At 63.7% G+C, this 44,732-nt stretch carries 47 protein-coding genes, 1 tRNA gene and 1 pseudogene (1 of these 49 cut by a window edge); 25 read left to right on the forward strand and 24 right to left on the reverse strand.

Annotated elements, in window-relative coordinates:
* Both AOQ71_RS31160 and AOQ71_RS31165 read right to left on the reverse strand, forming a co-directional pair.
* Positions 1-273, reverse strand: partial view of a SulP family inorganic anion transporter gene (locus AOQ71_RS31160; protein ID WP_057755138.1) — the 5' portion only. 1,431 nt of this gene lie to the left of the window's left edge; the window shows 273 of its 1,704 coding nt (coding positions 1-273); it begins with the start codon at positions 271-273; the stop codon falls past the left edge of the window.
* A complete protein-coding gene (locus tag AOQ71_RS31165) occupies positions 270-950 on the reverse strand; it encodes a YoaK family protein (protein ID WP_057755141.1) in 681 nt (226 codons plus the stop codon). The genes AOQ71_RS31160 and AOQ71_RS31165 overlap by 4 nt, the downstream gene beginning before the upstream one ends.
* Before the next feature lie 133 nt (positions 951-1,083).
* Here AOQ71_RS31165 and AOQ71_RS48880 point away from each other — a divergent pair.
* From AOQ71_RS48880 to AOQ71_RS31180, 4 genes and pseudogenes are all read left to right on the forward strand, one after another.
* Positions 1,084-1,805: aspartate-alanine antiporter-like transporter (locus tag AOQ71_RS48880; RefSeq protein WP_488226153.1), on the forward strand; the 722-nt coding region annotated here is incomplete at its 3' end.
* 1 nt (position 1,806) lies between these two features.
* Positions 1,807-2,775, forward strand: a pseudogene (locus AOQ71_RS48885) (aspartate-alanine antiporter-like transporter); the annotation flags it as partial.
* Between the two features lie 44 nt (positions 2,776-2,819).
* On the forward strand, positions 2,820-3,671 hold the full coding sequence (locus tag AOQ71_RS31175; RefSeq protein WP_057756677.1) for a dienelactone hydrolase family protein: 852 nt from the start codon (positions 2,820-2,822) through the stop codon (positions 3,669-3,671).
* A gap of 8 nt (positions 3,672-3,679) precedes the next feature.
* Positions 3,680-4,255 (forward strand): invasion associated locus B family protein, encoded by a 576-nt coding sequence (locus AOQ71_RS31180; protein ID WP_057755149.1) that lies wholly within the window; start codon positions 3,680-3,682, stop codon positions 4,253-4,255.
* Between the two features lie 13 nt (positions 4,256-4,268).
* Here the strand turns inward: AOQ71_RS31180 and AOQ71_RS31185 are convergent, their stop codons facing one another.
* Positions 4,269-4,709, reverse strand: coding sequence for a response regulator (locus tag AOQ71_RS31185; RefSeq protein ID WP_083514617.1), 441 nt, complete (start codon positions 4,707-4,709; stop codon positions 4,269-4,271).
* Positions 4,710-4,766: 57 nt separating this feature from the next.
* Complete coding sequence (locus AOQ71_RS31190; RefSeq protein WP_057755155.1) at positions 4,767-5,390, reverse strand: response regulator transcription factor; 624 nt, start codon at positions 5,388-5,390, stop codon at positions 4,767-4,769.
* Positions 5,391-5,692: 302 nt separating this feature from the next.
* Between AOQ71_RS31190 and AOQ71_RS31195 the strand changes: the two genes are divergently transcribed.
* Positions 5,693-6,376 carry a helix-turn-helix domain-containing protein gene (locus tag AOQ71_RS31195; protein ID WP_057755158.1) on the forward strand — a complete coding sequence of 228 codons (684 nt, stop codon included), beginning with the start codon at positions 5,693-5,695 and terminating at the stop codon, positions 6,374-6,376.
* Here the strand turns inward: AOQ71_RS31195 and AOQ71_RS31200 are convergent.
* The 3 genes from AOQ71_RS31200 to AOQ71_RS31210 form a co-directional block, all read right to left on the reverse strand.
* On the reverse strand, positions 6,365-7,081 hold the full coding sequence (locus tag AOQ71_RS31200; RefSeq protein ID WP_057755162.1) for a MarC family protein: 717 nt from the start codon (positions 7,079-7,081) through the stop codon (positions 6,365-6,367). The two genes, AOQ71_RS31195 and AOQ71_RS31200, sit on opposite strands and share 12 nt — an antisense overlap.
* 74 nt (positions 7,082-7,155) lie before the next feature.
* Positions 7,156-7,620 carry a potassium channel family protein gene (locus AOQ71_RS31205; RefSeq protein WP_057755165.1) on the reverse strand — a complete coding sequence of 155 codons (465 nt, stop codon included), beginning with the start codon at positions 7,618-7,620 and terminating at the stop codon, positions 7,156-7,158.
* 129 nt (positions 7,621-7,749) lie between these two features.
* Positions 7,750-8,841 (reverse strand): AI-2E family transporter, encoded by a 1,092-nt coding sequence (locus AOQ71_RS31210; protein ID WP_057756679.1) that lies wholly within the window; start codon positions 8,839-8,841, stop codon positions 7,750-7,752.
* A 157-nt stretch (positions 8,842-8,998) separates the two neighbouring features.
* Here AOQ71_RS31210 and AOQ71_RS31215 point away from each other — a divergent pair, with 157 nt between their 5' ends.
* From AOQ71_RS31215 to AOQ71_RS31225, 3 genes are all read left to right on the forward strand, one after another.
* Positions 8,999-9,511, forward strand: coding sequence for a GNAT family N-acetyltransferase (locus AOQ71_RS31215; protein ID WP_057755168.1), 513 nt, complete (start codon positions 8,999-9,001; stop codon positions 9,509-9,511).
* Positions 9,512-10,868: 1,357 nt separating this feature from the next.
* Positions 10,869-11,081, forward strand: a complete 213-nt coding sequence (locus tag AOQ71_RS44085) for a hypothetical protein (RefSeq protein ID WP_083514618.1) — start codon at positions 10,869-10,871, stop codon at positions 11,079-11,081.
* Positions 11,082-11,195: 114 nt separating this feature from the next.
* Positions 11,196-11,414, forward strand: coding sequence for a hypothetical protein (locus AOQ71_RS31225; RefSeq protein WP_157083705.1), 219 nt, complete (start codon positions 11,196-11,198; stop codon positions 11,412-11,414).
* Between the two features lie 192 nt (positions 11,415-11,606).
* Here the strand turns inward: AOQ71_RS31225 and AOQ71_RS31230 are convergent.
* The 7 genes from AOQ71_RS31230 to pncA all read right to left on the reverse strand — a co-directional run bounded on the left by AOQ71_RS31230 (position 11,607) and on the right by pncA (position 20,275).
* A tRNA-Ser gene (locus AOQ71_RS31230) sits at positions 11,607-11,696 on the reverse strand.
* A 337-nt stretch (positions 11,697-12,033) separates the two neighbouring features.
* Complete coding sequence (locus AOQ71_RS31235; RefSeq protein WP_057755178.1) at positions 12,034-12,360, reverse strand: hypothetical protein; 327 nt, start codon at positions 12,358-12,360, stop codon at positions 12,034-12,036.
* A 236-nt stretch (positions 12,361-12,596) separates the two neighbouring features.
* A complete protein-coding gene (ilvD, locus tag AOQ71_RS31240) occupies positions 12,597-14,447 on the reverse strand; it encodes a dihydroxy-acid dehydratase (RefSeq protein ID WP_057756681.1) in 1,851 nt (616 codons plus the stop codon).
* 521 nt (positions 14,448-14,968) lie between these two features.
* Positions 14,969-16,246 (reverse strand): DUF1236 domain-containing protein, encoded by a 1,278-nt coding sequence (locus AOQ71_RS31245; protein WP_057755183.1) that lies wholly within the window; start codon positions 16,244-16,246, stop codon positions 14,969-14,971.
* A gap of 76 nt (positions 16,247-16,322) precedes the next feature.
* Positions 16,323-18,386 (reverse strand): NAD(+) synthase, encoded by a 2,064-nt coding sequence (locus AOQ71_RS31250; RefSeq protein ID WP_057755186.1) that lies wholly within the window; start codon positions 18,384-18,386, stop codon positions 16,323-16,325.
* 130 nt (positions 18,387-18,516) lie between these two features.
* The gene (locus AOQ71_RS31255; RefSeq protein WP_057755191.1) at positions 18,517-19,635 is read right to left on the reverse strand and encodes an alpha/beta fold hydrolase; all 1,119 of its coding nucleotides are present in this window, start codon (positions 19,633-19,635) and stop codon (positions 18,517-18,519) included.
* 13 nt (positions 19,636-19,648) lie between these two features.
* On the reverse strand, positions 19,649-20,275 hold the full coding sequence (pncA, locus tag AOQ71_RS31260) for a bifunctional nicotinamidase/pyrazinamidase (RefSeq protein WP_245317279.1): 627 nt from the start codon (positions 20,273-20,275) through the stop codon (positions 19,649-19,651).
* A gap of 247 nt (positions 20,276-20,522) precedes the next feature.
* On the opposite strand from pncA, the gene glk reads away from it, so the two are divergent.
* The 3 genes from glk to AOQ71_RS46450 all read left to right on the forward strand — a co-directional run bounded on the left by glk (position 20,523) and on the right by AOQ71_RS46450 (position 22,186).
* Positions 20,523-21,491, forward strand: a complete 969-nt coding sequence (gene glk, locus AOQ71_RS31265; protein ID WP_057755194.1) for a glucokinase — start codon at positions 20,523-20,525, stop codon at positions 21,489-21,491.
* 127 nt (positions 21,492-21,618) lie between these two features.
* Positions 21,619-21,822 (forward strand): hypothetical protein, encoded by a 204-nt coding sequence (locus tag AOQ71_RS31270; RefSeq protein WP_057755196.1) that lies wholly within the window; start codon positions 21,619-21,621, stop codon positions 21,820-21,822.
* A 208-nt stretch (positions 21,823-22,030) separates the two neighbouring features.
* On the forward strand, positions 22,031-22,186 hold the full coding sequence (locus AOQ71_RS46450; protein ID WP_167354009.1) for a hypothetical protein: 156 nt from the start codon (positions 22,031-22,033) through the stop codon (positions 22,184-22,186).
* 83 nt (positions 22,187-22,269) lie between these two features.
* On the opposite strand, the gene AOQ71_RS31275 is transcribed toward AOQ71_RS46450, so the two are convergent.
* Both AOQ71_RS31275 and AOQ71_RS31280 read right to left on the reverse strand, forming a co-directional pair.
* Positions 22,270-22,647, reverse strand: a complete 378-nt coding sequence (locus AOQ71_RS31275) for a response regulator (RefSeq protein ID WP_057755200.1) — start codon at positions 22,645-22,647, stop codon at positions 22,270-22,272.
* A 125-nt stretch (positions 22,648-22,772) separates the two neighbouring features.
* Positions 22,773-23,591 carry a Spy/CpxP family protein refolding chaperone gene (locus AOQ71_RS31280; protein ID WP_057755203.1) on the reverse strand — a complete coding sequence of 273 codons (819 nt, stop codon included), beginning with the start codon at positions 23,589-23,591 and terminating at the stop codon, positions 22,773-22,775.
* A gap of 477 nt (positions 23,592-24,068) precedes the next feature.
* Between AOQ71_RS31280 and AOQ71_RS31285 the strand changes: the two genes are divergently transcribed.
* From AOQ71_RS31285 to AOQ71_RS46075, 6 genes are all read left to right on the forward strand, one after another.
* Complete coding sequence (locus tag AOQ71_RS31285; protein WP_057755207.1) at positions 24,069-25,409, forward strand: ABC transporter substrate-binding protein; 1,341 nt, start codon at positions 24,069-24,071, stop codon at positions 25,407-25,409.
* A 145-nt stretch (positions 25,410-25,554) separates the two neighbouring features.
* Positions 25,555-26,493 (forward strand): carbohydrate ABC transporter permease, encoded by a 939-nt coding sequence (locus AOQ71_RS31290; RefSeq protein ID WP_057755210.1) that lies wholly within the window; start codon positions 25,555-25,557, stop codon positions 26,491-26,493.
* A complete protein-coding gene (locus AOQ71_RS31295) occupies positions 26,493-27,404 on the forward strand; it encodes a carbohydrate ABC transporter permease (RefSeq protein ID WP_057755213.1) in 912 nt (303 codons plus the stop codon). The genes AOQ71_RS31290 and AOQ71_RS31295 overlap by 1 nt, the downstream gene beginning before the upstream one ends.
* A gap of 20 nt (positions 27,405-27,424) precedes the next feature.
* Positions 27,425-28,525, forward strand: a complete 1,101-nt coding sequence (locus AOQ71_RS31300; RefSeq protein WP_057755215.1) for an ABC transporter ATP-binding protein — start codon at positions 27,425-27,427, stop codon at positions 28,523-28,525.
* A gap of 35 nt (positions 28,526-28,560) precedes the next feature.
* Positions 28,561-29,550 (forward strand): hydroxyacid dehydrogenase, encoded by a 990-nt coding sequence (locus AOQ71_RS31305; protein WP_057755219.1) that lies wholly within the window; start codon positions 28,561-28,563, stop codon positions 29,548-29,550.
* Between the two features lie 170 nt (positions 29,551-29,720).
* Positions 29,721-30,209 (forward strand): hypothetical protein, encoded by a 489-nt coding sequence (locus tag AOQ71_RS46075; protein WP_057755222.1) that lies wholly within the window; start codon positions 29,721-29,723, stop codon positions 30,207-30,209.
* Here the strand turns inward: AOQ71_RS46075 and AOQ71_RS31315 are convergent, their stop codons facing one another.
* A complete protein-coding gene (locus tag AOQ71_RS31315) occupies positions 30,210-30,707 on the reverse strand; it encodes a DUF1993 domain-containing protein (protein ID WP_057756686.1) in 498 nt (165 codons plus the stop codon). It abuts the gene before it with no gap.
* Positions 30,708-30,805: 98 nt separating this feature from the next.
* Here AOQ71_RS31315 and AOQ71_RS31320 point away from each other — a divergent pair, with 98 nt between their 5' ends.
* The 4 genes from AOQ71_RS31320 (at position 30,806) to AOQ71_RS31335 (ending at position 33,713) form a co-directional block, all read left to right on the forward strand.
* The gene (locus tag AOQ71_RS31320; protein WP_205668276.1) at positions 30,806-31,627 is read left to right on the forward strand and encodes a transporter substrate-binding domain-containing protein; all 822 of its coding nucleotides are present in this window, start codon (positions 30,806-30,808) and stop codon (positions 31,625-31,627) included.
* Between the two features lies 1 nt (position 31,628).
* The gene (locus tag AOQ71_RS31325) at positions 31,629-32,129 is read left to right on the forward strand and encodes a hypothetical protein (protein WP_063958315.1); all 501 of its coding nucleotides are present in this window, start codon (positions 31,629-31,631) and stop codon (positions 32,127-32,129) included.
* Between the two features lie 154 nt (positions 32,130-32,283).
* Positions 32,284-33,180 (forward strand): DUF2147 domain-containing protein, encoded by an 897-nt coding sequence (locus AOQ71_RS31330; protein ID WP_057755225.1) that lies wholly within the window; start codon positions 32,284-32,286, stop codon positions 33,178-33,180.
* Between the two features lie 176 nt (positions 33,181-33,356).
* On the forward strand, positions 33,357-33,713 hold the full coding sequence (locus tag AOQ71_RS31335) for a hypothetical protein (RefSeq protein WP_057755228.1): 357 nt from the start codon (positions 33,357-33,359) through the stop codon (positions 33,711-33,713).
* Between the two features lie 10 nt (positions 33,714-33,723).
* On the opposite strand, the gene AOQ71_RS31340 is transcribed toward AOQ71_RS31335, so the two are convergent.
* A complete protein-coding gene (locus AOQ71_RS31340) occupies positions 33,724-34,128 on the reverse strand; it encodes a (R)-mandelonitrile lyase (protein WP_057755231.1) in 405 nt (134 codons plus the stop codon).
* Positions 34,129-34,146: 18 nt separating this feature from the next.
* Complete coding sequence (locus AOQ71_RS31345) at positions 34,147-34,845, reverse strand: ribonuclease activity regulator RraA (protein WP_057755234.1); 699 nt, start codon at positions 34,843-34,845, stop codon at positions 34,147-34,149.
* Between the two features lie 247 nt (positions 34,846-35,092).
* On the opposite strand from AOQ71_RS31345, the gene pxpB reads away from it, so the two are divergent.
* From pxpB to AOQ71_RS31360, 3 genes are read left to right on the forward strand one after another with little or no spacing between them, the layout of a single operon-like run.
* A complete protein-coding gene (gene pxpB, locus AOQ71_RS31350) occupies positions 35,093-35,824 on the forward strand; it encodes a 5-oxoprolinase subunit PxpB (protein ID WP_057755237.1) in 732 nt (243 codons plus the stop codon).
* A complete protein-coding gene (locus AOQ71_RS31355; RefSeq protein ID WP_057755239.1) occupies positions 35,821-36,858 on the forward strand; it encodes a 5-oxoprolinase subunit C family protein in 1,038 nt (345 codons plus the stop codon). The genes pxpB and AOQ71_RS31355 overlap by 4 nt, the downstream gene beginning before the upstream one ends.
* Before the next feature lie 31 nt (positions 36,859-36,889).
* On the forward strand, positions 36,890-37,657 hold the full coding sequence (locus AOQ71_RS31360; RefSeq protein ID WP_057755242.1) for a LamB/YcsF family protein: 768 nt from the start codon (positions 36,890-36,892) through the stop codon (positions 37,655-37,657).
* A gap of 87 nt (positions 37,658-37,744) precedes the next feature.
* Here AOQ71_RS31360 and AOQ71_RS46080 read toward each other — a convergent pair whose 3' ends face one another.
* The 5 genes from AOQ71_RS46080 to AOQ71_RS31380 form a co-directional block, all read right to left on the reverse strand.
* Positions 37,745-37,918 carry a hypothetical protein gene (locus AOQ71_RS46080; protein ID WP_083514620.1) on the reverse strand — a complete coding sequence of 58 codons (174 nt, stop codon included), beginning with the start codon at positions 37,916-37,918 and terminating at the stop codon, positions 37,745-37,747.
* A 261-nt stretch (positions 37,919-38,179) separates the two neighbouring features.
* Complete coding sequence (locus AOQ71_RS31365; RefSeq protein WP_057755245.1) at positions 38,180-39,787, reverse strand: sulfite reductase subunit alpha; 1,608 nt, start codon at positions 39,785-39,787, stop codon at positions 38,180-38,182.
* The gene (locus AOQ71_RS31370; RefSeq protein WP_057756692.1) at positions 39,784-41,562 is read right to left on the reverse strand and encodes a NirA family protein; all 1,779 of its coding nucleotides are present in this window, start codon (positions 41,560-41,562) and stop codon (positions 39,784-39,786) included. The genes AOQ71_RS31365 and AOQ71_RS31370 overlap by 4 nt, the downstream gene beginning before the upstream one ends.
* A gap of 336 nt (positions 41,563-41,898) precedes the next feature.
* On the reverse strand, positions 41,899-43,062 hold the full coding sequence (locus AOQ71_RS31375) for a CmpA/NrtA family ABC transporter substrate-binding protein (protein ID WP_057755248.1): 1,164 nt from the start codon (positions 43,060-43,062) through the stop codon (positions 41,899-41,901).
* Positions 43,059-43,649: an ANTAR domain-containing response regulator gene (locus AOQ71_RS31380; protein ID WP_057755252.1), complete on the reverse strand. Its 591-nt coding sequence runs from the start codon at positions 43,647-43,649 to the stop codon at positions 43,059-43,061. Before AOQ71_RS31380 ends, AOQ71_RS31375 begins: the two co-directional genes overlap by 4 nt.
* Positions 43,650-43,760: 111 nt before the next feature.
* Between AOQ71_RS31380 and rimO the strand changes: the two genes are divergently transcribed.
* On the forward strand, positions 43,761-44,732 hold a 972-nt coding region (rimO, locus tag AOQ71_RS31385; protein WP_245317282.1), incomplete at its 3' end, for a 30S ribosomal protein S12 methylthiotransferase RimO.

Here is a 44,732-nt window from a genome sequence, read left to right on the forward strand (position 1 = left end):
AATCATCAGCGAGATCGCCGAGGTCGGGCCAACCGCCAACTGCCGCGAAGTCCCCAGCAACGCATAACCAATGCCGCCGAGCATATAGCCATAGACACCGATCTGCGGCTGCAGGCCGGCAAGTGCGGCGTAGGCCAACGAGACCGGAATGGCGTAAGCGGCGAGTGTGACGCCGGCGACGGCATCGGAGGGAAGCCATTCGCGACGATAGGCGGCAAGCCAGCCGGCCGGTGGAAAGAACCGCGTCCATTTCGATTCGGATGGCGCATTCATGTGACCACCTCGCGTGGTGTGGCTTCGCAGCGCAACAGGACAATCAGGAGTGCGATCACGGGAATGCCGAGCGCGAGGCTGGGAATGGTCTCGGTGGCGAAAGCCCCGGCGGCTGCGCCGCAGCCGAACACTGCGCATAGCGCGAAGAAGATGGCCGACTTGCGCAGCGTCCCCAGCGGGGCACCTCCGTAGGCGACCGCGAAGATGTTCTCAATGGTCTGACGCATGTTGCCGGTGATCATGACCGTGCTGCAGGCTGCGCCTTCGACCTTGATGAATATGGCCGATTGCATGGCCGCGACCATGGAAATGCCGAGCGTTCCGGCAACATCCGGCAACCTGTTGTGCAAGATTCCGATCACGATCAAGAAGACTATCTCGACCAGGACGCTGAGCGCACTGGCCCGCTCGCCGGCCACGCGGCGCAGCCAGGCGGCCATGACGATGCCTGCGGTGAAGGCCAGGATGGGCGGCACGAAATGCAGTGCCTTGGTCCAATCGCCGGCCATGGCGTTGACCCAGAGAAAGATCACGTTGGCGGTCTGGGCGTTCGCCAACACGCCGTGGATGATCCATGTGTAAGCATCGATGAAGCCGCCGGCGAAGGCCAGCAGCAGGACAATCTCGACCGTTTCGTCGCGGCGGACCGCGCCGGCGGCAATGTTCAAGGTGCTCATGTCGACAATACGGCGCGTAAATCCTTCATCGTTTCATAGACCCCGCCGCGTCCTCGCCCGGGCTTGATCTGGATCAAGCAATCTCCTCCCGCAGCAAATCAAATCGCGGCAAAAGCGCCGGGGAACGTCGACCATGGAAACCGTCAGGTCGATCATCGTCACCGCACCGGAAATCTTCCTGCTGCTGGCGATTGCCATCGGCACCATCCTGGGGCGGATCAAGATCAGCGGATTCTCGATCGGCACCACCGCCTGTATCCTTGTTGTCGCTGTCTTGATCGGACAGCTCGGCTCCTTCTCCTTTCCACCGATCCTGCGGGCGATCCTGTTCAGCCTGTTCGTCTTCACGATCGGCTACCGGTCGGGGCCGGAGTTCTTTGCCTCCTTGAGCGTCCGGACACTGGCGCAGGTCGTGCTGTCGCTGGTGATCGGCGCAACGGGCCTCGTGCTCGTGCTCATCTTTGCACACCTGCTCAAGCTCGATACCGGCACCGCCGCGGGCCTCACCGCCGGCGCGCTGACCCAGTCCTCGGTGATCGGCACCGCGTCGGGCGCGCTGGCGCAGCTCGGCCTCGCACCCGACATCTTGAAGCAACAGGAAGCCAATATCGCGGCCGGCTATGCTGTTACTTATGTGCTCGGCTACATCCTGACGCTGCTGTTCGTCCCATTCGTCGCGCCGCGGCTGATGCGGGTTGACCTCAAGGCGGAGGCCAAGAAACTCGAGACCGAGCTTGCCGGTGGCGTCCCCGCGAAGACGGATAATCTCTCCTACCGCAAATTCCAGGCACGGGCCTATCGCGTCTCGGCCGCCGCCGGCCGCACCGTCGAAGCCATTGAAGCCGAGATCGGCGGNGGACGTACCGTCGTCGAGCGGATCGTCCGGCATGGCGCCGACGTCGGACCGCATCGCGATGTCGTGCTCGAAAACGGTGACGACATCGTCCTGACCGGCCCGACCGCGGCGATCGTCGCGGCCAAGCCGGTCATCGGCGCTGAAATCGACGCCGACGAATTGCTGCGCAACCTGCCTGGCAACGTCGTCGACGTGCTCATAGAAAACCGCAAGCTGCACGGCCGGTCGCTCCGCGAGGTGGTCGACATCGTCGGGGACGCAGCCCGCGGCGTCTTCCTGCGCGCAATGACCCGGATGGGCCGCGAAGTGCCACTCGGGCCCGATACGCGCGTCTATGTCGGCGACGTCATGACGCTGGTCGGCAGCACCGGCAATATTGCGCGGGCGACGGCGCAGGTTGGTTCTGCCCTCAACACGAGCGATCGCACAGATATTGCTTTTCTTGCCGCCGGCATTGCCGTCGGTCTTCTGGCCGGCCTCGCCAGCCTCAAGGTTGGCAGCGTGGCGCTGACGCTCGGCGGCGGAGGTGGCGCGTTGATTGCGGGCCTGGTCTGCGGCTGGCTGCGTTCGCGCAGGCCGACCATGGGCGCGATGCCGCCAGCCGCCCAGCAGACCTTGAGTGATATCGGCCTTGGCGGTTTCATTGCGGCGATTGGCCTCGGCAACGGCCTCGCTGCCTGGTCGGCGATCCAGGCCCATGGCCTGCTCCTCGTCGGCATGGGCGTGGTCGTCACCCTCGTCCCGATGACGGTTGGAACGCTGGTCGCCTACTACGTGCTGCGGATGAACCCGGTCGTGACGTGCGGCGCGCTGGCCGGCGCCATGACGGTGGATGCCGCCGTGACCGGTGCCTGCGATGTTGCCGAGAGCAAGACGCCGGTGCTTGGCGTTGCAGTGCCATATGCGGTCGGCAACGTCGTGCTGACGGTGCTCGGTCCGATCGTCGTCGCCGCCACGTATTCGGGATGACGGAGGGCATGATGGGTCCCCTGGCTGCAATCCTCCGCCGGTTCATGACTGCCGTCCTTGTCCTTCTCGTCCTTGCGGTGCGCGCGCATGCCGAGGACGACGTACGGATCCAGGAGGAGATCTGGGCTCTGCCGCTGCCGCTGCCAATGTTCGCTTACTTGGTCCGACCGGTTGGTGACGGTCCCTTCCCGCTGGTGATCATGAACCATGGCGTCTCGCTGAATGAGACCGATCGTAGCTTCTTTCCGCTGGTCGAATTCCGCGACGCCGCCAAATGGTTCGCCAAGCGCGGCAATCTGGTGGTGGCGCCGGTCGGAAGCGGCTATGGCGCCGCCGCGATCGATGTTCCCGAACGGGCGCTGTACGGCCCGTTCTTCTCCAAGATCGGCAACTGCATCAACCCAAACTTCCACGATGCCGGGCTCGCAGTCGCGCAAGTCGACCTCTGGATCATCGACTACATGGCGGCCGAGAAACGCGTCATTCCGAAAGACGTCGTCGTGGTCGGGCAATCCGCCGGCGGCTGGGCGGCGATCGCCCTGTCGAGCCTGAACCCGCCGCCGGTGAAGGCGATCATCACCTTCGCCGCCGGCCGCGGCGGCCGTGTCGGTGGCAAGCCCAACAACAACTGTGCGCCTGACAAGCTGGTGGAAGCGACCGCCGATTTCGGCAGCACCTCGCGCGTGCCGATGCTTTGGATCTACATCGAGAACGACACGTTCTTCGGCCCCGAATTGTCAAAGCGGATGCGCGATGCGTTCACGGCCGCCGGCGGCAAGGCCGAGTACCATTTGATGCCGCCATTCGGCCACGAGGGCCACTTCTTCATCGGCTCGCCGGACGCGATTCCGCTCTGGACGCCACTGGTGGCCAAGTTCCTCGACGCGCAGAAATAGAGACAGCCATGCCCAACGTTCCCTTGACTGCCGTTCTGGCCCTGGTCGCTGGCGCGGTGATGTCTTCAGCCAACTCGGCGCCGAAGAAGGCAGACAGCGACACGGCCGCCGAATTCGCCGCCCGCGGCCAGCGGGAGGCCAAGGATATTACCTATGGCGACTGGCAGAAGCTCTGCTTCAAGCCCGGCGGTGCGCCGACCCTGTGCCGGACGTCGATCACTGGAAAGTTCCCGACCGGCCAGATGGCCGTGCGTATCGACCTGATCGAGCGCGAAGACAGCTCGGCGGCCCGACTACAAATCTTCGTTCCCGTCGGCATGTATCTTCAGCAGCCGGCGACTCTAAGCGTCGATCGTGGCAAGGCCGTCCGCGTGCCCTATAGCTGGTGTCTGACCAACGCATGTATCGCGGCCGACGTTGCACCGCCGAGGATCATCAAAGAGATGGATGTGGGACAGGCCTTGGTGCTCGAGGTCGTCGATTCAAACCTGCTGGCAATGACGACGTCGGTGCCGCTCGCGAATTTCGCCTCGATTCACAAGGGCCCACCGGCGAAAACGCTGGAGCAATATGTCGACGAATGAAGGGTCTGGCAGATCAGGCGGCCGATGCACGCATCACCGAGGCGATCAGCGATTCCGCCGAGAACGGCTTTGTCAGGTATGCAACGCAGCCTGATGCGATCGCAGCGGCATGATTTGCCGCGCTGTCATTGCCGGTGATATAGATGACCGGCGCGACAACCCCCTGCCCTGCCAGTCGGAGCCGCAGCTCAATGCCGGACTTTCCGTCAAGATTGATGTCGAGCACGATGCAGATCGCCTCCTCGAACCTGCCCTGATCGAGCAAGGCGTTCGCTGAGTCGAACAGCGTCGCAACGAACCCGTGCGCACGAAGCAGCCTGCTAAGGCTGGTCCGCATCGAAGGATCGTCATCGACGACGAAAACTGTTGCGCGGGACGGCAAGGGAGCGACCTCTCGGGCCGGCACTATTGTAGCGCGACGCTCGCATGGCAGCACCGCCCCACGAACTTTCATATTGTCCCTTGGGGCAGTCCCGTTGCCGCAAACCACGATCCCGGCGCGATCAGAGAGCTAATCGCCCTTCGTATCGAGCAATGCAAGCCGTTCCGCGATCGAAACAAGCTCTGCAAGCGAATGAACTTGCATCTTCTCCATCACCTGGTGGCGGTGGGCCTTCACGGTCCGCTCGGTCGTCCCCAGTTCATAAGCGATCTGCTTGTTGATCTTGCCGCGGACGATGAGATCAAACACCTGTTGTTCACGCTGGGTCAGCCTGGCGAGGTGCGCGCGAAATACCTCCAGCTTGCCACGTTGACTTCGCACCGCGTCCTGCCGCACCAGCGCGCGTTCGATCGCGTCAAGCAGCAACTCTGACGAGACCGGCTTGGTCAGGAAGTCTTCCGCTCCGGCCTTGATCGTCCGCACCGTGGTTGCCGTATCGGCATGTCCGGTCAGGAAGATGATGGGCAGCGTCGAGCCCGATGCTACCAGCCGGCTCTGTAATTCGGGGCCGCTCAGTCCCGGTATCCGCACGTCGAGCAGAATGCATCCGGGCTGATCGTCACCTGGCGCGGCGTCCAGCAGGTCCTGCGCCGATGCATAGGTCGCGACATCATAGCCGGCGAGCTTCAGCCGGCGTTCTATCGCCGTCCGGAACGATGCGTCGTCATCAACTACGTGGACCAGGCCGGGCACTCTTCACCTATCGCGGAGTTCAACGATGACGAATGAATGACCGAAGCGATATTCGGCAAATTGAACGAAAATCAAAATATGTGCTTCCTCACGAGATCCCTTCCGGAGGCGGCAAAGGACTTCTCAATCCGCGCAAGTAAGTCCATTCGGTCCAGGGGTACCATGTACCTTGGGACAATGGTTGGGAATACCGCGTTAGTCGTAAATCAACTTCAGCGGGAATGGGATAGCGCGGCCGCATCTCCTGCGACGAGATTTTCTGCCCGACGGACCAATTCGGCGTAGAGCTGAGGAGTTGGCCTATGTTCGTTCGCATCACCACTGATTCCGCCCCGCGCCCCAATTCACTCCGCGACCTCGGCATGACCAGCTCTTCAACTGCGCTGGTCAGCCTGAGCGAATTTTCCTACAAGAAAGGCGCTGAAGTCTACGGCGAGAAAGAACCCGCCGAATATGTCTATCAGGTCAAGTCCGGGGCTGTGCGGAGCTACAAGCTGCTGTCGGACGGTCGCAGGCAGATCGGCGCCTTTCATCTCACCGGCGATATCTTTGGGCTGGAGAATGGCAGCGAGCACAGATTCACGGCCGAGGCGATCGTCGATACCACAGTACGTCTCGTCAAGCGGCAGAGCCTCGAACTGGTCGCCGAAAATGACGCGATGGTCGCCAGGAACCTGCTCAGCATGACCACGAACAACCTGCAGCATGCGGAAGATCATATGCTGCTGCTCGGGCGCAAGACCTCGCTGGAGCGCGTTGCGGCGTTCCTGCTCGAGATGGACAGGCGGCTGACCGCGGCAAGTGTCATGGCGCTGCCCATGTCGAGGCGCGATATCGCCGACTATCTCGGCTTGACGCTGGAGACCGTCTCACGCGCCTTGTCGCGTTTGCACGAGCTCGGCATCATCGGCTTTATCGGCAACACACAGCGTCAGATCGTGCTGCTGGACCGGCACCAGCTTGCAAGCCTCGATCTACCGGCTTGACCTGACGGGAAGTCGCTCATGGACGGTGTGCGAAGCACCATCCAGGATCGTCCGCGCCACGTCCGTTGTCCCCGTGATGATGATCTGCACACCGATGCAGAGCAGGAGGAACGCCGACAGCTTGGTAACCACGCTGGTGCCCTCCTCTCCGAACAGGCGCGCCATCGCGCTCGACTTGCGGTAGGCGTGGTATATTGCCGCGGTTACGGCGAGGGCAACCGCCAGCGAAACGATCGACGATCCAAACATTGCATCCAGGCTGTCGGTCCGGCTTATTCCGATGGCGATGGCGGTTGCTATCGTTCCTGGTCCTGTTGTGAGCGGGATCGTCAGCGGAAAGAACGCCATGCGCTTCATGGTCGCAAGATCGGCGGTCGCCTCCGTGTGGAGGCCGGCCGCACCGGACGTGGCGTTGAGCATCGACCAGCCGGTTGCGGCGACCACGAGGCCCCCGGCAATCCGCAGCGCTGGTATGGTCACGCCGAAGAAGTTCAGAATCTGGCTGCCGAGAAATAGCGAGGCTAACAGAACAGCGAAGGCGTATCCGGCAACGCGCAGCGCAAGATCCGCGCGCTCGTCCTCAGAGAGGCCTCTCGTCCGGTCCAGGAAGATGAAGGCCAGTCCGTAAGGATTGATGATCGCAAACAGCGCGCCAAAACCGAACAAGAAATCGGCAACCCAGCGGGATGTCACGAAATTGGGCATCTGGCCTCAGCTCCGCTTGCGCCACCAAAGGTGCTTGTACGAGCCAGGCCCGCACGGGACGCTGCCGGTCGCGTTCACGGCACGTGTTCCTTTCCTCTGACGACATCGTCCTTGATCAGTCCGACGTGGTCGAGCGTCTTGCGCAAGACCTCGAACAGGATTGCGGCCGACCAGCCGAACAGCAGCACGCCGTTCATCGCGGTCAGCGGCCCGATCAGCCGCCATTCACGCACCGGCGTGATATCGCCATAGCCAAGCGTCGTGTAGTTGACGAAAGCGAAATAGACGAGGTCGCTCTCGGGCGCGGCCACGGCCCGGACGAGGGCATAGGTCCATGCCCATATCAGGACTTCCAGCGCATGCGCGACATTCAGAACCGCCGCGGTCGCAACCATCACGCCCATCAGGTGCAATCTTGGCCGCTCGACCTTGCGAAGGCCTGCGCTGCGGGCAATTGCGACGGCGACGAGCGTAACAAGTGCGTGAATGCCGATGTTGACCGCGCTGATCAGCGCGCCGACCGTCAATTGCAACAGCATAGGGTTCGACCAGACCTCAATCGCGCAAGCTGTCCCGGACAGCCGACGCCCCTCTCCGGCATCGACCGCCCTCTGAAGGGCGCCGAACAGCCATCGAAGAGGCGCTGCAATCGTCGACGTTGATTTGGGTCAACGGTCGGCAACAACGTCCGGCACCGGCGCGGCCCGCTCGATGCGGATCCAGGCGGCCGCAAGCTCCCAGGCAACCGCCAGGATGATCGGCCCGATGAAGAGCCCGATGATCCCATGCGCGAGCGTTCCGCCGATCACCCCGATCAGGATCACGAGCGTCGGCGTGGTCAGCCCGCGCCCCATCACCAATGGCTTCAGGATGTTGTCGAGCAGGCCGACGACCACGAAGAATATCGTCAGCGGCAGTGCTGCAGTCATGTCCTTGTCCATCCAGATCCAGATGACCACGGGGAGAAGAACGATGACCGCGCCGATCTGCACGATCGACAACAATAGAACGAGGATAGCGAGCAAGCCCGCGCTCGGAATGGCGGCGAGCTTGAAGCCGATGCCGGCGAGCAACGCCTGGATGATCGCGACGCCGATCACGCCCTGCGACACTGCGCGGATGGTGGCGCCGGAAAGCTCCAGAAAATGCTCGCTCTGTTCCGGCACGATCCGGAACAGGAAACCGCGGATCGCACCGGCAAGCTGCGGACCGTAGGGAAAGAGGAGCCCGGTGACCAGCACCGACAGCAGGAACTGAAGCGTGCCGATGCCGGCGCTGCCGACGAAGGACAGCATGAAGCCAGCAAGCGGCTTCAGATACGGCGTCACCTCCTGCAGCACCGCACGGATATTGGTGTAGGCCAGATTCCAGAAATCGTAGAGTTGCTGGCCGATCAAGGGCCAGCTCTTGATCTGCTCAGGTGCGGCCCGCAGCGCGAGTTCGCCAGCACTGATCTGGCTTGCGATGTCCCTGATCCCGTCGACGGCACTCAAGCCCAGCCACGCCGCGGGGCCGATGACGATACCGAGCATGATCACGGTGAGAATGGCCGCCGCGATACGCGGGCTGCCGCCGAGGATTTTGGCGAGCCAGCTGAAGGCCGGATAGAACGCCACCGCCAGCACCGCGCTCCACGTCAGGATCGGCACGAACGGCTTGATGATCAGGAAGGTCCACGCCACCAGCAGTCCGAGCAATCCGAGCCGGATCACGAGTTGGATGACGCCGTCGGTCGTCAGAACTTGTCGAATTGTCTTCAAGCGCGGTGCCTGTGTGCTCAGGAGCCTGCTCAGCGTAGCGGCTCCGCTCGTGCAGCCGGCTTGATCCAGATCAAGCAGTTCCGCCGCAGTCACCAGCCTGATCGCCGGATGCGGACGACGGTCGTCGTCTCCGCCTCACGAACGCAGCGAGACACCGATGATCGATGCCGCGAGCTACACGCGCCGGGACACGTTGCGCGACGGCACGTCCGTCGAAATTCGGGCGCTCCACCCTGAGGACGAGGTCGAGATGCTCGCGGCGCTGGGACAGACCAGCGCGCAGTCGCGGCGGCGTCGGTTCTTCGTCCCGAAACAGCATTTTTCGGACAGGGAGCGCGACTTCTTCATGCAGATCGATTTCGAGCACCATGTCGCGCTGGTCGCTTGCGTGGACGATGCGGGCATCGTCGGCGGCGGTCGCTACATCGTCGCAGAGCCAGGCCGCGCCGAAATGGCCTTCATGGTGATCGACGCCTGGCAGGGGCGCGGCATCGGTGGCCTGCTCCTGCGTCACCTGATCGCGCTGGCGCGCGACGCCAGGCTGGGCGAACTGACGGCAGAGGTGCTCCCCGAGAATGCAGCCATGCTCCGCCTCTTCGATAGATTTGGATTCGTGCGCGCAAAGGGCTGGGATCCCGATGCCATCCACCTGGAATTGAAGTTGACCTAGATCGGATCAAACTCCAGTTAATTCAGCCAATTAGACAGAATTATTGACGCTGAAATTGAGCCTGATGGCGGAAGGTGGGATTCGAACCCACCTTGTGGGCACGGCGGTTTTCAAGTTCGGGCGGCGCAGTGTCGCCCTGTGTTGGCACGTCCAACTAGTCCGGATTTCCTCGCGTTTTGGCAGGGCGACAGTCCAGTCAGTCCATCGCGTGTCGCCAAACTTGGGTCCGAGGAGGACGTCGATAACCGTCCTTCTCGGGATCCTCGGCACGGTCGTCGCAGCACTGCTGCGGGCCAATATACGCGTATGGACGGCGCTTGCGCTCGGCCTTTTCGTGATCGGGTTGTCGGCCGCGCTCATTGCCTGCGCTCAGCCCTGTGGATCTGGACGGGATCTCGCTATCGGCCATGCTCTGCTGGTGGGGGATGCGGTCGACGATGACGGCAGGCCGGCGGTATTTCTGACAATCAAACGCTCGTGGCCCGGCGCGGTTCTTGTCCGGTGAACGCGCGCCGGGCCTAACCATTCCCCGCTTCCCCCGTGAGGTTTGGCTAAGGTGAAGATAAAACGATTCTCGGGACAGCTTATACTTGTTTGTGCAAGCCCCAGAACGCGATCAGCAGACCGGTGATGGCCCCCGTTCCGAGCAACAAGAGAACGCTTTCCACACCCACGACGCGCAGTAGCTCGCAATCGTTCCGAGATACCACTAATCGATAATTTGACTCTCGCGGGTGTCGGGCTTCGATGGCGGGATGAGTGTCCGTCTCATCAAGCACGAAACCGTGCCCGCACCGGAAGCTTCAAGGTGCGCTTCGCTGATGGGCGCCGAAGTCGTTGTTTCTACTTCGACGACCTACTGTCGCGACGGCTACGTCCGGGGCAAGTGCCCCGCGAACAGGCACTCGATTGGGCCAGAATGTTCGCCCGAATTATGCGCGGCGTGATCGATCGCTGGGGCCCGCCAGCGAACCGGCGGGCCTAGGACCATCTATTGCCCCAGAGAACGCCACACCCAAACGCCGATTAAATTCAGAACACTGTATCTTTTTGGACTGAGCGATTGAATCCCGAGCAGAAGGATATGAACCGGCGTGCCGGGTTGAGTTTGGTGCGTCGGGCGGTCTCGGAGCGTCTCGTCTCCAGCCCCCGAGATGCTCGGGACCGTTCGTCTGAAATAAATCCCGCGACTCACATTTGTTGTGGCGGGAACTAGTGGTGCCGGGAAGATTCGGTAAACCGGGGCTGGCTGATACTTCACTTAAATTTTTCACCCGGAAGTTTTGACCAATGCGCGGGCCGCAGCTGCCCCCAGCTGCGGCCTTCGTATTCTGCGAATTCCGCTTTCGGAGATCCAATGCCCAACGAACATTGCTTGATCGTACATGCTGCTGGAAGACAATTGGACCTGCTCCGCGGAGAAGCTTCGCGCATCGCAAAGGGAAAACAGATTAACTGGTGGACCGATCGCGGCGACGCCGGTACACGCTTTTGCTTTGAAGACGCGAATGCGAAAGAGACGTTCGCGCTCACTTGCGACAATTTCGGCATCCGTTGTCGAGACGACTAGCACAAAAGAAGCCGCCGACCCTGTGAGCCGGCGGGAGTCTCTGAACGCACCAAGTATCAGCGCCTATTGGCGGGGATCCCCGACAGCGCCGACGTCGATCTCGGTCTGGTCAGGTTGCCGGCCAACGCCCTCATTTTTCCTGCCCTGCCCGATCCCGGCGAGCCGCTCGACCTTTCGAAGCCGCGCAACCCGCGCAACTTCTCGAAGGAATTTGCCAGGCGCGCCGAGCTCATCGGCGGCATTCGCTTTCAAGACTTCCGCGGCATTCACTCGACCGCTCTGCTCGATGGCAACATTCCGGTGCATCGAGTAGCAGAGCGAGCGCATCGGTGATGATCCGGCGGTCTTGTTGAGAAACTATTCGAAGCGGAAGCGATCGAAGCAGGCCGACGCGTCAATCGCGACGACGCTAACACCTTGGCGAAGGGCTTTCTTGCCCCTTACGGTCGTTGGGTACAGTTCGCTCATTGTTCAGAAGGCGACGGAAAACAAATTTCAAAAATACTTTTTCTATCAAGCACTTACTGGCGGAAGGGGTGGGATTCGAACCCACGGTACCCTTGCGGGCACGCCGGTTTTCAAGACCGGTGCCTTAAACCACTCGGCCACCCTTCCAAGACTGGCTGTCAAGTCTGGCTGTCGCTTAACGTAGTCGGCCGCGCAAGGCAACGCGAAGTTAGGGCTGTCCGCATCGAGCCGGCCCACCAAATCCGAGCTGTCAGGCGCGCGTCAGGCTGATCTTCTAGCCTGGCAACACTTGGGGAGACTCAATAGCGCTTCCCCTCAGCCATCCCCGCCATTGGCGATGCCACCCAGGGCGTCGCTGGTCGCGAGGCCCGGTCGGATTCGTCTCCATGTCCGGGCCTCGTTTGGCTTGCCGCAAAGGAAAACGCGGCGCCCCCAAGGACGCCGCGCGAAGTCTGTTGCTGAGTTTGGTGTTGCCCGCCTCAGCTCAGTAGCCGCAGGACGCGCAGCCCATCTGCACCGGCGCGTAGTAGGAATAACCCGGCGAGACCATCTCGACGCGCTGGCGCGTCGCGTATTGCGGCGGGATCTGCTCGTACTGAACACCGGGCGGCGCCACCATCACGGTCTGCGGGACCATCACGGTGCGATACTGCGCCGGCGTGCGATGCGCGACGACGGCGCCGGGTGACACCATCACGGTTTCGTCGACGGTGCGGTATTGCGGGGCGACGTATTGCTGCTGGTAGCACGTCGTGCACGGCTGCGGCGGCGCGTAGCAATTATAGCAGCCGGCAGAAGCTGCGCTCGTCATCGCAATCGCGGCGACGACTGTTCCGAAAACAACAGCAAGAGTACGAGACATTATGGTGGTGCCCCAATTGCCTGAAATGGATGTGCGAAGGTGGCCGCACTATACGCCGCAAAACGCATCTCTGCCGAAGTTCGTCGGGGCATCCTTAATGCGAACGGCCGGCTTTCGCCGACCGTTCAGAACTTGTTGACCATGCGCGAGCGCGAGAGTCACGCTCACGCCGATGCAGAACGTGCTTACTTCGTGCGACGCTTGACCTCACGCACGGCGCCGCGCGCAGCGCTGGTGGTCAGCGCAGCGTAGGCCTGCAGCGCGGTCGAGACGCTGCGCTTGCGCGCCGCGGGCTGCCAGGCGGCATCGCCCTTCGCCTCCTCCGCCGCACGGCGGCTCGCGAGCTCCTCGTCGGAGATCTCGAGATTGATGCTGCGGTTCGGGATGTCGATGGCGATGCGATCGCCGGTGCGCACCAGAGCGATGTTGCCGCCTTCGGCCGCTTCCGGCGACAGATGGCCGATCGACAGACCCGAGGAGCCGCCGGAGAAGCGGCCGTCGGTGACGAGCGCGCAGGCTTTGCCGAGGCCCATCGATTTCAGATAGCTGGTCGGATACAGCATTTCCTGCATGCCGGGGCCGCCGCGCGGGCCTTCATAGATGATGACCACGACCTCGCCGGCCACGACCTTGCCGCCCAGAATGCCTTCGACGGCCGCGTCCTGGCTCTCGAACACACGTGCGGGGCCGGAGAATTTCAGGATCGAAGAATCGACGCCTGCGGTCTTCACGATGCAGCCGTCCTGGGCGAGGTTGCCGTAGAGCACCGCGAGGCCGCCGTCCTTGCTGAAGGCGTGCTCGATGTTGCGGACGACGCCCTTCTCGCGATCGGCATCGAGCTCGTCGTAGCGGCGATCCTGGCTGAAGGCGACCTGTGTGGGGATGCCGCCGGGCGAGGCGCGATAGAAGGTGCGCACAGCCTCGCTCTTGGAGCGCTTGATGTCCCAGCGCTCCAGCGCCTCGTTCATGGTCGGCGCATGCACGGTCGACACTGACGTGTCGATCAGACCGGCACGGTCGAGCTCCCCGAGAATGCCCAAAATGCCGCCGGCGCGATGCACGTCCTCGACATGGACGTCGGCGACCGATGGTGCGACCTTGCAGAGCACGGGCACGCGGCGCGACAGGCGGTCGATGTCCTGCATGGTGAATTCGACCTGTCCTTCATGGGCGGCGGCAAGGAGATGCAGCACGGTATTGGTCGAGCCGCCCATCGCGATGTCGAGCGTCATCGCGTTCTCGAACGCCTTGAAGTTGGCGATGTTGCGCGGGAGCACGGAGGCATCGTCCTGCTCGTAATAGCGGCGGACGAGGTCGACGATGGTGTGTCCGGCCTCGACAAAGAGGCGCTTGCGGTCGGCATGGGTGGCGACAACCGTGCCGTTGCCGGGCAGCGCGAGGCCGAGCGCCTCGGTCAGGCAGTTCATGGAGTTGGCGGTGAACATGCCCGAGCAGGAGCCGCAGGTCGGGCAGGCCGAGCGCTCGATCACCTTGACGTCGTCGTCGCTGACCTTGGAATCGGCCGCAGCCACCATGGCGTCGATGAGATCGACCGCCTTGGTCTTGCCCTGGAGCTTGACCTTGCCGGCCTCCATCGGGCCGCCCGAGACGAACACGGCGGGGATGTTGAGGCGCAGCGCGGCCATCAGCATGCCGGGCGTGATCTTGTCGCAATTGGAGATGCAGACGAGGCCGTCGGCGCAATGGGCGTTGGCCATATACTCGACGCTGTCGGCGATCAGCTCGCGCGACGGCAGGCTATAGAGCATGCCGTCATGGCCCATGGCGATGCCGTCGTCGACCGCGATGGTGTTGAACTCCTTGGCAACGCCGCCGGCCTGCTCGATCTCGCGGGCAACCAGCTGGCCGAGGTCCTTCAGGTGGACGTGGCCGGGCACGAACTGGGTGAAGGAGTTGACGACCGCGATGATCGGCTTGCCGAAATCGCCGTCCTTCATGCCCGTCGCGCGCCAGAGGCCGCGGGCGCCTGCCATGTTGCGGCCGTGGGTGGTGGTGCGGGAGCGATAGGCTGGCATGGCGGTTTCCATCCTCGGGGTTGGGTGGCGCGGGCGGGAAATATGGAGCCGCCTCGCACCTTTCCGGCCGGATAGCGCACGGGGTGATCAGGCGCAACGGGAACTTGGATCGGACAGAGCTCCCCTGCTCCCGGCGCGGGCTTGGAGGCGAACGTCGCGAGCGCCGTGATGAGCAGCCTTACACACCTCAACCTCGGTTCGCGCCAAACGCACGATGCGGCTGCACATGATGAGCCAAGAGCGCAACGGTATTCTCGTCCGTAGTGCTCCGGAATGGAATCCTATCGGGACCTCGCGTACATCACGCTCATCGATCGGCGGCCACTTCCAAGGGCATCATCCTCTGATCGCGCACTATGGGGTTGGGGGACCGCATGGGGCGGGGGATTGAAGGCTGGGGCAAGGTGACGAGGTCCGGACTCCTAGGCACTCCGGACCTCGAAGCTTTTTACTTCGAACGCAATTTCGCGCCCCCGGCTTTATGAGCCGCGCGGCGCGCGAAATCGTTGAGCGTCCCGCGCTCAGCGGGTTTGCGGCTCGATGGTCACCGTGCAATCGCCCTGCCCCTGCGTTGCGACCACGATATCGCCAGCGGCGGCGCCGAGCGGAATCGGGGCGGATGAGCCGCCGCCGGGCATCTGAACCGTCACGCTCAGTGAATCGGTCCGCGCACTCGAGCCCACCGTTGACGGTTCGACTTCGGCCACGTTGCCCGAGGCATCACGCCGCATGATCCGGCAATTGACGCTGCTGCTTGCGTTGCTGCCGCCGGTCGCGGCCATGCTGGTTGATGCACTGCCGCTCATCTCCGCGCGGGCTCGCGACGGATCGCGAGGCACCTGGCTGACGATGCGATGCGTCCGCGGATCCACGATGACGACGTCATCATCCGTCGCGAAATACTCATAGTCGCGATATTCCGGCTCGATCGAGACGATCTCGGGCGGCAGCCTGTACAGATGCACGTGCGGGGGAATTGTCTCGCCGGCGCGGATCGAAATGTTCAGGTTGCGCTCCGGCTCCGCCAGGCGCTCGCGGCTCAGTCGTTCCGAGATTTGCACCTGCTTTTCGGAGTTCACCCGGGTCTGCTGGCTGACCTGCGTGTTGGTCTGGCTGGTTTGACTGGCTTGATTGGTTTGCGTCCCGGTGGCGGCCGGTGCGCTCTGTGCATTGTTGGTTGGCGGCGTCCGGCTCGTGTCGGCTGCGCTGGCCGGCCGATTGCCTTGTTGCGCAGGGCTCTGCTGCGCGGCGTTGCGCGGAGGTTGGGTCTGGTTACGCTCGCCCTGGTTGGCCGCGGCTCCCGTGCGCTCGTTCTGCTGAGCAGCGGGACCGCTTCTGGATTTCTCGGTCTCGGCGGTTGATTTCTGCGGCGCAGACTTGTCCGACTTGGTCTCGGCGCGGTTCTTGTCGGCGTCGTGGCCCGATTTCGCGCTTTCAGCCTCCCGGCTGCGATCCTTCGATGGCTCGCGGGATTCTTGCGCCTGCTCCCTGGCATTCGGCGCGTTGTGCTCGGCAGCGGTGGCCGGCTGACGCTTGTCCTCGCTAGCCTCATGCTTGGCAGCGCCGCCTTTCTCCTCGCGGGCTGCGCCTTGAAGCTTCTCCTGCCCACCCTGCACGCGTTCCTGGGCGCGTTCTTGGGCGCGTTCCTGGCCGGCGCCACCGCGCTGCGGCGCAGCGCTCTTGGCCGGTTCCTCGGTCCGTTTCTGCTCGTCCTTGCGCTCGGGCGCCTGAGAATAGGCAACGCCGGATGCGAGCATAAGTCCAATCGCCGCGGTCGATAACATCAAGTGCTTACGCATGGTCCCTCTCCTGGACAAATCGCAATGACAGACGCGAACGCTCTGTCGGTGCGAATGTTCCTGAGCGGGAACGTCGCTATTGGGTTTCGGTAGGCACTGACGTCGAGGGGTTGGGCATGTTCCGCTCGAGATCCTCAAGCCATGCCGCCGCGCTCGAATCCGACGGTGCACGCCAGTCGCCGCGCGGCGAGAGCGAGCCGCCGGCTGAAACTTTTGGCCCGTTTGGCATCGCCGAGCGCTTGAACTGGCTGAAGGCGAAGAAGCGGCGCAGGAACACCTCGAGCCAGCGGCGGATCTCCGCAAGGTCATAGGCTCTGCGCTTGTCGGCCGGGAATGCCGGGGGCCATTCGCCCGCGGCGACATCCTTCCACGCCTGGAGTGCCATGAAGGCGATCTTGGACGGCCGCATGCCGAAGCGTAGCGTGTAGAACAGGTTGAAATCCTGCAATTCGTAGGGCCCGACGGAAGCCTCTGTGCTTTGCGGCTTCTCACCCGGTTTCACTGGAACCAGCTCCGGCGAGATTTCGGCCGCGAGGATCGAGGCCAGGGTTGCATTCACGTCGGCGCTGAACTGCTTCGATGTAATCACCCAGCGGATCAGATGCTGGATCAGCGTCTTCGGCACACCGGCGTTGACATTGTAATGCGCCATCTGGTCGCCGACGCCATAGGTGCACCAGCCGAGCGCGAGCTCGGAGAGATCACCGGTGCCGATGACGATGCCGCCATGATGGTTGGCGAGTCGAAACAGATAGTCTGTGCGCAGACCCGCCTGCACGTTCTCGAAGGTGACGTCGTAGACCTTCTCGCCTTTGCCGAAGGGATGGCCGATATCCTTCAGCATCTGCGTCGCCGTGGTGCGGATGTCGAGTTCCTGCCAGGTGGTCTGCAACGCCTTCATCAGGGCCAGCGCGTTGGTCTTGCTCTCGCTGCCTGTCGCGAAGCCCGGCATGGTGTAGGCGAGGATATTCTCGCGCGGCAGGCCGAGCAGGTCGATGGCCTTGGCGGCGACGATCAGCGCATGGGTGGAATCGAGGCCGCCGGAGACGCCGATCACGACACGCTTGATGCCGGTGGCGCGCATGCGCTGCACAAGGCCCGCGACCTGGATGTTGTAGGCCTCGTAGCAATCCTGCTCGAGCAAATGCTCATCGTTCGGCACGAACGGGAAACGCTCGACCTTGCGCAGGAAGCCGATATCCGCAGACGGCGGCTTCAGGGCAAATGTCACTTTCCGGAATAGCGCCTCGCGCTGGCGGCGATTGTCGTCGAACGTGCCCATCAAGGCGCGCTCCTGCCTGAGCAGGTCGAGGTCGACGTCGGCCATCGTGATCTGGCCGTCTTGCCTGAAGCGCTCGCCCTCGGCCAGCAGCACGCCGTTCTCATAGATCGAGGTCTGGCCGTCCCAGGCGAGATCCGTGGTGGATTCGCCGGCGCCTGCAGCGGAATAAACATAGGCCGCAAGGCAGCGCGCCGAGGTCGACTGGCAGAGCAGCGCCCGCGAGCGTGCCCGCCCGATCGTGATCGGGCTGCCGGAGAGGTTGATCAACACGCTGGCGCCGGCCAGCGCCAGCTCGGAGGCCGGCGTCACCGGAATCCACATGTCCTCGCAGATCTCGACGCCGATGGTGAGGCCAGGGACATCCTCGGCCGCGAACAGCAGGTCGGTGCCGAATGGCGCCCGGAGCTTGCCGATGGCGATCGCCTCGCCGGTGACGCCGGCGCCCGAAGCGAAATGGCGGCCCTCGTAGAATTCGCGATAGGTCGGCAGATAGCTCTTGGGCACGACGCCGAGAATGCTGCCGCGGTGGATGACGACGGCGCAATTATAGATGCTGACGCCGAAGCGCAGCGGGGCGCCGACGACCAGCACGGTCATCAGGCCTGCAGAGGCCTCGACGATCGAGGCCAGCCCGCGCTCGACCGCATCGAGCAGCGGATCCTGTTGGACGAGGTCCTCGATGGCGTAGCCGGACAGGCACAGCTCGGAAAACACTGAAACCGCGACCGACCGCGCGTCGCAGGTCTTCGCCGCCGCGATCACCGCCTCCGCGTTGGCCGCGGGATCGGCCACATGGGAGGTGGTGACGCAGGCTGCAACGCGCGCAAAGCCATGGGCGTAGATCGAGTGGAAGCTCATCGCGCAAAGGACCCTTAAATCTTGCCAGAAGCCAGCCTCGGCCGACGCTGGAGTCTATGTAGCCCATCGACCCGGCCCCGTGCAGGCCATCGGCCATCATGCATAACGGATCTGCAAGCCACGCCTGATGTCAGGCGCTGCGCGCCAGCAGGCCGGCGAGGTCGTTGCGCAGCCATTCGGCGATGCGGGGCCAGGCATGGGCATGGGTCCGCGCCCCCATGAACAGGCCGAGATGGTCGCTCGGCTCGGAGCGTGCTGCAATGAAAGCCGGCGGCGTGCCGAGGAGCTTCGCTGTGGCAAAAGCCTGCGCGACCGGTACGACGTCGTCGTCAAGCCCGGCCAGAAGGAACACCGGTGCCCTGACATCCCTCAGGTCGATCGCGCGGCCGAGCGCGATGAACTGGCCTGATGCGATCCGGTTCTCGCGAAAGATCCAATTCACGATCTGAAGATAATAGACGCCGGGCAAATTGAGCGTTTCGCTGTTCCAGCGATCGAAGCGCGCCAGCAGGGCCGCCCCCTCCTCGTCCGAGAGGTCTCGCTGCAACGCCGCTGCGACGTCGTCGGGGCCGGGCGCCTTCGACCAGACATGGAGCATCTCCTCGCCACTGACATTACCGCCACCGCGGGCGACGAGCTGATCGTAGACCATCTCGGGTGCATTGCGGGCAAGCTGCGCCAGCCTGGACTCGACCGAGAGGTCGACCGGCGCACCAACCAGCACCAGCCGCCGCACCTTGGCCGGGAAACGCGCTGCGTAGAGCAGCGACAGCCAGCCGCCCTGGCACAGGCCGACCAGATCGACCGGCGCGCCGATCTCGTCGACGGCGACGTTGAGATCGGACAGATAGCTATCGATCGAGAAGTGGCGCATCTCAGGCGTGGCCGAGCGCCAGTCGGTGAGATAGACCCGATCGATACCGCCCTGTTGCAGCGACTGCACCACGCTGTGACCGGATGCGAAATCGGCAATCAGGGCCCGGTGCAGCGCATAGGGCGCACACACCAGCGCCGGCTGGCCGGATCGCGTCCGCGCGCAATCGCGCAGCCGCATGGTGGCAAGCTCCAGCGCCACGGTGCCTGATGTGGTCCAGGGCAGCTCGCTCCCACTCTGCTCGGCCGGACGGCGTTCCAGCCACCAGAAGCAGGCGTCCATCGCGAGCTTTGCCGCCGCAAACGGCCACAGCATGGGGTCATCAGGGCCACGCCGCGCCTCGCCGGGCCGCTCTCCGCTCTTCTCCGCCGCCATTACCTGATGATCCTCACAGGAACGCCTCCAAGCTGATGGTGGAAATGCCGACCTCCTTAAAGCTGCGATGGGTCGCCGCGACCGAGCCGTTGAGGTCGATGCCGCGGCAAGCGTCCTCAATGACCACAACTTCGAAGCCAGCCTTGCGGGCATCCTCCGCGGAAAAGCGGACGCAAAAATCGAGCGCGAGTCCAGCCACGAAGACGGTCTTCAGCTCGCGCTCGCGCAAATAGCCAAGGAGGCCGGTCGGCGTCTTCTTGTCGTTCTCAAACAGCGCCGAATAGGAATCGATCCCGCGGCGAAAGCCCTTGCGCACCACCAGGCTTGCCCGCGTCAGGTCCAGATCCCGATGAAATTCGGCGCCAGCCGTGCCCTGGACGCAATGGGTCGGCCACAGCACCTGGGTGCCATAGTCGAGCTCGATGGTCTGAAACGGCTGCTTGCCCGGATGGTTCGCCGCGAAGGAGACGTGGTCGCCCGGATGCCAGTCCTGCGTCAGCACCACATTGGCGAATTTTTGGGCGATCCGGTTGATGGCGGGCACGACCTTCTCACCGCCGGGAACGGCGAGCGCCCCTCCGGTGCAAAAATCGTTCTGCACATCGATCACCAGCAGCACGTCGCGGTCGGATATCTTCATCGAGAGGGTCCCAATCGCAAGTCTAATGCCATCCGCCCGGCGCATCGGGCGCCGGCCGCTCTCGCCAATGTCGACCTTCCCGGGCGGCTTCGCAACCACCGCCTTGAATGCAACGCTTTGCGGACGACCGTGTTGACTAGCTGTACCTGACCGCGGAATCTCTGATATCCGCCGCAATACGGATCGGAGCAACGAAGCAGAGGAGATGGGTTCCTGTGGCCAAAGGCCACGGCNCAGCCACAAGGCCATGAGTATCGGCAAGACAGGAAACATTCTTCTCGCCGATATCGGCGGCACCAATGCGCGCTTCGCGCTGAGCAATGGCGAGCAGATCGGACCGATCGACTATGTGAAGGTCGCCGACCATCCAACGGTCCGCGAGGCCATCACCGACGTGCTGCGGCGGGCCGACAGCGAGAAGCCTGTCAGGGCCGTCCTCGCCGTCGCCGGCCCCGTCACCAATAATCGCTGCGTCATGACCAACAGTCCCTGGGTGATCGACGGCAACGAGCTCCGGCCGGCGCTCGGCTTCGACAGCGTCCATGTGCTCAACGATTTCGAGGTGGTGGCCTGGTCCCTGCCCGCCCTGCAGCCGGCCGACCTGATTCCGCTCGGCGGGCAGGACGGCATGCCTGGAGAGCCACTGCTGGTGGTCGGGCCCGGGACCGGTTTTGGCGTCTCCTGCCTGGTCGAGCGCCACGGCTCCCGGCTCGCTGTCGTCACCGAGGCTGGGCATGCCACCTTGCCGGCGGAGAACGAGCGCGAAGAACGGGTGATCGCCGCGATGCGCCGGCGCTTCGGCCATGTCTCGATCGAGCGCGGCGCCCTGTCCGGTTCTGGGCTGCAATCCCTCTACGAGGCGATAGCCGAGGTCGATGAAGCCCAGGTGCCGCAACGCGACGCGGCTGGCATCACCAAGGCCGCGCTGGACGGTTCTTGCGAGCTCAGCCGCGCGACGCTGGAGATGTTTTGCGCCATCCTCGGCTCCGTCGCCGGCAATCTCGCGGTGACCTTCGGCTCCAGGGGCGGCGTCTACATTGCCGGTGGAATCGTGCCGCGCTTTCCGGGATTCCTTTCGGCTTCAGCGTTCCGCGCGCGTTTCGAGGCCAAGGGGCGCTTCCAGGATTACTTGCGCAACATCCCGACGCGCCTCGTCATGAAGCCTGATGCAAGCTTCGTCGGCCTGAAGATGTTCGCCGACCACAATCTCGATTGAGGGCGGCCGCCTCGCATCGGCGCTCTCCAGCGCTTCAATTCGCAGTTCCACGCTGATCGTGCTTGCCCTCAGGCGTCCGATAGGAAACAATCCTGGCGTGTGTGGCGTAACGTGCCGGGGGCGTGACATGCGTAAGCAGGATGTTGGATTCGACTATCACCGCTATCACCGGCTGCTGACCGAGGCAGACGATGAAACCAAGCGGATGGCGCTGATCGAGCTGTTGATCGAGGAAAAAGCGCGGGACCGCCTGGCTGCACAGCGCGCCTCGGACCGCGCGGCGATGACGGCCCACACCATCGCGACGGTGCTGCGGGGCGGCCGCAACTAAGGCTTGCAAGGCCTGCTGCCTGCTGCCTGCTGCCTGCTGCCTGCTGCCTGCTGCCTGCTGCCTGCTGCCTGCTGCCTGCTGCCTGCTGCGAGAAGTCCGCGATCGATTGCGATTCCGTTAAGGATCCCTGGCAATCCTGTATCAAACTTTCTGCTCTAGAAGTTCCCTCACCTGATGCAATTCAGGATCAAACAGAGGGGGAATGACCATGAGCATGATTTCGCTCGCCGAAATGCCGGCTGCCATCCAGACCCGGTCGAACGATTATTCTTTTAAAGCGATTGCCATCTTCTGCTGCCTGGGCCTCATTGCCTCCTTCAGCCTGATGGCCCACGGCGTCGACCTCAGCGCCGGCCTGATGTGAATCCCTGACGGATTGTCCGTCGGGACATGGCCGCCCCTTCCGGGCGGCCATTTTCGTGCCCGATGCCTGCACCGTCGACAGAGTCAGTGCGGGACTTTGGCAGGCATGTCCGGAAACAGCGCGTCGATGATGCTCTTGAGCTGATCGAGCGCGATCGGCTTGCGGAGAATGGGTCGGCGCCGGAGCAAGGACGGCAGCAATTCCGGCCCGTAGCCGGTGGCAAACAGAAACGGCTTGCCGCGCCGCTCGATCAGATCGGCGACCGGATCGACATAAACACCCATCAGATTGATGTCGAGGATCGCGAAATCGTACTGCGCGGTCATCGCAAAGGCGCTCGCATCGCGGACATTGTCCGCTTCTGCGACGACATGGTGGCCAAGCTCTTCCACCATGTCAGCCATCATCATCCGGATCAACGCCTCGTCTTCGACCAGGAAAACGGAGAGTCCGTCCGCCATATCAACCCCGCAAGCCTCGCTGCAAAGCTAAGCATACCCGATTTGCGAAAAGGATACACGAATTCGTGGCCTTCAATTTCCACGAATGCATGCAATCCGATTCAGGCTCGATCAATCCAGTCTGGTCAATCCAGCCCGCGCTCATGGCTGAGGCGAACCATCTCCTGAATGAACACCTGCTTCTGCTTGTCATCGAGGCTCGAATACAGCGGCTCGGCCGCATCGGCGACATTGCGCTGGTCGGCAGCGCGGTCGATCAGGAACTGCGCCTCGTTGCGCATCTGCTCGATGATGTCGTCGGGCGGATCGCGCTTGGCCCGCTCCATCCGCAGGTTGAGTCGCTCAGCGCCATTGTGCCCGAGATAATGCATGGCACTGGAGAAGCCGAACCAGTGCTTCTCCTGATCGGGCGTGAGATTCAGCTCGGTCTTGATCCGCTCGATATAGGAATCGCTGTTGGCGACGATCTGTTCGGCGGTCAGTTGCGGCGCGCCGGGCTGGGTCAGGACCGTGACGTCCTTGTTGTCCTTGCTGTCCTTGCTGTCCTGGGGGGCGTTCTTGGCTTCCTTGGTCGGCTTGGCCCCCTTGGCGCCTTTTGCCGCCTCCTTGGCGCCTTTGGCATCCTTGTCCTTGGCAGCGCCCGGCTGCTTGGCGTCCTTGCCTGAATCCTTGCTGGCGTCCTTGGCGGCCGGCGCCTGGCCGCTGTTGTTGTTCCCGACGCCGAGCACGCCGGTGAAGACGCCGACCACGCCGCCGATGGCGCCGCCGAGGACGCCTCCGACAGGACCGGCCGCCTTGTTACCGGCTGCGGCGCCGTCCTGGACGCCCTTGACCAAACCTTGTGCATTCGCGACTGCGGTCGCGCCGACGAGGAGTGTCAGCACGGACCCGAGCGCAAGCCATCGTCGCAGGCCAAGCCGCACGGGCGGCGCCGGGTTGATCATTTGGGTTTCCATTTCGATCTGCTTGCCTTCTTAAGGAAACGGCAGGCGGCCTGCCGGTTGCAACTCTACAGTTTTCGCCGAGCCGAGGTCTAGCTACGGACCATCACTGTCCCGTTGGAAAGACCTTCGGCGGCAATGCAAGCTCATTTGGAACTGCGGCGTAATTGCGCACGGAGCAATTGGCGGCTTCGCCCGACGTGTGCGTCGCAATAAGGGCTGCCGCGGCTCACGCCGCGACGCAGCCGCTGTCGCGTCCCATACACAACGTTAGTTCTAGAGAGCGGTGCATCAGGCTTTCTCGACAGATGCGATCAATCATGATCTGATCGCGCTACCAATTTGCCGCGTCCCCTGCGTGACTTAGCGCTGGAGACAACGAGGCCAACAAGAAACGTCCAACAATAAAATCAAAGAACAAACTTGGGAAATTCAGAGGAAACGACAGAACAATAAACAACACCAAGACGAGGAAACGAGATGTCACGCAAAAAGCTGACACGACGTCAATTTGTAGCTGCCACTGCAATGTCCTCCGCGGCGCTGATCACGGCGCCGTATGTCCGGGGCGCTTACGCTGCCGGTAAACTTTCGATCGGCTTCTGGGACCATTGGGTGCCCGGCGCCAACCAGGCCTCGACCGATCTGGTCAACGAATGGGCCGCGAAGGAAAAGGTCGAGGTTTCGATCGACTACATCACCAGCAACAACAAGAAGATTGAGCTGACCGCGGCGGCCGAAGCACAGGCCAAATCGGGTCACGACATTCTTCAGATGCCGAGCTGGTGGCCGCACGCCTATTCCGAGAATCTCGAGCCGCTCAACGACGTGATGGAGCCGCTCATCAAGCAGAACGGCGAGGTGAACGGCACGGTCAAATATCTTGCGCAGTCGGGCGGCAAATGGCTCGCGGTGCCGGCGACGCCCGGCAGCCAGATCAAAGGCCCCTGCACGCGCATCGACCTGATGAAGAAGTTTGCCAACATCGACGTCCAGGAAATGTATCCGGCCGGCAGCCCGCCCAAGGCGGACAACTGGACCATGGATACGTTCCTGAAGGCCGCGGAGGCCTGCCAGAAGGGCGGCTTCCCGTTCGGCATCGGCCTCGGCGAAACCACCGACAGCGTCGACACCGCCGGCGCAATCTTCCAGTCGTTCGGCGCCGAACTCGTCAACGCCAAGGGCGATATCACGATCAAGACAGACCAGGTTCGCCAGGCCATGGAGTATTACAAGAAGCTGATCGCGTTCCTGCCCCCGGACGCGCCGTCCTGGGACGACGCATCGAACAACAAATGGCTGATCTCCGGACGCGGCGCGCTGATCATGAATCCACCCAGCGCCTGGGCGGTTGCCAAGCGCGATGCGCCCCAGGTTGCCGAGCAGTGCTGGACTCACGGCTTCCCGGCGGGCCCGAAGGGACGTTTTGCACCCTTCCTGCCTTACTTCTGGGGCGTCTGGAGCTTTGGCAAGAACAAGGAAGCGGCCAAGAGCCTGCTCGTTCACCTGTCCTCGCCCGCGGCGATCGAGAAATTCGTCGCGGTGAGCGGCGGCTATGACCTGCCGGCCTATGCGAACCTGACGAAGCTCAAGACCTGGGCCGAGGAAGGTCCGCCGAAGGGGACGCTGTTTCACTATCCGGACCCCTACCGGCAACAGACGCTCTCGATCGCGGCCTCACCGGCGCCGCCGAAAATCGCGCAGCAGATCTACTTCCAGGCGACGTTGACCAAGATGGCGTTGCGCTTTGCCCGCGGCGAAACGCTGGAGCAGTCGCTCGCCTGGGCTGAGGGCGAGTGCGAAGGCTTCATGCGGAGCTAGACGGCCAATGCGGATAGCTTGCGCGACCCTGCGCAAGCTATCCGTGCCGCCGACATTGCTGCCCGCATGAGAGCGAAGCCGATCCCACGACCGACTTCGCCGTTCGACCGTTTGTTCACAAGGAAGCTGATCCAAGGAACCTGATATGGCCGATGTCGTCGTTGAGCAAGGTCGCATCGCTCGTGCGACAGGCGCGCGGAAGGGATCGAGCCTGCGCAATACGCTCGGGCGCAAATCGACGGTTGCATTCCTCCTGACGCTGCCGCTGATCCTCCTGATCGCGCTACTCGTGCTCTATCCCGCCTTCTTTTCGCTCTATCTGGCGACGCTGAACAAGGCGATGACGAAGTTCGTGGGCCTCGGCAACTTCACCTTCCTGTTCAAGCGCGAGACGTTTTGGATGGTGGTGAAGCAGTCCTGCATCTTCGCGATCACCGCCGTGATCTTCAAGGCACTGATCGGCTTCATCGTCGCCCATTTCGTCCACAACATTCCCGGCAAGAAGCAGCGCAAATGGCGCGGCATGCTGCTGGTGCCCTGGGTTATTCCGCCGGCGATGAGCACGCTGGCCTGGCTCTGGCTGTTCGACCCCTCTTACAGCGCCTTCAATTACACCCTCTCCTACTTTGGCGTCGGCCCGATCCCCTGGCTTGGCGAGACTTTCTGGGCCCGCTTCTCCGTCATCCTCGTCAACGTCTGGTACGGCGCGCCGTTCTTCCTGATCATGTATCTGGCCGCGCTCAAATCGGTTCCCGACCAGCTCTATGAGGCGGCAGCGATCGACGGCGCCAATTGGTGGCAGAAGATCTGGTACGTCACGCTGCCGATGATGCGCAACATCATCGCCATCACCACGCTGTTCTCGCTGATCGTCACCTTCGCCAATTTCGATATCGTGCGCATCCTGACCTCGGGCGGACCGCTGGACACGACGCATCTGTTCGCCACCTGGGCATTCCAGGTCGGCATCCAGAGCAGCGACATTCCGCTCGGCGCCTGCGTCTCGCTGTTCATGGTGCCGATCCTCGCGGTCGCGGCGATCTTCATCCTGCGCGACGTCTCCAAACGCGGGAATGAAGCCTGATGAGCACGATGGCAATCGACAAAGCCGGACCGAGCCGCAAGGTCAAATACGGCAGCATGAGCCGGGATCGCGCCTGGGCCCTGCGCTGGTCCTATTTCTTCCTGGTGCTGTTTGCGATCTTCTTCCTGACGCCGCCAGTTTACATGCTGATCACCTCGCTCAAGAGCAGCGCGGAGATTTCGGCGGCTACCAATCCATGGTGGGTGTTTCATCCCACCCTGTCGAACTATGTCGAGCTGCTGACCTCGAACCAGTTTTTGCGCTTTTTCTGGAACTCGTCGATCATCTCGATCGTGGTCGTGATCGTGACCATGCTGATCAGCATTCCCGCCGCGTTTGCGCTGGCACGAATGAAGTTCTGGGGTTCGGCAACGCTGGCTACCGGCGTCTTCCTCACCTATCTGATCCCGGACAGCCTGTTGTTCATTCCGCTGTTCAAGATGCTCGGAGTCATCCAGGACCTGACCGGCATTACGCTGCTGAATCGCTGGTATGTGCTGGTATTCATCTATCCGACGCTGACCGTGCCGTTCTGCACCTGGATCATGATCGGCTATTTCGCCTCGATTCCGAAAGAACTGGATGAGGCCGCGATCATCGACGGCGCCTCCTGGCTCCAGACCCTGCTGCGGATCTTCATTCCGGTGGCACTGCCCGGGCTGATCGCGGCGACGATCTTCGCCTTCACGGTGTCATGGGCCCAATTCCTCTATCCTCTGGTGTTCACGACGTCGGTTGACCAGCTGGTGCTGCCGGTCGGCATCACCACGACGCTGATCAAGGGTGACGTCTTCAACTGGGGGCAGATCATGACCGGCGCGCTGCTCGGCGCGGCGCCGCCGCTGATCATCTACGCCTTCCTGATGGACTACTACATTGCCGGCCTGACCGCCGGCGCGACGAAGGGTTGAAATCGAGGGGTTGAAGTGCAATGGCCGACGTTTCCCTGCGTAAGGTGATCAAGCGTTACGACGATGTCGAAGCGGTACGCGGCATCGATCTTGATATCGCCGACCACGAGTTCATCGTGCTGGTCGGGCCGTCGGGTTGCGGCAAGTCGACGACGCTGCGCATGATCGCCGGCCTCGAGGACATCAGCGACGGCGACATCATGATCGGCGGCGACGTCGTCAACGACGTGCCGCCGAAGGACCGCGACATCGCCATGGTGTTCCAGAACTACGCGCTCTACCCGCACATGACGGTCGCCGAGAACATGTCGTTCGGGCTGCGGCTGAAGCACTATCCCAAGGCCGAGATCAAGGCGCGGGTGACGGAAGCCGCCCGCTTGCTCGACATCACCGACCTGATCGACCGCAAGCCGAAGCAACTCTCTGGCGGCCAGCGCCAGCGCGTCGCCATGGGACGTGCCATCGTGCGCAACCCAAAGGTCTTCCTGTTCGACGAGCCGTTGTCCAATCTGGACGCCAAGCTCCGCGTTCAGATGCGGATCGAGATCAAGAAGGTGCACCAGAAGGTGCGCACCACGACCGTCTACGTCACCCACGACCAGGTCGAGGCGATGACGCTGGCCGACCGCGTCGTGGTGATGAACAAGGGGCGGATCGAGCAGATCGGTACGCCGAACGAACTCTACCACAAGCCGGCGACGCGCTTTGTCGCAGGTTTCATCGGCTCGCCCGCGATGAACTTCATTCCGTGCCGTCTGGAGGATGCCGGCGGCACGCTCCGGATCCGCCTCACCGACCGCATCGCCTTCGCGCTGCCGCCGGCCCGCGCCGCGCGCTACAACGCTTTGCCGCGCAGCGACAGACTGCTGCTCGGCATCCGGCCCGAACATCTTTCGGAGTCGCATCCGCATCTGGAGCCGGGCGTGGAGACCTTCGACACCGTGCTCGACGTCACCGAACCGATGGGGATGGAGACGCTGGTCTATTTCGGCCTCGACGGCACACCGGTGTGCGGCCGCGTCAATCCCAATGCCGGCGCCAAGGACGGGGCTCCCATGCGTTTGGCGATGGACCTCAACAATATGCACCTGCTAAACGAGGAGACCGGCGTCGTGCTGTGATGCCGGTCTAGGAAGCTCGAAGCAGGCGGGGAGCGATGGCGACCAACAAGAAGAAGATTTTCGTTACACAAACCTTGTCGCAAGGGGCACGCGCTCTCCTCACCCAGCGGGACGATATCGAGCTCGTCGAGTTTGCGAACCTGATCTCCGCCAAGGATTTTGAGGCCCTGCTCAAGAGCCACGCGCCGGTCCACGGCGTGGCGCTTGGCGCCACCGCCTTTGGCGAGACCGAGCTCGAGGCCGCCCGCGACATGAAAGTCGTGACCCGCATCGGCGTCGGCTACGACGCTGTCGATGTGCCCGCGCTCTCCCGCCGCAAGGTGCCGCTGATGGTCGCGGGCAGCGCCAACTCGCCTTCGGTTGCGGAAGCGGCGCTGTTCATGATGCTGACGCTGGCCAAGCGCGCCAATGAGATGCATGCCTGCGTCAAGGACGGCAAATGGGCCGAGCGGCTCAGCATGCTGCCGTTCGATCTCTACGGCAAGACCGTGCTCATCATTGGCTTCGGCCGCATCGGCAGCCGCACCGCAAAGCGCTGTTTGGCCTTCGAGATGAAGGTACAGGTCTACGATCCCTATAAGCCCGCCGCCGATATCAAAGCGGCCGGATGCGATCCGGTCACCGACCTCGACGCCGCGCTGCCTCTCACCGATTTCGTCACCATCCACTGCCCGAAGACGCCCGAGACCGTCGGCCTGTTCGACACCGCGCGGATCGGTCGGATGAAGCCGAGATCCTATCTGATCAACACTGCGCGCGGCGGCATCGTCAAGGAGGCCGCACTCTACGACGCGCTGGTGTCCGGCAAGCTCGCCGGCGCGGGTATCGACGTGTTCGAGGTCGAGCCGCCACCGGTCAGCAATGCGCTGTTCGCACTGCCCAACGTCATCATGGCTCCGCACGTCGCCGGCGTGACCGTCGAGGCGGTCCAGCGCATGAGCGAGCAGACCGCGCGCAACATCCTGAGTGTGCTGGACGGCGATCCGATCAGGCAGAACATCATCAATCAGGACGTGCTCGGCTGAGGCAAATCCGAAGGCGGTCGACCTGTCCGACCGCCTTCGGAAGGCCAAAATGCGTCCCATTTTGGTGCAGATCGGGCCCCAACTCAGCCTTAATCGAACCCGCGTAATGTATCCGGCAGCGGCGGCAGTGGGACAGACTTGCCGGCCGCGTCGCGCTGGAGGATGGACCCTTGTCAGAGATCGACCCGACCGACCAAGCGCTGGCGACCATCGCCAGCATTTTCGAGCACCCCGAGCAGACCCTTGTTGTCCGTGAAACCGAGATCATTCGCGAGACCGAGATAGTCGCTGTCGGTGAGCACTCGGCTGTTGAGGAGCATCACGTCGTCGACGAGCATGACGAGCATCCGGTGGTCGAGGAGCAGCCGCTGGTGCCCGATCACACCGACGCCGACGGCTACAGCAAGGTCGGTCCCGGGCCGATGGTGGCGATCCGCCTGAAATGGACGGTCCATCGCGGCGACGACGGCCAATATTATGTGCACGAGACCATCGGCGAGCAGTCCGCTCCTGTGGTCAGCGGCCCGATGACCAGCGAGGCCGCCGTGCATTTCGTCGACGAACACGAGAGCGAGGCGCACCGGCGCTTCGAACTCCTGCGCAGCGAGATTTCCGGCCGCAGCTCACTTGCCGATTACGAGCGCAAGGGCGAGGCGTAACTACTTACGCCCGAGGAAATCCTTCTTCACCAGCTCGACGCCCGCGTGCCGCAACAGGTCGTAGGCAGTCGTGACATGAAAGAAGAATTGCGGGATGCTGTTGGTGAGCAGCAGCGTCCGCCCGGTAAAGGGCAGTTCGGTCCCGTTCTTCAGCTTGAAGAAGACCCTCAGCTCCGCCGCCGCATCGATGTCGGCGCGCGGCAGGCTCTCAATGAACTCGATTGAGGTAGCGATCCGCGCCTGAAGCCCGGCCATGTCGTGCTCCAGCGGCGGCAGCGCGACCGGCTCGCACTGCGCCAGCAAGGCCGGCGCGACGGTGGCATGGCGGCAGGCTTCACCAACCTGCTGCGCCAGATCGTACATGTTCGGCGCCATCCGCATGCCGAGCAGCACAGCCGGATCGAACTTGCGAGCCTCGGCATAGACCACGCCTTTGTCCAGCAGCGCGGACAGGTTGCGCAGATACGGTACGAAGAGGCCGACCGAGGCCTCGTATATCGAGATCGTCACGCCGGGATTCCCTTCAATTCCGTCTCGCCAGAAACTGGCATCTGGTCTAAATCCACGTCCACGAGCTGCACAATGACAGCTTGGGCATGGGTGGGAAAGAGATGACTGTTCGAATATCGCTTCGAATATCCGTTCGAATCTTGGCGGCTTTGGCCGTGATGGTGCTGGCAAACCTCGCAGCTCAAGCGGAGCAGCCGGCTCCCTCACGGCTCGACGAGATCATCAAGCGCGGCACGTTGCGCGTCGGCATGACCGGCGACTACAAGCCCTTCACCTATCTGGACAAGACGACGCAGCAGTTCTCCGGCTTCGACGTCGACATGGCGGAGGCTTTGGGCAAGGCGCTCGGCGTCAAGGTCGAGTTCGTGCCGACAGCCTGGCCGAAGCTGATGAAGGATTTCGAGGCCGACCAGTTCGACATCGCGATGGGAGGCGTGTCCGTCACGCTCGATCGCCAGAAGAAGGGCTACTTCTCGATCCCGATCATGCGCGAGGGCAAGACGCCGATCGCGCGCTGCGCCGACGTCGGCAAATACCAGTCCATTGCCGACATCGACAAGAAAGGCACCCGAATTATCGTCAATCCCGGCGGGACCAATGAGCGGTTCGCGCGCGCCAACATCAAGGACGCCGATATCACGGTCTTCCCTGACAACACCGAGATCTTCCATGAGATCGCCAAGGGCAACGCGGACCTGATGATGACGGATGCCTCCGAGACCCGCTACCAGCAGAAGCAGAACTCAGGCGTGCTCTGCGCGGTGCATCCGGATAAGCCGTTCGACTTCTCGGAGAAGGCCTACTGGCTGCAGCGCGACATGGCGCTGAAAGCCTTCGTCGACCAGTGGCTGCACATCTCCATGGAGGACGGCAGCTACAGGAAGATCTACGCGGCCTGGTTCGACTAGCATGCGGCTGACGATCGCGTGGGCGACCGCACTCGCGCTGGCGGGAGCCGGCAGCGCATTCGGGCAGACGCCCTTCACGCCCACGACGGGCCCCGCCTGCAAGGACCAATCCAAGGAAGGGTTCGGTCTGTGGACCTGCCCGGGACCGGCCGGCTACGTCGTGCGCTTCGCCGACGAGGGCAACATCGTCTCGCTCACGATTGCGCCGAGGCGTGCGATCGAGAAGGTGCAGGGACCGACGGCGCAATGGCGCGGCGCCGGCAAGGCTTTTGGCGACAAGATGCAGTGGATCATGCGCGCCGGCGTTCCCAAGGCCGCGGTGATCCGGACCTGGAGCCGGGTCGGTGACGACGAGCGTCAAGTCCAGGAGCTTTCGGTGTTTGCGATCAACGGCGACAAGGCCTGCCTCTTCGGCGCAGTCGAGATCCACGCCGACAAGGCCAACGCGGTGGCCCTCGCCCGTGCCGAGCAGGCCGCCGATTCGCGCTGCCCGGAAAACTAGCTGGGCCACCCGTCCAACTCTCGACCGGGTTCGGCGTTATTGAACCCGGGACACCCGGCAGACGACTCACACGGAGACAGTGATCTAGATCACTTTTTGCAGGTGAACCGGGGCGTAAGCGTCGGTGCGGGACCAGCTTTTCGGGAGATGGAATATGAGGAAGCTGTTGGCCACGGCCGCATTCCTTTTGGCGAGCACCGCAGCGCAGGCGCAGTACACGTTCGAGTATGGCGGGCGCACCATCCGCATCGATCCGGACCGCGGCACGGTGCAGATCCCCGGCGTGTATGACAACACCGGCCAGGGCAAGGCCAAGAAAGCCAGGAAGAACGATACCAAGCAGGACCTGCAGGCGCCGCAGCAGGCCAAGGTCGATCCGCAAGCGCCGGCTGCTCCCGCGCCGGCCCCGGCTCCGCTTGCCGCGCCTCCGGCCGCGGAACAGGCTCCCGCGCCGCCCGCCCCGGCAGCCGCAGCACCCCCGCCTGCGCCGCCCCCGCCGGCAGTTCCACCTGCGGCAGCAACCGCCAGCACGGCTCCGGCCGAAGACATGGTCCCGCCGCCGCAACCGGCTCCGAGCGCAGCCCCAGCGGTGGCTGCGGTGCCGCCCGCACCACCCCCGCCACCGGCGCCGACCGTCGCCGCCGCGCCTCCGGCACCGGTCCAGCAACCAGCGCCCGCGCCGGCTCCTCCTCCTGTTCAGGCCGCCGCCGTCGCACCGCCGCCCCCCGCAGCCGCCCCCGCACGCGATCTCAATTCGCCGCTCGGCGTCTGGCTCACCGAGGAGAAGGAAGGCAAGGTCCGCATCGAACAGTGCGGCAATAATCTGTGCGGCTATTCGGTCGACAGCAAGTCGAACCAGAATGGCGAGCAGGTTTTGATCAACATGAAGCCCGGCAAGGACCAGAAATGGTCAGGCCGCATCCTCGATCCCAACAGCGGCTCGACCTACGATTCGATCATCACGTTGCGGGGCACGGACCGCCTGCGCGTGCAAGGCTGCGCCTTTGGCGGCATGTTCTGCGGCGGCCAGACCTGGACGCGCGTGAACTAGATCGCGTTCGACAATTTCGAGAAAGACTGGGGGTCCGTGATCCGGGTCCCCTCGCTTTGCGACGGTGCCCGTGATGTGCGTCAGCTCACAGAGGATCTGGCGCGCGTGACAGTCCTCACATCGCGGATTCCGCGGCGGTGACACGATCCCAGCATAGTCAACCAAAGGGGCGTGTCATGAACGGATTTCGCAAGGGTCTCTTCGCCATCATTATCGCGATCGCATTGCCGATCGCGCAGGCGGATGCCGCGGGCTCAACCTTCGACGGGACATGGAATGTTCGCATCTCGTCGTCCAGTGAAACCTGCGGCAATGGCGCTACGGTCGCGATCGGCATCAACAACGGCCAGATCGCCTCGAGCAGCGCGGCGGTGACGGCGTCAGGCCGCGTCGCCGATGCCGGCAGCATCAACGTCACCTTGAGCACCGGCGTCAAGCACGCCGTCGGCTCCGGCCGGCTCAGCGGTACCTCCGGCTCCGGCACATGGCGTGGCACTATGTGCTCGGGCACGTGGACCGCGGAGCGGATGTAAGCGGCGCGCTCTAGCCCAGCGGCGCGCCGTATTCGGAGTCCGTCACCGGCTCGAGCCAGGTCGAATAGACGCCGTCGAGGGCTTCCTGCATGGCGATATGGCACATGCTGTTATCAGGCGAGGCGCCGTGCCAATGCACTTCTCCTGGCGGGATCCAGACGGTGTCGCCCGGACGGATCTCCTTGACAGGGCCGCCCTTGGTCTGGACGCGGCCGACGCCCGAAATCACATAGAGCGTTTGGCCGAGCGGATGATGGTGCCAGTTGGTGCGGGCGCCGGGCTCGAACGAGACGCGCGAGACATTCAGCCGCGCCGGCGCAGGCGCCATGTTGATGGGGTCCTGCAACACGGTGCCGGTGAAGTGTTCCTTGGGCGCGCGGCGGGTCGGCCGCGCACCTGCGAGCGTGATGTCCATGGGGTTCCTCGTTTCCTGTTACTTCTTGCTGGCGGCGTAGCGCGCCTTGGTCTCGGCGTTCATGGGATAGAGGCCCGGCAGCACCGCGCCGTTATTCACCTCGTTGACGATCCAGGCTTCCATCCGCTCCTGCTCGCCGCCCTCGGCGAGAACGTGCTCGAGCATCGCCGCCGGAATCAGCACACAGCCATCCTGATCGGCGACGACGATGTCGTTCGGGAATACGGCGACGCCGCCGCAGCCGATCGGCTCGCCCCAGCCGACAAAGGTGAGGCCTGCCACGGACGGCGGCGCGGCATAGCCGTCGCACCACACCGGCAGATTGGTACCGAGCACGCCCTCGACGTCACGCACGACGCCGTCGGTGACGAGCGCGGTGACGCCGCGCTTGACCATGCGGGCACAGAGGATGTCGCCGAAGATGCCGGCATCCGTGATGCCCATGGCATCGACCACGGCGATGCAGCCCTCGGGCATCGCCTCGATCGCGGTGCGGGTCGAGATCGGCGACGACCAGGATTCCGGCGTCGCCAGATCCTCGCGCGCCGGCACGAAGCGCAGCGTGAAGGCCGGTCCAACCAGGCGCGGCAGTCCAGGGCGCAGCGGACGCGCGCCGCGCATCCACACATTGCGCAGGCCCTTCTTCAGCAGGACCGTGGTGATGGTGGCGGTGGTGATGCCGGCGAGGGTCTTGCGGGCTTCGGGGGACAGCGACATGGATGAGAACGAGCTCCGAGGTGCAGGAAAGAACGCGCGCATCTTGCGAGCCGGGGGCTTCCCGTCAAGGGCCAAAGCCCTGACAAGAATGCGGCCCAGCCGGGCTGGTTACGCGACACGATAACAACGCCTTATCGCCGCACCCGGCATTAATTTATTGGACTTGCGGGCGCATTTACGCGAAGCAGGGTTGAGGCGGAGCTCAAGGTCGAGCCCGCATTTTCTCAAGGCCCGAATTCGACCGCTCATGGCCGCGACGCTTCCCCCGCCCCGCCTTCTGCCCAGTGGCGACAGCGCCGTCACGGTCGAGTTCAGCCGCACCATCGACGACGCCGCCAATGAGCGCGTGCTCGCGCTCGACAAGGCGCTCGCAGCTCACCCCATCGAGGGCATCTCCGAGACGATCCCGACCTATCGCTCGCTGCTGGTGCATTACGACCCCGGCAAGATCGGCTTTGACGCGCTCGGCGAAAAGCTGCTTGCGATCGCCAGCCGACCGCTGCCGCCGACCACCAAGGCGCGGCGCTGGCGCATTCCCGTCGCCTATGGCGGCGAGCACGGCATCGATCTCGAGGATGTCGCAAAGGCACTGAACACCACGCCCGACGACATCGTCGCCCGCCACGCCGGCGGCGATTATCGCGTCGCCATGATCGGTTTCACGCCGGGCTGGTCCTATCTCAGCGGCCTCGACAAATCGCTGCATATGTCGCGGCGAGAGAGCCCGCGGCTGTTCACGCCGGCCGGCACGATCTCGATCGGCGGCATTCAAGCGGGCATCCAGTGCCTGGCCGCGCCGAGCGGCTGGCACCTGCTCGGCCGCACGCCGGTCAGGACCTATCAGCTCCACCGCAATCCGACCTTCCTCACCGAGCCCGGCGATCGCGTGACGTTCTTTGCGATCGACCACAAGACGTTCGAGGAGCTGGACCGCGCCGCGGAAGCCGGCGAGATCATCGCCGAGCGGGTCGACGCATGAGCCGGCTCATTGTCGCCAGCATCGGTCCCGCAAGCTCCGTCCAGGACGGCGGCCGCTTCGGCGCGCAGCGCTATGGCCTCACCGTCAGCGGCGCGATGGACCGGCTGGCGCTGGCCGCGGCGAATACGCTCGTCGGCAACGCGCCGTTCGCAGCCGCCGTCGAGATCGGTCCGTTCGGCGCCACCCTCACGGCCCGTGACGGCGCGGTGCGCATCGCCATGTCAGGCGCACCGCGCAATGCCGATATCGCCGGCAAACCGGTGGCGATGGACACGTCCGTCACACTGAGGGACGGCGAGACGTTGACGCTGGGCTTTGCCCGCGGCGGCGCGTTCACCTATCTCGCGATCGAAGGCGCCATCAAGGGCGAAGAGGTGTTCGGCAGCCTCGCGGTCAACGCCCGCGCCGGGCTCGGCAGCCCCTACCCGCGGCCGCTGCAGGCCGGCGACGAATTCACTGTCGATGCCGCGAGCGGCGCGCCGGAGCTGCGGATCGAATTGCCGAAGCCGGTGAGCGGTCCGATCCGCGTCGTGCTGGGACCGCAGGACGACGAGTTCGACGACGCCAACAAGGCGCTGTTCCTGGATAGCGAGTGGAAGATCTCGGCGACCTCGGACCGTATGGGTTATCGGCTCGAAGGCCCCGCGATCAAGCATTTGCACGGTCACAACATCGTCTCGGACGGCACCGTCAACGGCAGCATCCAGGTGCCCGGCAACGGCGCGCCGATCGCGCTGATGATGGACCGCGGCACCTCGGGCGGCTACCCCAAGATCGCGACGGTGATCACGGCCGATGTCGGCCGCCTCGCCCAGACCTCGGCGGGGACGGCGTTCCGCTTCAAGGCGGTCAGCATGGCCGAGGCGCAGGACGAGGCGCGCAAGTTTCAGCAGCTGATCCGCACCCTGCCCGATCGCCTGCGCTCGTCCGACACCGTCGAGCTCAACATCGAAGCACTCAGCGATGCCAATGTTGCGGGCTATGCGGTGAGTGCCATGGATGCCGGGACCTGGCAGGTCGTGGCGGAGCCGTAAGCGACAACAAGGCCAAAGGCGGAGAGCAACCATGAAGACGATCGATCTCAATTGCGACCTCGGCGAAGGTTTTGGCGCGTGGGAGATGGGCAACGACGCCGCCATGATCGAACTCGCAAGCTCGGTCAACGTCGCCTGCGGCTTCCATGCCGGCGACCCCGACATCATGCGGCGGACGGTGGAGCTGGCGAAGGCGCGCGGCGTCTCGGTCGGCGCCCATCCTGGCTATCGCGACCTGCACGGCTTCGGCCGGCATCCGATCGCGGGCCTCAAGGCCTCCGAAATCGAGAACCTCGTCGCCTACCAGATCGGTGCGCTGCAGGCGATCGCGACCGCGGCCGGTCACAAGGTGACGCATGTGAAGGCGCATGGCGCGCTCTCCAATGTCGCCTGCGAGGACGACATGACGGCGAAAGCGATCGCCGCCGGCATCAAGGCGGTCGACCCCAGCCTTATCTTCGTCGTGCTCGCCAATTCGAAACTGGTGAAGGCCGGCGAAGCGGCCAACCTGCCGATGGTGCACGAGGTGTTTGCCGACCGTGCCTATGAGGACGACGGCAACCTCGTCTCGCGCAAGAAGCCCGGCGCGGTGCTGCACGATGCCAAGGCGATCGCGGAACGCGTGGTGCGCATGGTGCAGGACGGCGCGGTGGTGTCGGTCACAGGCAAGGTGATCAAGATGCGCACCGACACGGTGTGCATCCACGGCGATACGCACGGCGCGGTCGAGATCGCGCGCACGCTGCGCCAGGCCTTGAAGGATGCGGGGATCGAGGTCGCGCCATTCAAGCGCGGGTGAGGGACGCCGTCATTCCGGGATGATGCGAAGCATCGGACCCGGAATCTCGAGGTTCCGGGTTCGGCTGCGCCGCCCCGGAACGACAACTCAGAACGGGTGCGCCGAGAGCGTGCCGAAGAGAAGCACCGCGATGAGCGCGCACGCGCCGAAGATGCCGATGTGCCGCGCGCTCGCCTTGGTCCTGCGCGAGACCGATCGCGCATAGAGATGAAGCCTGGCTTCCGCCGACAATTCCCGGATGGTCGATTTCCAGCGCACCATCTCGCCAGTATGAACGATTCACCACGACGGCTGTAAGACGGTCGTGCAAATAGCGATAGACGTGTTTCCCTAGCGTGCTTTGCAGGCGAAAATTCTCGGAACCCGCGGGTTCCAGGAATCCTATTCGTTAAAGTCCGAGCCAAATGGAACCGGTTCCGGTGCCCCCCAGATCAAACGCTCGAAAACAACCCCATGCACAGTAGAACGCCGCCGCCGGATCGATTGCGCGGCGGCGGCGATTCACGCTGATCTCGTCGCGCCTTAGTAGACGTCAGCCTGGAAACGGCCCTTCTTCTTGAGATCGGCGACAAAGCTGACGGCCTCATCGGTCGAGCGCGCACCGAACTGGGCGACGATGTCGACCAGCGCGCGCTCGACATCCTTGGCCATGCGCTTGGCATCGCCGCAGATGTAGAGATGCGCGCCCTCGGCGAGCCACGTCCACAGCTCGCGGCCGACCTCGCGCATGCGGTCCTGCACGTAAAACTTCTTCTCGCCGTCGCGCGACCAGGCCAGCGACAGGCGCGTCAGCAGACCGGAGGTCTTCATCGCGTTGAGCTCGTCCTGATAGAAGAAATCGCAATCGCTGCGCTGATGGCCGAAGAACAGCCAGTTCTTGCCCGGCGCACCGGTCGCCTTGCGGTCGAGCAGGAAGGCACGGAACGGCGCAATGCCGGTGCCGGGACCGATCATGATGATCGGCGTCTTCGGGTCCTGCGGCAGGCCGAAGCCGTGGGCCTTCTGCACATAGACCTTGAGCTTGTCGCCCTCGGCGATGCGCTCGCCGAGGAAGGTCGAGGCGACGCCGAGGCGTTTGCGCTTGCCGACGATATAGCGAACGGAATCGACTGTCAGCGACAGTTTTCCGGGCGTCGCATTGTGCGAGGACGAGATCGAATAGAGCCGCGGCTGCAGCGACTCCAGCGCTTCGACAAAGGCTTCCGGATGCGGCCGCGTGCCGGAGAATTTCTGGAGCGCCGCCATCACGTCGAGCGTAGCGGCATCGCCATCGGGATCCTCGCCCTGCGCCAGCGCCCTTGCCTTCTCGCGCTGCGCCCCGCCGGTGATGAAGGAGATCAGCTCGAACAGCGTGTCGGGCGCCGGCGACAGCGAGACGTCGTCAATCAAGGCTTCGCGCAACGTCTTGCCGTTGACCTCTGTGGTGTGCGATGCGCCGAGCAGCGCGATGATCTGGTCGACAAGGCCGACATCGTTGCGCGGGAAGACACCAAAGCTGTCGCCGACCACGTAGTCGAGCTTGCTCTCGGCGAGATCGAACTCGACGTGGTAGGTCTCCTTCTCCGACTTGCCCTTGTTGAGCAGGCGGCGCGACAGGAAGGTCGCGGTCACCGGATTGTCGCGTGAGCGGCCCGGCTCGGCGATGGTCACGGTCACGGCAGGTGCCGCCGCAACATCCGCCTTGTCAGCCACCTTGGCCGCCGGTGCCTTGTCCAGCTCCTCGTAGAGCGATTTCAGCATCCGCGCGGTTTCCTTGCCGCCGGGGACGCAGAGATTGAGCCGGGCTTCGCTGTGGCTGGCAATCGCCTCCGAATAGTCGTGGCAATTGTAGCCGCACTGGCCGCAATCCTGCTGCGCCATCGCCGCCATCATCTTGCGGCGGACGGGGCGCCCTTCCGCAAGCTTCATGCGATCGGCGATCGGCATGGTCTGGTCGTGCCAGGGCGCTTCGCCATCGTCGCCATCGCCACTTGGCATGACAGCGTCGCCCTGCTCCGCGGACAGCGGCGTCGCCACATCGGGCGACAACAGGCCGGCAAAGAAGCCGTTCAGCCAGGAACGCTGCGCGTCGGAGAACGGCGCGCTGGCGGGAATGATATCGAGCTTCGGCGCAGGCGTGATCTGGTTCATGCGGACACCTGTGCATCGGCAAGCTTGCGCAGCGTTTCGCCGTCATGGCGGCGCGCAAAGGACAGGAAGGTTTCGTCGGGCGACGAACGGTGAGCGAGATAGGCCTTGAGCAGCGCCTCGACCGTCTTCGGCGCGTCCTCGGCCTTGAGGTCGTGGTAGACCTCCTGCCCGACGTCAGCGTCAGGGCCGAACCCGCCGCCGGTGAACAGGTGATAGCCCTCGACCGTGTCCTCTTCGCCGACAGGCACGCGTGCGCCGATCAGCCCGATGTCGCTGATGTAGTGCTGCGCGCAGGAATGGTGGCAGCCGGTGACGTGGATGTTGACAGGCTTGTCCATGGCGACACGCGGCTCGCACCAGTCGCCAATCGCGGCCGCATTGCGCTTGGTGTTCGAAGCGGCAAAACGGCAGCCGGCGTTGCCGGTGCAGGCGACCAGTCCGGCGCGGATATGGGAGGCCTCGACCGCGAGCCCGATGTCCTTGATCGCGGCAACCGCAAGCGCGACGTTCTCGTCACGCACGCCTGATATCAGCAGGTTCTGCCAGACCGTCAGCCGAACCTCGCCATCGCCGAGATCGCGCGCGACCCTGGCGAGGCCCCGCATCTGCTCGCAGCTCATCTTGCCGAGAGTGAGCGACACGCCGATCCAGTTCAGGCCGTCCTGCTTCTGCTTGTGCACGCCGATATGGGCCATGCGGTCCGCCCCGGGCCGCGCGACAAACGCTTCTTCCGGCACCCGCGTGAACGGGGTCTTCAGCCGCTCCTCGACAAGCTTGAGGAAGCCGTCATGGCCCATCGCGTCGAGCACGTATTTCAGCCGCGCCTTGTTGCGGTTGGTGCGATCGCCATGATCGATGAAGACGCGCACGATGGCATCCGCAACTGATGTCGCCTGCTCGGGCTTGACGATGATGCCCGAGTACTTTGCAAAATCCTTGTGGCCGGTGATGCCGCCGAGGCCGAGGCGGAACCAGACCCCGGGCTCGACGCCGAACCCGTCCTTCACCTCATAGGCCGTGAAGGCGATGTCATTGGTCTCCTCCAGCACCGCGATCTTGCCGGCACCATCGAAGGCGACGTTGAACTTGCGCGGCAGGCCGTAGAGCGAGCGGTCATTGAGGATGTGGTAGTGCCACTCGCGCGCGAAGGGCCGCGTGTCGATCAGCTCCTGCGGATCGATGCCGGCCGTGGGCGTCCCCGTGACGTTGCGGATGTTGTCGGCGCCGGAGCCGCGCGAGCACAGGCCGAGATCCTGGATGCCTTCGATCAACCTGGTCGCGTTCTTCGGCGGAAGCTCGCGAAGCTGCAGGTTGGCGCGGGTGGTGACGTGGCTGTAGGGCCCGCACAGGTCCTCGGCGAGATCGGCAAGACCCGTGAGCTGCCAGTGCTTCATGATCCCGTTCGGGATGCGCAGGCGGCACATGTAGGAATCCTGCGTCGGCGCGACGTAGAAGATGCCGTAATAGCGCCAGCGGAAATTGTCCGCCGGGCTTGGCGGCGCGTTGTCGAGCGCCTGCTGGCGCAGCCGCGGATAGGCATCGAACGGATGCTCGTCGCGCTTGAACTTCTCCTGGTCGGCGAGTTTCTTGCCTGCGGCGATGACCTTGTCCTGCGCCTTGATATGCGCGGCATCGGGACCAACAGGCTCGGCATTCGCCTTGCCGCCGCCGCCCAAACCACGACCAACCTTGCTGATCTGCAGGCCGGTCGTGAAACCTTCGAGATAGCGTTTCTGCTCGTCGGTGAAGTCGACTGCGAGCGTTTCGATTTTCATGGTCGGTAACGAAGCTCCTGCGGCCACCAGCGGCGGCATCGACGGAATTGAGAATGACCCGCGAGGAACTCAGCTGGCTCGAAGCCTGCTTCGCTACTCCACGGTCCAGTCAGCTTCGTTGCTGTGGGACTTGGCTCAGCAGGCGTCTGCGACAAGCTGGCCGCACTGCACCATACAAGTTGCGTGCCAGCCGCATTGAAATAGAAAGATACGCGATTTCAATAAGTTATTGAGCGGTCCGGGAACTTCCCGGGGACCGCCCTTCACGAAATTCGAGCAGCGGGCTTAAAATTTAGCCGATGGTCCCGAGCGCCTTAAAAGGGTGCAGAGCCCGAATCAAGCCTTCCAGCGGCCAACCTCGAAGGCTTCAAGGTGCCCTCTGATGTTGTCGGGGTCGAAGGCCGGGCCGACAAAGGCGCTGAACGGCGCGGGGGGATCGGTAGGCCGCGGAATACTGAGGGCCGCGTCGTAGAGATCGGGCCTGAACACGGCCATGGCCGTGTTGACGCCCTCAGCCGTCAGCGCCGTCTGCCCCCAGCGCACCATCTGCGCGTAGAGCCAGGCGGCCTGGACCGGGTCCGGCCGTCCTGCCCCTTCACGTCCGACCAGGAGATAACGGTCGCTCTCGCGCATTGTGCCATCCGGCGAGATCTTCAGTCGCCCATCGAGTGTGCGCTGGATGACTTCGGCATCGACGCCGATCCGCTCCGGCTGCGCCAGGATACGCGCGGCCTCGGTCCGGTTGTCCGGATGCTCGATGAACTCGGCGGATTTTACGGCCGCACGCACAAGCGCTGCCACCACATCCGGATTCTTGTCCGCCCAGTTTTGACGCACGGCCAAAACCTTCTCTGCCGCGCGCGCAAGAAAGTCGGAGACGAAGTGCAGGATGTGGCCAATGCCGAGATCGACGGCGACGGAATTCCAGGGCGCCCCGACGCAGAAGGCATCGACATGGCCGCTCTTGAGGCTGTCGACCATGAAAGGCGGCGGCAGCACGACCAGGCGGACGTCCTCGTCGGGATCGACGCCGGCCGCCGCCATCCAGAACCGCAGCTGGTAATTGTGGGTCGAGAACGGAAAGGTCATGCCGAAGGTCAATGGTTCGGCGCCAGCCTTGCGGCGCTTTGCCACCACCTTCGCCAGCGCCTTTGCTGTGGCCATCGGATCGACGCGGTCGCCGGCGATCTCCTCCATCAGCGCGGCGTGCAGCGCCGGCGAGACCGTGATCGCATTGCCATTGATGCCGAGATTGAACGGCGCCGCGATCGGCACCTTGACGTGACCGAGCCCGAGCGAGGACGCGATCGCGACCGGCGCGAGCAGATGCGAGGCATCGAACAGGCCGATATTGAGCTTGTCGCGGACGTTGGACCACGACACCTCGCGCACCAGCTCGACCTCCAGCCCTTCGGCCGCGGCAAATCCCTTGTCGACGGCGACGATCAGGGCGGCGGCATCCACCAGCGGAATGAACCCGATGCGAAGGGGTGCGGTCATTTCAGCATCTCCGACGCGGTGATGATCGACTGCGCGATCTCGCCGATTTTCTTCTTCTCGCGCATGGCAGTGGAGCGCAGCAGCACATAGGCCTCGTCCTCGGTGAGGCCCTTGACCTTCATCAGGATGCCCTTGGCCTTCTCGATGACCTTGCGGTCCTCGAGCTGCGACTTGGTCCGCTCCAGCTCCTGCTGGAGTTTTGCGAAGGCGTTGAAGCGCGACACGCAGAGGTCGAGGATCGGCTTGATGCGTTCCTTCTTCAGCCCGTCGACGATGTAGGCGGACACCCCCGCCTCCACGGACGCCTGGATCGAGGCGGAGTCGCTCTGGTCGACGAACATGGCAATCGGCCGCTTCACGGCACGGCTGACCTGGAACATCGCCTCCAGCACGTCGCGGCTGGGGTTTTCCAGATCGATCAGGATGATATCGGGGTCCACCGCATAAATACGGGCGAGCAGGCTCTGCATCTCGCGGATATGGACCACTTGCGTGAATCCGGCCTCCCGCAAGCCCTCCTCGAGGATCGCGGCCCTGACCGGGCTTTCGTCGACGATCACGATCTTGGGCGACTGTTCGGCGCTCATGGCTCACTCACGGCAGGCGATTCATCCATAGCATGCCGGAGCGCCATGCAAAGGGTTGTAATTATGAGCAATTGGGACTAGCTCAGGCCTGTCAATCAGGCAGATTTGGATATGGATCAGACGGCTGCGCCCAAGGTCAGCTTCGTGTCACTCGGATGTCCCAAGGCATTGGTGGATTCCGAGCGCATCATCACGCGCCTGCGCGCCGAGGGCTACGAGCTCGCCCGCAAGCATGACGGGGCCGATATCGTCATCGTCAACACCTGCGGCTTCCTCGACAGCGCCAAGCAGGAATCGCTCTCGGCGATCGGCGAGGCCATGGCCGAGAACGGCAAGGTCATCGTCACGGGCTGCATGGGCGCGGAACCGGAAGCGATCGAGCAGGCCTATCCCGGCGTGCTCTCGATCACGGGTCCGCAGCAATATGAGAGCGTGCTCAATGCCGTGCACCGCGCGCTGCCGCCGGCGCACAATCCGCATCTCGATTTGGTGCCGCCGCAGGGCATCAAGCTGACGCCGCGCCACTACGCTTACTTGAAGATCTCCGAGGGCTGCAACAACCGCTGCACCTTCTGCATCATCCCGAAGCTGCGCGGCGACCTGATCTCGCGTCCGGCCAATGACGTGCTGCGCGAGGCCGAGCGCCTGGTTGGCGCCGGCGTCAAGGAGCTGCTGGTGATCTCGCAGGACACTTCGGCCTATGGCGTCGATCTCAAATATGCCGAGAGCCCTTGGAAGGACCGCCAGGTCCGCGCCAAGTTCTTCGATCTCGCGCGCGAGCTCGGCGAGTTCGGGGCCTGGGTCCGGCTGCAATATGTCTACCCCTACCCGCATGTCGACGAGGTCATCGCGCTGATGAACGAGGGCAAGGTGCTGCCCTATCTCGACATCCCGTTCCAGCATGCGAGCCCCGAGGTGCTGAAGGCGATGAAGCGCCCGGCCGCGCAGGACAAGACGCTGGCGCGCATCAAGCGCTGGCGCGAGGAATGTCCTGATCTGGCGCTGCGCTCGACCTTCATCGTCGGCTTCCCCGGCGAGACCGATGCCGATTTCGCCTATCTGCTCGACTGGCTCGATGAAGCC

Source organism: Bradyrhizobium manausense (assembly GCF_001440035.1).
Classification (GTDB): domain Bacteria; phylum Pseudomonadota; class Alphaproteobacteria; order Rhizobiales; family Xanthobacteraceae; genus Bradyrhizobium; species Bradyrhizobium manausense.

What these genes read in the sequence shown, in the direction of transcription:
- AOQ71_RS31255 (WP_057755191.1), bottom strand. Translation starts at nt 19,635, where the DNA reads ATGGCGGCGGAGAAGAGCGGAGAGCGGCCCGGCGAGGCGCGGCGTGGC.
- pncA (WP_245317279.1), bottom strand. Translation starts at nt 20,275, where the DNA reads ATGAAGATATCCGACCGCGACGTGCTGCTGGTGATCGATGTGCAGAAC.
- AOQ71_RS31330 (WP_057755225.1), top strand. Translation starts at nt 32,284, where the DNA reads ATGAGGAAGCTGTTGGCCACGGCCGCATTCCTTTTGGCGAGCACCGCA.
- AOQ71_RS44085 (WP_083514618.1), top strand. Translation starts at nt 10,869, where the DNA reads ATGCCCAACGAACATTGCTTGATCGTACATGCTGCTGGAAGACAATTG.
- AOQ71_RS31195 (WP_057755158.1), top strand. Translation starts at nt 5,693, where the DNA reads ATGTTCGTTCGCATCACCACTGATTCCGCCCCGCGCCCCAATTCACTC.
- AOQ71_RS31365 (WP_057755245.1), bottom strand. Translation starts at nt 39,787, where the DNA reads ATGAACCAGATCACGCCTGCGCCGAAGCTCGATATCATTCCCGCCAGC.
- AOQ71_RS31375 (WP_057755248.1), bottom strand. Translation starts at nt 43,062, where the DNA reads ATGACCGCACCCCTTCGCATCGGGTTCATTCCGCTGGTGGATGCCGCC.
- AOQ71_RS31215 (WP_057755168.1), top strand. Translation starts at nt 8,999, where the DNA reads ATGATCGATGCCGCGAGCTACACGCGCCGGGACACGTTGCGCGACGGC.
- AOQ71_RS31355 (WP_057755239.1), top strand. Translation starts at nt 35,821, where the DNA reads ATGAGCCGGCTCATTGTCGCCAGCATCGGTCCCGCAAGCTCCGTCCAG.
- AOQ71_RS31180 (WP_057755149.1), top strand. Translation starts at nt 3,680, where the DNA reads ATGCCCAACGTTCCCTTGACTGCCGTTCTGGCCCTGGTCGCTGGCGCG.
- AOQ71_RS31360 (WP_057755242.1), top strand. Translation starts at nt 36,890, where the DNA reads ATGAAGACGATCGATCTCAATTGCGACCTCGGCGAAGGTTTTGGCGCG.
- AOQ71_RS31305 (WP_057755219.1), top strand. Translation starts at nt 28,561, where the DNA reads ATGGCGACCAACAAGAAGAAGATTTTCGTTACACAAACCTTGTCGCAA.
- AOQ71_RS31285 (WP_057755207.1), top strand. Translation starts at nt 24,069, where the DNA reads ATGTCACGCAAAAAGCTGACACGACGTCAATTTGTAGCTGCCACTGCA.
- AOQ71_RS31290 (WP_057755210.1), top strand. Translation starts at nt 25,555, where the DNA reads ATGGCCGATGTCGTCGTTGAGCAAGGTCGCATCGCTCGTGCGACAGGC.
- AOQ71_RS31185 (WP_083514617.1), bottom strand. Translation starts at nt 4,709, where the DNA reads ATGAAAGTTCGTGGGGCGGTGCTGCCATGCGAGCGTCGCGCTACAATA.
- AOQ71_RS31325 (WP_063958315.1), top strand. Translation starts at nt 31,629, where the DNA reads ATGCGGCTGACGATCGCGTGGGCGACCGCACTCGCGCTGGCGGGAGCC.
- AOQ71_RS31380 (WP_057755252.1), bottom strand. Translation starts at nt 43,649, where the DNA reads ATGAGCGCCGAACAGTCGCCCAAGATCGTGATCGTCGACGAAAGCCCG.
- ilvD (WP_057756681.1), bottom strand. Translation starts at nt 14,447, where the DNA reads ATGCCAGCCTATCGCTCCCGCACCACCACCCACGGCCGCAACATGGCA.
- AOQ71_RS31175 (WP_057756677.1), top strand. Translation starts at nt 2,820, where the DNA reads ATGACTGCCGTCCTTGTCCTTCTCGTCCTTGCGGTGCGCGCGCATGCC.
- AOQ71_RS31245 (WP_057755183.1), bottom strand. Translation starts at nt 16,246, where the DNA reads ATGCGTAAGCACTTGATGTTATCGACCGCGGCGATTGGACTTATGCTC.
- AOQ71_RS31340 (WP_057755231.1), bottom strand. Translation starts at nt 34,128, where the DNA reads ATGGACATCACGCTCGCAGGTGCGCGGCCGACCCGCCGCGCGCCCAAG.
- AOQ71_RS31295 (WP_057755213.1), top strand. Translation starts at nt 26,493, where the DNA reads ATGAGCACGATGGCAATCGACAAAGCCGGACCGAGCCGCAAGGTCAAA.
- AOQ71_RS31300 (WP_057755215.1), top strand. Translation starts at nt 27,425, where the DNA reads ATGGCCGACGTTTCCCTGCGTAAGGTGATCAAGCGTTACGACGATGTC.
- AOQ71_RS31335 (WP_057755228.1), top strand. Translation starts at nt 33,357, where the DNA reads ATGAACGGATTTCGCAAGGGTCTCTTCGCCATCATTATCGCGATCGCA.
- AOQ71_RS46080 (WP_083514620.1), bottom strand. Translation starts at nt 37,918, where the DNA reads ATGGTGCGCTGGAAATCGACCATCCGGGAATTGTCGGCGGAAGCCAGG.
- glk (WP_057755194.1), top strand. Translation starts at nt 20,523, where the DNA reads ATGAGTATCGGCAAGACAGGAAACATTCTTCTCGCCGATATCGGCGGC.
- AOQ71_RS31200 (WP_057755162.1), bottom strand. Translation starts at nt 7,081, where the DNA reads ATGCCCAATTTCGTGACATCCCGCTGGGTTGCCGATTTCTTGTTCGGT.
- AOQ71_RS31205 (WP_057755165.1), bottom strand. Translation starts at nt 7,620, where the DNA reads ATGCTGTTGCAATTGACGGTCGGCGCGCTGATCAGCGCGGTCAACATC.
- AOQ71_RS31345 (WP_057755234.1), bottom strand. Translation starts at nt 34,845, where the DNA reads ATGTCGCTGTCCCCCGAAGCCCGCAAGACCCTCGCCGGCATCACCACC.
- AOQ71_RS46450 (WP_167354009.1), top strand. Translation starts at nt 22,031, where the DNA reads ATGAGCATGATTTCGCTCGCCGAAATGCCGGCTGCCATCCAGACCCGG.
- AOQ71_RS31320 (WP_205668276.1), top strand. Translation starts at nt 30,806, where the DNA reads ATGGGTGGGAAAGAGATGACTGTTCGAATATCGCTTCGAATATCCGTT.
- AOQ71_RS31235 (WP_057755178.1), bottom strand. Translation starts at nt 12,360, where the DNA reads ATGACGAGCGCAGCTTCTGCCGGCTGCTATAATTGCTACGCGCCGCCG.
- pxpB (WP_057755237.1), top strand. Translation starts at nt 35,093, where the DNA reads ATGGCCGCGACGCTTCCCCCGCCCCGCCTTCTGCCCAGTGGCGACAGC.
- AOQ71_RS31250 (WP_057755186.1), bottom strand. Translation starts at nt 18,386, where the DNA reads ATGAGCTTCCACTCGATCTACGCCCATGGCTTTGCGCGCGTTGCAGCC.
- AOQ71_RS31370 (WP_057756692.1), bottom strand. Translation starts at nt 41,562, where the DNA reads ATGAAAATCGAAACGCTCGCAGTCGACTTCACCGACGAGCAGAAACGC.
- AOQ71_RS31270 (WP_057755196.1), top strand. Translation starts at nt 21,619, where the DNA reads ATGCGTAAGCAGGATGTTGGATTCGACTATCACCGCTATCACCGGCTG.
- AOQ71_RS31275 (WP_057755200.1), bottom strand. Translation starts at nt 22,647, where the DNA reads ATGGCGGACGGACTCTCCGTTTTCCTGGTCGAAGACGAGGCGTTGATC.
- AOQ71_RS31165 (WP_057755141.1), bottom strand. Translation starts at nt 950, where the DNA reads ATGAGCACCTTGAACATTGCCGCCGGCGCGGTCCGCCGCGACGAAACG.
- AOQ71_RS31280 (WP_057755203.1), bottom strand. Translation starts at nt 23,591, where the DNA reads ATGATCAACCCGGCGCCGCCCGTGCGGCTTGGCCTGCGACGATGGCTT.